This is a genomic window from Pseudomonas sp. B10(2017), from assembly GCF_002113295.1.
Classification (GTDB): domain Bacteria; phylum Pseudomonadota; class Gammaproteobacteria; order Pseudomonadales; family Pseudomonadaceae; genus Aquipseudomonas; species Aquipseudomonas pudica.
On sequence record NZ_NEJU01000019.1, the window covers coordinates 1 to 57,671 of the forward strand.

The window sequence follows — 57,671 nt, forward strand, 5'->3', positions numbered from 1 at the left end:
GTCGCTGGCATCCAGGCCGTAGGCTTTCTGCATCCAGCACAGCCGGTTGACCAGCGCCTGATGGCTGTTGCCAGCGCCCTTCGGGCGACCGGTGGAGCCAGAGGTGTAGATCACGTAGGCGAGGTTCAGCGGGGCCACATCGATGTTCGGGTTGGCATCGCTGTAGCCGTCCAAGTTCTCGGTATCCAGGTCCAGGCTGCGCAGGCCGGCCGGGATCGGCAGGGCTTCGTGCAGATGCGACTGGGTCAGCAGCAAGGCGATGCCGCTGTCCTCGAACATGTAGCTCAGACGGTCCTGGGGATATTCCGGGTCCAGTGGCACATAGGCGCCGCCGGCCTTCACGATACCCAGCAGGCCGACGACCATCTCCAGGCTGCGCTCCATGGCGATGCCCACCAGCACGTCCGGGCCCACGCCCTGCTCGCGCAGCTTGTGCGCCAGCTGGTTGCCACGGCGGTTGAGCTCGGCATAGCTCAGGGTCTGCTCGCCAAACACCAGCGCCGGGGCGTCCGGGGTGGCGAGTACCTGGGCTTCGATCAGCTGGTGAATGCTGCGCTCCTTCGGGTATGTCGCCTGGGTTTCGTTCCAGCCTTCGACCATCTGTTGCTGTTCTGGCAGTCCCAGCATTGGCAGCTCGCCAACCACCGCGTCAGCATTCTCCACCAGCGCCTGCAGCAAGTTGGCAAAGTAACCAGCCAGGCGGCCAATGTTCTCGTCACTCCACAACGCACGGTCGTGGCTGTACTGCATCGACAGCGTCGTTCCCAGCTCCACCACCAGGGTCAGTGGGTAGTTGGTCTGCTCCTGCACGGCCACGTCGCCGAAGCGCAGGCCACCAGGCGCGCCCTGTTGCAGCGCCTCGGCCACCGGGTAGTTCTCGAACACCAGGATGCTGTCGAACAAGGCGTCACCGCCCTGCCCCGCCCAGCGCTGCACGTCGTACAGCGGCGTGTGCTCGAACTCGCGCACGGCCAGGTTGCCGGCCTGCACCTGGCCGACCCACTCGGCCACGGTCTGCTCGGCGCGCGGGGCGCCAATCACCGGCAAGGTGTTGATGAACAGGCCGATCTGCTCCTCTATGCCCGGCAGGTCTGCCGGGCGGCCGGCGACCGTGGCGCCGAAGCACACGCTGGCCTGACCGGTGCAGCGCTGCAACAGCAGCAGCCAGGCCGATTGCACCAGGGTGTTGACCGTGACCCGGTTGGCCCGGGCGAAGGCTTCGATGCGCGCGGTCTGCTCAGGGTCGAAGGCCAGGCGGTGGTCGCCATGACCGCTACCGCTCGCGCCTGCGCTGCCGGCGATGGCCTGGGCCAATCGGGTCGGCTCGTCCAGGGCCGCAAGCTGAACTTTCCAGAAGGCTTCGGCAACTGCCGCGTCCTGGCCCTGCAGCCAGGCGATGTAGTCGCGGTAGTGCGTGGCCTGTGCCTGCGGCGCCAGGCCGGCATAGCGCTGCAGCACCTCGCCCAACAGGCGCGACGTGCTCCAGCCGTCCATGAGGATGTGGTGGTTGGTGTAGATCAGGTGATGGCGGGTATCGCCCGTGCGCACCAGTACCAGGCGCAGCAGCGGCGCGGCAGACAGGTCGAAGCCGCGCTGGCGCTCACCCTCGGCCAGGGCTTGCAATGCCTGCTCCAGCGCCGGCTGGCCACGCCAGTCGTGCTCGCTGCACGGCAGTTCGACGGCCTTGCGTACCACCTGCACGGCCTGCTCCAGTTCGCCCTGCAGGATGAAACCGCTGCGCAGGATGTCGTGGGCATCGAGCGTGGCCTGCCAAGCCTGCTGGAAACGCTGTACATCCAGCCCATCCACATCCACGCGCAGCTGGTTGATGTAGTTGCCGGCCTGCTGGTCGTAAAGGGTGTGGAACAACATACCCTGCTGCATGGGTGACAGCGGGTACACATCGGCGATCTGCCTGGGTTCCAGCGGCAAGCTGTCCAGTTGCGCCTGGGTCAGCGCGGCCAGCGGGAAGTCCGACGGCGTCACGCCCTGGTGCCGGGCATCGCAGCAGTGCTCGACCAGCTCTGCCAACGCCTGCCCATAGGCCTGGGCCAACTGCTCGATGGTGGCCGGGTGATGAACGTCGGCGCTGTAGGTCCACTCCAGGAACAGCTCGCCGCCGTACACCTGGCCGGTGATGCTCAGCCAGTTGCCCAGTTGTGCGCCGGCACATTGGGTACGGCCTGCGCTTTCCCCGCTCGGGGTGAACAGGGCGCCGGCCTCGGCATCGAAGCTGGCATCGAACTGGCCCAGGTAGTTGAAGGTGACACGGGCCTGGGTGGCACGCTCGAGCTGGTCACGCACTTCAGCATCGCCGAGGTAACGCAACAGGCCGTAGCCGAGGCCTTTGTCCGGCACGCTGCGCAGTTGCTCCTTGATCGCCTTGATCGACTGGCCAAGGTTCTGGCCGGGTGTGAGGCGCACCGGGAACAGGCTGGTGAACCAGCCCACGGTGCGGCTGAGGTCGAGCTCGTCGAACAGGTCTTCGCGGCCATGGCCCTCCAGCAGTACCTGCACGTTATCCCCTGCGCTCCACCGGCACAGGGTACGCGCCAGCGCGGTCAGCAGCAGGTCGTTGATCTGCGTGCGGTAGGCCGCCGGGGCCTGTTTCAGCAGCTTGGCGGTGCGCTCGGCGTCCAGCCGCGTGGCGGCGGTGCGGGCATGGGTATTGGCCAGGCTGCCCTGCGGGTTGTCACGCGGCAGTTCGCCGTTATCGCCGGCCAGGGCCTGCAGCCAGTAGTCCCGCTGTGCTTGCAGCGCCGGGCTGCCGGCATGGCTGACCAGGCGCTCGGCCCAGGTTTTTACCGAGGTGGTCTTGGCGGGCAGGCTCACGGCCTGGCCGTTCAGCAGTTGCCGGTAGGCCGCTTGCAGGTCTTCGAGCAATACCCGCCACGACACGCCGTCGACCACCAAATGATGGACCACCAGCAACAGACGCTGCTGGCCATCGGCGAAATCGAACAGTTCGGCACGCAGCAGCGGCCCGTGCTCCAGGTTCAGGCTGGCCTGTACCTGGTTGCCGGCGGCGTCCAGTTCACTCAGTGCGGCCAGGTTGCGCTGGCGCAGCAGTGGTGCATTGGCCAACGGCTGGAAGCGCGCCTGCCACTGGCTTTCGCCACGATTGAAGCGCAGGCGCAGGGCATCGTGCTGTTCGACCACGGCACGCAGGGCTGCCTCCAGGTGTTGCTCCTGCACCGGGCTGGCCGGCTTGAGCAGCACCGACTGGTTCCAGTGCGCCGGCTGGGCGATCTCCATCTCGAAGAACCGCGCCTGGGCCGGCAGCAATGCCACCTCACCGCTGGTGGCGGTGTCCACGGCTGCGGCCGCAACCGCTTGCTTGGCCTCGATGCGCTTGGCTACCTGGGCCAGCTGGGCGATGGTCTGTTGTTCGAACAACTGCTTGGGGGTAATCCTGATGCCCTGGCGTTTGGCCCGGGCGATGATCTGCAGGCTGAGGATCGAGTCGCCGCCCAGTTCGAAGAAGTTGTCGGTGCTGCCGACCTGCTCCAGCTTGAGCACATCGGCCCACACGGCGGCCAGCTTTTCCTCGATATCACCTTGCGGCGCCACGTAGCCACGGCTGACCGCGCCCGGTGCCGGCAAGGCGCGCTTGTCGAGCTTGCCGTTGGCAGTCAGTGGCAGGCGCTCCAGCAGCAGTATCTGCGCCGGCACCATGTAGTCCGGCAGGCGCGCCTGCAATTGCGCCTGCAGTTGCTGCACGGTCACGCCTGCGTCGGCCACCCCGTAGCCCACCAGCTGCAAGCGCTCGGCGTCACCCTCCAATGGCAAGGCCAGTACCACGGCCTCGCTGACACCGGGCAGACCGGCCATTACCCGGCCGACTTCACCCGGCTCCACGCGATAGCCACGGATCTTCACCTGATCGTCGGCACGGCCGATGAACTCGACCAGGCCGTCGGCAGTCAGCCTCGCGCGGTCGCCGGTGCGGTACAGGCGTGCACCACCCTCGCTCGGCACGAAGCGTTCGGCGGTCAACGCTGGCTGGCCCAGGTAGCCCTGGGCGACGCCTTGCCCGCCCAGGTAAAGCTCACCGGGCACCTGCGCCGCCATCGGGTTGAGGTAGCCATCCAGCACCTGGGCGCAGGCGTTGCCCAGCGGGCGCCCGACCGGCACCGTGCGGCAACCTGGCAGCGGCTGCCCCGGCTCGAAGGTGAGCACGCCGACTGTGGTTTCCGTCGGGCCGTAGTGGTTGATGACCCGGCAGGTCGGGCGCAGCTCGCGGATTTTTTCCAACAGGCCCCAGCTGCATGCCTCACCCCCCAGGATCAGCGCCTCGGCGGGCAGCACATCGGTGGCGCGGGCCGCTTGCAGCAAGCCTTGCAGGTGGCTCGGCACCAGCTTCAGCACGCCGACCTGGTGCTGCGCCATGTAGCTGGCGAAGCCATCCGGGTCGAATGCCAGTTCCTGTGGCAGCAGGTGCAGCAGGCGGCCCGAGGCCAAGGCACCGAACAGCACGGTGTGGCCCAGGTCGGCTGCGGTGGTGGAGACCATCGCCATGCTGGCCTCGGCCGGCAGTTGCAAGCGTTCCAGCACCGCCTGGGTGTAACTGGCCAGCGCTCCGTGGCTGACCAGCACGCCTTTCGGCTGGCCGGTCGAGCCCGAGGTGTAGATCAGATAGGCTGGGTGTTCGGCGGCGATGGCTACCTCGACCGGGCTGTCGCTGCAGGTTGCCCAGGCGGTGTGATCGCAGGCAATCAGCTGCACGCCGTCCAGGCCGGCGAAGCGCTGGTCGCCCGGCTCATGCAGAAGTACGGCGGCGCCACTGTCGGCAATCAGTTGTTGCAGGCGCTCCTGCGGCTGCTGGGTGTCAAGCGGCAGGTAGGCGGCGCCGGTCTTGAGCACCGCCAGCAAGGCGCCGACCCACTCGATGGAGCGCGGCAGGATCAGGGCGACGATGCTGCCGACACCGACGCCGCGCTGGCGCAGGTAGTCGGCCAGGCGGTTGGACGCCGCCTCCAGCCCGGCCTGGGTCATGAACCGGTCACCGGCACGCACACCGCCGTGGGCCTGGCCTTGCGCCATTGCCTGGCGCCACAAAGCGAGGAAGTCGCCATGCGGGTAGGCCTGCATGGCTGCTGGCAGCAGCGTCGCCATTTGCGGGCTGTCGACGATCGCCTGCTGCGGGTCGCGGGCCAGCGCATCCAGCACCTGGCGCAGCGAAGCGGCCATGCGTTCGATGGTGGCCTGCTCGAACAGGTCGGTGGCGTAGGTGAAGTAGCCTTCGATGCCGTCGGCCTTGTCGGAGAAGTCGAACGCCAGGTCGAAGCGGGCGTCGCCGCCGTCACGGGCAAAGCCTTCCACCTCCAGCGCGCCCAGGCGCTTGCGCCCTGCATCGCTGGCGGCCACGTGCTGGTTGATCTTGAACTGGAACAGCGGGTTGTGGGCCAGGTTGCGCTCGGGCAGCAAGGCATCGACCAGGTGCTCGAACGGCAGTTCCTGGTGCGACTGGGCGCCGCCTATCACGTCTTTGACCTGCTCCAGCAACGTGGCGAAGGTGGCGCGCTCGTCCACCTGCACACGCAAAACCTGAGTATTGATGAAGAAGCCGATCAGGCCTTCCAGCTCCTTGCGGTTGCGCCCGGCATTCGGGGCACCGATGCGGATATCGGCCTGGCCGCTGTAACGCGACAACACAACCGCCATTGCGGCCAGTACCAGCACGAACAACGTGTGGCCACCCTTGCGCGCCTGGCTGCGCAGGGCCTCGGCCTGCTCGGCGCCTATGTCCACGCGCACCACCGCGCCACGCTGGCTGGGCGTGGCCGGGCGCTCGAAGTCCAGCGGCAGGCTCAGCACCGGCTGCTCGTCGCCCAGCTGGGCCTGCCAGTAGGCCAACTGGCGCTGCGCTTCACCGGCCTCGAGCCAGGCGCGCTGCCAGATGGCGTAGTCGGCGTACTGGATCGGCAGCGCCGGCAACTCAGCCTGCCGGCCTTCGGCCAGGGCGCTGTACAGCCGGATGAATTCCTGCACCAGCACATCGCTGGACCAGCCATCGGAGATGATGTGGTGCATGCTCAGCGCCAGCACGTGGTGATCGGCGGCCACGCGCAGCAGGGTCACCCGCAGCAGCGGACCGGTCAGCAGGTCGAAGGGCTGCTTGAGAGCCGCGTCCACGGCCACGCTCAGCGCTGCCTCATCGACGGCACCGTCGAACATCACCCGTTCCAGCGCCAGCGGGCAGTGCTCGAGGATTTCCTGGTAGAACTCGCCCTCCTCCGAGGCAAAGCGCGTGCGCAGCGATTCGTGGCGTTGCACCAGTGCATCCAGTGCCTGTTGCAGCACCGCCTGGTCCAGCTCGCCCTTCAGGCGTACCGCCATGGGCACGTTGTAGGCCGGGCTGTCGGGCTCCAGCTGCCAGAGAAACAGCAGGCGTTGCTGGGCGTACGACAGCGGAATGCGCGCAAGGCCCTGGCGCGCGGGCACGATGGGCAGCAGGCGGAAGCTCTGCCCGGTGGCCTGCATCTTTTCCAGGATCTGCTGGCGTTGCTCCACGGGGAGGCCAACGAAACGTTGGGCGATGCGTTGTGCGGCAGTAAGTTCCATGTCAGGCCTCTGTGAATGCATTCATCATTTGTTCGATATCGCTCAGGCCATCGTCGGAGAGCGACAGGCCCTGCTCGTCCAGTGCCTGGGCGAACGCGCGTAGTTCCGGGTGGCTGAAGATCAGCCGCAGGGGGATGTCCAGCCCCAGCTCGACGTTGATCCGCGACACGGCCTGGGCCGCCAGCAAGGAGTGGCCGCCCAGCTCGAAGAAGTTGTCGTTCAGGCCGACCCGGGCAACGTTGAGCAACTGCGCCCAGATGCTCGCCAGCTGCTGCTGCCGCTCGCTCTGCGGCGCCTGGTAGTCATGCTGCGGCTGGTTCGGGTCGGGCAGCGGCAGGGCCTTGCGGTCGAGTTTGCCGCTGGGGGTCAGCGGCATGCTCGGCAGGGTCACCAGGTAGGCCGGGATCATGTAGTCCGGCAGGCTGGCCTTGAGGTACTGCTTCAGGGCCTGGCGCAGATCGCCACGGTAGCCTTCGGCCGGCACCGCATAGGCGCACAGCTGCTTGCCACTGGGCAGGTCGATGGCCAGCACTGTGGCTTCGCGAACGTCCGGGTGCGCCCGCAGGTACTGCTCGATCTCGCCCAGCTCGATACGGAAGCCGCGCACCTTCACCTGGTGGTCGACCCGGCCGCGATAGGCCAGCTGGCCGTTTTCGTCGTAGCAGCCGAGGTCGCCAGTGCGGTACAGGCGGCCACCGCCAACCGGGTCGAACGGGTCGGGGATGAAACGCTCGGCGGTGAGTGACGGCCGCTGGTGATAACCGCGCGCCAGGCACCCTGCCCCGCCGATGAACAGCTCGCCGGGCACGCCCACCGGTGTCGGCGCCAGGCCATCGTCCAGGGCATGCAGGGTACGCCCCGGCAAGGCACGGCCGATCGGTACGCCGCCCTGGCTGACCTGCTCCACGGTCATCTGCGAGCAGTCGTAGGTGGTGGCGACCACGGTGGCTTCGGTCGGGCCGTAGGTATTCAGCAGGCGCACCGCTGGCGGGCCGTCGGCCAGCCAGGCGCGCAGGGCATCTTCCGGTACCGCCTCCCCCCCCACGTGAATCTGCTTCAGCCAGCCATAGGCCTCGGGGGCTCGGCGCTCCAGCGCCAGCAGCCGCCAGTAGGCCGCCGGCAGGTCGGCCACGGTCACGCCGTGGCGGTTGATTTCCTCCAGCAGGGTGGCGGTGTCCCACAGCCGCAGGTCGCGCAGCACCACACAGGCACCCTTGGCCAGCGGCGGGAAGAACTGCTCGATGAAGCCATCGAAGCTGATGGTGGCGAACTGCAGCACGCGATCGCCCGGGCTGAGGCGCGAATAGTCGCCGGCCACCTGGCAGAACAGCGACAGGGCCTGGTGGTCGATGGCCACGCCCTTGGGCATGCCGGTGGAGCCGGAGGTGTAGATGACGTAGGCGAGGTTGTGCGGTGCCGCCAGGTTGGCCAGCGGTTCGGCGGGCCAGGCGTGCAGCCACTCGGTGCCCGGCTCCAGTACCACGCAGGGCAGTTGCTTGCCCAGTTGCAGGCGCTCACGCGAAGGAGCATCGGCCAGCAGCAGGCCGATATTGCTGTCCTCGACCATGTAGGCCAGGCGTTCCTGCGGGTAGTCCGGGTCCAGCGGCACATAGGCGCCACCCGCCTTGTGAATGGCGATCAGCGCCAGGGCCATGCCCAAGCCACGCTCGACAGCCACGCCGACCAGGCAGTCCGGCCCCACGCCCAGCGCCCGCAGGCGTTGGGCCAACCGGTTGCTGCTGCGGTCCAGTTCGGCGTAGGTCATCTGCTGGTCATCGAAGACCAGCGCCAGTGCATCCGGCCGCTCACGCGCCTGGCGCTCCAGCAACTGGTGTGCGCACAAGCCGCTGCCAGCCTGGGATGCCGGGTTCCAGCCGTAGGTCAGCTGCTGGCGTTCGGCACTGCCAAGGAAGTCCAGCTCGGCAATGCAGCGCTGCGGTTCGGCGCAGATGGCGTGCAGCAGTGCCTGCCAATGCCCGGCCATGCGCTCGATACGTGCGGCATCGAACAGGTCGGTGGAATAGTTGAACGAGGCGGTTACGCCATCGGTGCGTTCCAGGGTGTTGAGCGAGATGTCGTACTGCGCGCCCGGCTCCAGCAGGTCCACTTCCTTGACCCGCAGGCCGTGCAGGGCATCGCCGGACACCTGCTCGCCAAGGTCGCGCAGGTGGTTGTACAGCACCTGGAAGAACGGGTTCACACCTTGAGCACGATCGGGGTACAGGGCCTCGGCTACTTCGAGGAACGGCACATCCTTGTTGGCCTGGGCCTGCAAGGTAGTTTCCTTGATCGCCGCCAGCAACTGCGGGAAAGGCTGGCTGCCATCGACACTGATACGGGCCACCACCACGTTGATGAAGAAGCCGATCAGCCCTTCCAGTTCCAGACGGTTGCGGTTGGTGACCGGCACGCCGATGTTGAGCGTGTCCTTGCGGCTGTAGCGCGACAGCACGATCGCATAGGCCGCCAGGAACACATGGAACAGCGTGGCGTTGGATGCCACCGCCAGGGCTCGCAGGCGCTCGGTGAGGGCCTGTGGCAGGCGCACGTCGAAGCGGCTGCCCTGGTAGCTTCTGACCTGCGGGCGAATGCGGTCGGCAGGCAGTTCCAGCACTTCGAAGTCGTCTTCCAGGCGGGCCTTCCAGTAGTCGATCTGCGCCTGCATCTGCCCCTCGGCCAACCACTTGCGCTGCCAGGCGGCGAAGTCGGCGTACTGCACCGGCAATGGTTCGATGGTTTGCGTCTGGCCCGTGGCGGCGGCGTTGTAGGCGGCGGCGAACTCGCGCACCAGCAGGCTCATCGACCAGCCATCGGAGACGATATGGTGCAACGTCAGCGACAACAGGTGCTCCTGCTCATGCACCTTGAACAGCCGCGCGCGCAGCAGGGGGCCGTGCTCCAGGTCGAACGGGACGAAGGCTTCTGCTTCCAGCTTGCGCATCTGCGCGGCGTGGCCCTGGCCGCTGAGGTCTTCGAAACCGATCGCTACCGTGGTGGCCGGCAGGATGCGCTGCCAGGGTACGCCGTCGGCCTCGACGAACACCGTGCGCAACGACTCGTGGCGAGTTACCAAGGCATCCAGTGCAGCCTGCACTGCACAGTGGTCGAGGTGGCCCTGCATGCGCACGGCCATCGGCGTGTTGTAGGCCAGGCTTTCGGGGTTGAGCTTCCAGAACAGCCACTGGCGGTTTTGCGAGCGGGACACCGGCAGCGGTTGCTGGCGGTCGAGGATCTCGATGTCCAGGCCGGCGCCCTGCTCGCCTTCGGCCACTGCCTGGGCAAAGGCCTGCAGGTCGACGGTGTCGAACAGGCTGCGCAGCGGGATATCCAGGCCCAGTTGCTTGCGTATCCGCGATACCGCCTGGGTGGCCAGCAGCGAATGGCCGCCAAGGGCAAAGAAGTTGTCGCCCAGGCCTACCTGCGGCACTTGCAGGACTTGCGCCCAGATCTGTGCCAATTGCGTTTGCAGTGGGGTCTGCGGCGCCTGATAGGCCACCTGGGTGGCGACGGGCTCCGGCAGCGCCTTGACATCGACCTTGCCGTTGACCGTGACCGGCAGGTGCTCCAGCACCATCAGGTGGGTCGGCACCATGTGCTCGGGCAGCAGGCTCTTGAGGCTGGCGCGGATCGATTCCTGCCAGGCCAGCCTGTCGACCGGCATCTGGCTCGGCACCAGCCAGGCAGCCAGTTGCAGTTGCGGCGCCTGGCCATGCACGCGGACCAGGGCGTTGGTGACACCGCCCAGGGCACGCAGCTGGTTTTCGATTTCGGCCAGTTCCACGCGATAGCCACGGATCTTCACCTGGCCATCCATGCGCCCGGCGAACTGCAGGTCGCTGCCTTGGCGTACCCAGTCACCGCTGCGGTACAGGCGCTGGCCGTGGCTGCCATTCGGGTCGGGGACGAAGCGCTCGGCGGTAAGTGCCGGGCGGTTCAGGTAGCCACGGGCCAGGCCGGCGCCACCGATGTACAGCTCGCCTTTCGCCTTGGCCGGCAGGGGTTGCAGGCAGCGGTCGAGCACCGCGACGCGGGTGTTGGCCAGTGGCTGGCCGAGGCTGGCCTGCTCGTTCAGTTCGGCGACCAGCACACCGACGGTGGTCTCGGTCGGGCCGTAGTGGTTGAACACCTTCAGCGCCGGGGCCAGGTTGCGGACCTTGCCCAGCAGGCTCGGGCTGATGGCCTCGCCACCGAGCACCAGGCACTGCGCGGGCAACGCCGAGCGGCCAGCCACCAACATGGCTTCCAGGTGCGACGGTACGATCTTCAGCGCGTCTACCTGGTGCTCGGCCAGGTAGGCGGCAAAGCCTTCGGCATCCAGCACCTGCTCGCGTAGCAGCAAATGCAGCGTGTGGCCGCCGCACAGGGCGCCGAACAGCATGGTGTGGCCAAGGTCGGCAGCCGGGGTCGAGACTTGAGCCATGCTGCCGATACGCTCGACCGGCAGGCGCGCGGCTATGGCTTCTACGTAGTTGGCGAGGGCGCCGTGGCTGATCGCCACGCCCTTGGGCTGGCCGGTGGTGCCGGAGGTGTAGATCACGTAGGCCAGGTTGGCCGGCGCCGGGGCGATGCGGGCGGCGCTACCGTTGCCGGTTTGCGCCCAGTCCAGGCACTGCACGCCCTCGGGCAGTTCGGCCTGCCAGTTACCGGGCGCCAGTACCAGGCGCGTGCCGCTGTCGGCAAGCATGTAGGCCAGGCGTTCGGTCGGCTGCTCGGGCTCCAGCGGCAGGTAGGCGCCACCGGCCTTGAGTACGCCGAGGATGCTGGCGAGCATGCCGACACTGCGGTCGGCCAGCACGCCGACCAGTGTGTCCGGCCCTGCACCGGCCTCCGCCAACCAACCTGCAATGGCCTCGGCGCGGGCATCGAGCTCGGCGAAGCTGGCCTGCTCGCCCGCAGCCATCACCGCCGTGCGTTCGGGGTGGCGGCTGGCGGCCGAGGCAAAACGCTGGTGAACCAGCAGCGTTGCGTCAGCCTGCGCAGGCGCGCCAATGGCTGTGGCCAGGCCTGGCATTGGCAACTCGCCGACTGCGCCACCCGCTTCGTCGGCCAATGCCTGTACCAGGGCAAGCCACTGTTCGCCAAGGGCTTCGACGGTGGCCGTATCGAATACGTCGGTCGCATAAGTGAACGCTGCGTGCAGCTGCCCCGCTCGCTCATGAGTATCCAGCGCCAGGTCGAAGCGGGCGCTGTGCTTTGCCAGCACGACCGGCGCCAGGCTCAGGCCGGAGCGGGTCTCGATGGCTTGCACGTCCGCCACCTGCGCCTGGTGGTTGAACAGCACACGGAACAGCGGGCTCTCGCTGCTGCGCGGCAGGTCCAGGGCTTCGACCAGTTGCTCGAACGGCAGGTCCTGGTGGCTTTGCGCGCCTACGGCGGTTTCGCGCACGCGCTGGAGCAGGCCGGTGATGTCCAGCAGCGGGTCGATTTCGGTGTGCAGTACCTGGGTATTGATGAAGCAGCCGATCAGCCCTTGGCTTTCGGCGCGGTTGCGGTTGGCGATGGGCACGCCGACACGGATCGCCAACTGCCCGCTGTAGCGCTGCAGCAGCAGCTTGAAGGCTGCCAGCAGGACCATGAACAGGGTGACGTTATGTTTGCGTGCCAGGCCGCGCAGGCGTTCGGCAACATCTGCAGCGATGGGGAACTCGTGACGTGCGCCGCGATAGCTGGGGCGGCCCTGGCGGCTGCGGTCCAGTGGCAGTTCCAGCGGCGAATGGTCGTCGCCCAGGCGCGCCTGCCAGTAGGCCAGCTGGCGCTCCTGCTCACCGGCCTGGAGCCAGCTGCGCTGCCACAGGGCGTAGTCGCGGTACTGGATCGGCAGCGGTTCCAGGCGGGCTTCGCTGCCGGCCACGGCGGCGTCGTACAGGTGCAGGAATTCGTCGATCAGCACGTTCATCGACCAGCCGTCGGCGACGATGTGGTGCAGGGTGAGCAGCAGGATGTGCTCCTGTGCCGCCAGTTGCAGCAGGCGCACACGCAGCAGCGGGCCGCTGGCCAGATCGAAGGGGGCCAGGGCTTCGGCTTCGGCGATGGTTTCGATGGCGGCCTGACGGGCGCCTTCGCCCAGGCCGGCCAGGTCATCCTGGTGCAGCTGCAACGGAGCAGCGCTGGCATCGACCTGCTGGCGCACGTCATCGCCGTCGGCGACGAAGCGGGTGCGCAGGGTTTCGTGGCGGGCCACCAGGGCATCGAAGGCGTGCTGCAGGGCGGCCAGGTCCAGCGGGCCCGTCAGGCGCACGGCCATGGGCAGGTTGTACGCTGCACCTTGCGGGTCGAGCTGCCAGAGGAACCACATGCGCCGCTGGGCGTACGACAGCTGATCACGCTCGGCCACCTCCACCCCGGGCGCAATCGGCAGCACGGAAAAATCCATGCCCTCGCCCTGCAGCGCCTTGAGGAACAGGCGGCGCTTGTCGGGGCTGAGTTCGATGAAGCGGCGGGCGAGCTTGAGCGTTTGGTCGGCATTCATGTCGAGCGGTGTCCTGGCAGTCGAGCGGTAACTGTCAGACGAAGGTGTGGGGGGCTGATTTAGTGGAGGATTCCTGGGCTTGGGGAGTCGCCTTGACGGGCCTCTTCGCGGGTAAACCCGCTCCCACAGGGTCATCACCGACCTCAGTGTCAGTACAGTACCTGTGGGAGCGGGTTTACCCGCGAAGCAGGCAGCGCGATGGATGGCACGGGCTTCGCCCGTGTTCGCGGGCACGCCCGCTCCCACAGGAGTTGTGCATACCCTGAGGCATTCTGCTTAACCTGAGGCATGCACAATCCCTGTAGGAGCGGCTTTAGCCGCGAAAGGGCCAGCCCAACCAATACAAGGATCAGCGCAGCAAACCCAACTCGGCATCATCCAGCAGCGCCTTGGCCATGGCTGCGAAGTAATGCGAAGCCCAGAGCATCTGCTGATCGCCGTCCATCAAACCGGTCAGTGACAAGTCGCGTGCATAGCCCATCAGTTCCGAGGCTTGCTCCCGGGCGCTGCGGCAGGGGATGCCCTCAGCGATACGGAACAGCGGATGGGTTTGGCCTTCGCCTTGGTAGAAGTAGGTGACACCGGGGGTGGTTTTGGTTTCATCGGTCATTGGTTTTCCTGAATGCTCGGTGACCGCCTCTTCCGTTTCCACAGGAAGGGTGGCGGCTGTACACGGGGTGGAAACCCGAGTGCATTCAAGGAAAACTCGGTAGGCACGAGGCCTCCCGGGTACAGCCGCCATGAACGACATAACCTGAAATGCTTGCTGCAGGTTTCCACACCCGATCGCTGAACCGTCAGCGACGGGCAAAGCCTAGAGTGCGGCATTTGCAGGAACAATCAGACGCGTGTCGACAGAGGTTGTAGGGTATTTCGCAGGGGGTGGAGTTGCCAGTCCCGAGGCGTAGGAAGAGTCTGGGATTGTTGTAGGTTGCTGGGGGCATGTCTTGAGAATGCGTCAGGGCTGACAGGTGTTCGCCATGACAGGTTCAGCGCCTATGAGATCAAGCGCCGCGCGGGCGGCGCTCGATCTCACAGGCGCTGCAAAACCCAAGGCATACACCTGTCAGCCCAACACCTCGCTATACCCCTGCGCCATCGCCACCACCACTTTGCGCTTGCCGGTAAACGGCGACCGCGCATGCGCAGCGAGCATGTTATCCAACATCAGCACATCGTTTTCCTGCCACGGAAAGCTGATAGTGCATTCGTCCAGCACCCCACGCACTTCATCGAGCAGCGAATCCTCGATGGTCGTACCGTCGCCGTAGTACACGTTACGCGGCAGGTCCTCTTCCTCGACGATGTCCATCAACGACTCGCGAACCTCTGGCTGCAGGTTCGACACATGGAACAGATGCGCCTGGTTGAACCACACATCCTCCCCGGTCACCGGGTGGCGCGCCACCACCTGGCAGCGCTGGCGGGTGCGCAATTCGCCGTCATCCTTCCAGATGCACTCGATGGCATGCGCCCGGCAATAGGCCTCGACCTGGCGCGGGTCTTCAGTGTTGAACACCTGCGACCATTCCACATCAAGGCCGTTGCCGTAGTTGCGCACATACATCAGCCCCTTCTCCACCAGCCGCTCACGAATGCGCGCCGGCATGCGCCGGTAAACCTCGCGGCTGTCGGCAATCGGCGTCTCGCCACCGGTCTCGGCGGGGATCACGCTGTAGAACCAGATCTTCATCGGCCATTCCAGGGTATAGGCCTGCTCGTTGTGCAGAGGGATGCTCTGGTGCGCTGGGTATTCGGTGGATGTGTACACGCCCTTGGTCACGTTGCTGCGCGGGGTGGAGCCAAACTCGTAGTTGAGCAGCGGGTGGCCGAAGGAAGCGGCGAACTGGCGGAAAGCCTCTGCGCCACCCACCTCGAACCCGCGAAACAGAATGCCGCCGGCCTGCAGCAAGTGCTGGTCCACCAGCGACTGCAAATCGGCAAAGGCTTCCAGCAGGTCGATACCCGGCTCCGGCGCGCGCACCAGCAGCGGCAGGTTGCCGCGCGCGGCGTCCAGCGGTTCGATCGCAAAGCTCAGCAGTTCACTCATGTCCGGTCACCTCAAGCCAGGGCCGCATAGGCGGCGAAATCGGGATGTGCGCCATGTCGGCGCCTGACTAGATGAACGAGCGGGCCATGGGGAAATTCACCAGGGCCACACACACAGGTAAAGCTGGCACGCGCCGGTTCGTCTGAACGATGTGCACCCTTCTATCGCCCAGGAACCGTACATGACTCGCCAGCTCCTGCTCCTCGCCCTGCTCGCCGTGGCCCCTGCCGCGTGGTCGGCAGAGCCATGCGCCGTGGAAATCCATGGCACCGACCAGATGACCTTCGACAAGGCCACCATCACCGTGCCCAAGGCCTGCGCCGTGTTCACCGTCACGCTCACCCACCCTGGCGCCATGCCGAAGAACGTGATGGGCCACAACTGGGTGCTGAGTACCCAGGCCGACATGCAAGGCGTGCTGGACGACGGCCAGAAAGCCGGCGAAGCGCTGGACTACGTTAAGCCCGGCGACACCAGGGTGATCGCTCACACCCGCCTGATCGGCGGCGGTGAAACAGACAGCGTCAGCCTCGACACCCGATCGCTGAAGGCAGGTACCGCGTACAGCTTCTACTGCTCGTTCCCTTTCCACAGCACCTTGATGAAAGGCTCCCTGACCCTCGGCAGCTGACCCGCCCCTACCTCACCAGCGAGATCACGCTTCATGAAAACCTCCTCCCCCGGGGCCATCCGCGAATTGCTGGGCCTGCTGAAACCCTACCGCCCGGCGGTAATCGTCTCGGTGCTGCTGGGCATGCTCGGCGGCCTGGCCGTGACCGCCCTACTGGCCACCGTCAACCAGGGCCTGCATGCCGCCGGCGGCATGAGCCAGGGCGTGATCCTGGCCTTCGCCGGCCTGTGCGTGCTGGCCCTGGTCAGCAGCGTGGCAGCCGACAGCGGCACCAACTACGTTGGGCAGAAAGTCATCGCCAGGCTGCGCAAGGACCTCGGCGCCAAGGTGCTGTCGGCGCCGATCGAGCAGATCGAGCGCTACCGCACCCACCGCCTGATCCCGGTGCTGACCCGCGACGTCGACACCATCAGCGACTTTGCCTTCGCTTTCGCCCCGCTGGCCATCTCGCTCACCACCGTGACTGGCTGCATGGCCTACCTGGCCTGGCTGTCGTGGCCGATCTTCCTCATCACCCTGGCGGCCATCGGCATCGGCAGTGGCATTCAGTACGTGGCCAGGCAGAAAGGCGTGGCCGGTTTCAACGCTGCCCGCGATGCCGAAGACAACCTGCAGAAGCACTACTCGGCCATCGCCGAGGGCGCCAAGGAGCTGCGCATCGACCGTCGTCGCCGCCATGCCATGCTGACCCGCAACATCCAGGGCACCGCCGACTTCATCGCCAACACCCATATCCGCGCCATCAACATCTTCGTCGCGGCCAAGAGCCTGGGGTCGATGCTGTTCTTCGTGGTCATCGGCCTGACCCTGGCCCTGCAATCGCTATGGCCGAGCAACGACCCGGCGGTGATGAGCGGCTTCGTGCTGGTGCTGCTGTACATGAAAGGCCCGCTGGAAACCTTGATCGGCAACCTGCCGATCCTCGGCCGCGCCCAGGTGGCGTTCCGCCGCATTGCCGACCTGTCCGAGCGCTTCTCCTCGCCCGAGCCGCACCTGCTGCTGGAGCCGCCGGTCAAGCGCGCCGCCCCGGCCAGCGCGCACCTGGAGCTGCACAACGTCGAGTACGCCTACCCGCCGGTGGACGGCAACGAGCCGTTCCGCGTCGGGCCGGTGAACCTGAGCATCGAGCCGGGCGAGATCCTGTTCATCGTTGGCGAGAACGGCTGCGGCAAGACTTCGCTGATCAAGCTGCTGCTGGGCCTGTACACCCCGCAACGCGGCGAAGTGCGCCTGAACGGCAAGGCCGTCGGCCCGGAGGGGCTGGATGACTATCGCCAGCTGTTCACCACGGTGTTCGCCGACTACTACCTGTTCGACGACTTGCCCGAGCACGAACACAGCCTGCCCAGCGATGCCACGCGCTACCTGGAGAGACTGGAAATCGCCCACAAGGTGAGCGTGCGCGATGGAGCCTTTACCACTACCGACCTATCGACCGGCCAGCGCAAGCGCCTGGCACTGGTCAATGCCTGGCTGGACGGGCGGCCGGTGCTGGTGTTCGACGAATGGGCGGCGGACCAGGACCCGACCTTCCGCCGGGTGTTCTACACCGAGCTGCTGCCGGACCTGAAGCGTTTGGGCAAGACCATCATCGTGATTTCGCATGATGACCGGTATTTCGATACGGCGGACAAGGTGGTGCACCTTAGCCGGGGGAAAGTGGTGGAGGCGTTGGAGCCGGCTTGAGATAGCAAAGGGGCTGCTTGGCAGCCCCAACAGGCAGAATCAGAACAACCAGCGATACAGCAGATACGCCACCACCACCGCCAGCACCGGCCGCAGCACGCGGTAGGCCTTTGGGTTGGCGCGCTTGAACTGCTTCACCTGGCCACTGATCCGGTTACTGAAGCGCTTGCTCCAGGCATACGCCTGGTTGATCCCGCCAACACGCTCGTCATCGGTATTCTGCGGCGCGGTGGCACGCCCGAGGAAGGCGCTGACCTGGCGGTTGATGCGAGTCATCAGCGGGCTGCTCAGCGGGCGTTCGATGTCGCAGAACAGGATCACCCGGGTAACGTCGGTCTCGTTCTTGACCCAGTGCACGTAGGTTTCATCGAACATCACGTCCTCACCGTCACGCCAGGCATATTCCTCGCCATCAACGTAGATGCGGCAAGCATCGGAGTTGGGGGTGGACAGGCCAAGGTGGTAGCGCAGGGAACCGGCGAACGGGTCGCGGTGCGGGTTCAGGTGGCTGCCGCCAGGCAGCAGGGCGAACATCGCACCCTTGACATTGGGGATGCTGCTGACCAGCTCGACGGTACGCGGGCACAGGGCCTCGGCAGAAGGCAACGGTTTGTCGTACCACTTCAGGTAAAAGCGCTTCCAGCCTTTCTTGAAGAACGAACCGAAGCCGGCGTCGTTATCCTTCTCGGCGGCGCGGATGTAGCCCTCGTCGAACAGGCGCATGGCCTCCTCGCGGATTTCCTGCCAGTTGTCCTTCAGCACGTCCAGCTCGGGAAAGCGCTGGCGGTCCAGGTATGGCTTGGACGGTACGCCGGAGAACAGGTACATCAGGCTGTTATAAGGGGCGAACAGCGCAGAATGGTTGACGAACTGGCGCAACACCGGCAAGCGAGCCTTGCCGCGCAGGTGCACGAACAGCACGCTGCCAAAAAACACCAGCAAGACACCCGCCTTGGCTGCAAAGGAAAAGGTCATGCTTTCACTCCTTGAGGAAGAAACAAGGCTGCGCGCCCTGCACTCCGATAAATCATCCTGCCATCATAAACTGATGCTGCCAGGGTAAAAACAGCCCGGGCAGCAACTCAATCATGAAGATTTTGCAATAAACCAAGCCGCCGAACGTTGCGCGGGATCAGCGGCAAGGCCATTACTGCTGGTTTTCCTGCTCGCTGAACATGTCGCTGAACAGCATGCTCGACAAGTAGCGCTCGCCGGAATCCGGCAGAATCACGACGATGGTCTTGCCCTGCATTTCCGGCTTTTCGGCCAGGCGCACGGCCGCCGCCATCGCCGCACCACAGGAAATGCCACAGAGAATGCCCTCTTCCTGCATCAAGCGGATGGCCATGGCCTTGGCCTCTTCGTCGGTCACCGTTTCCACCTGGTCGACAATCGACAGGTCGAGGTTCTTCGGCACGAAGCCGGCGCCGATGCCCTGGATCTTGTGCGGGCTAGGCTTGAGCTCTTCGCCGGCCAGGGTCTGGCTGATCAGCGGCGATGCCACGGGTTCCACCGCCACCGACAGGATCGCCTTGCCCTGCGTATGCTTGATGTAGCGCGAAACACCAGTGATGGTGCCGCCGGTGCCGACGCCAGCCACCAGCACGTCGACCGCGCCGTCTGTGTCGTTCCAGATTTCCGGGCCGGTGGTTTTTTCGTGGATCGCCGGGTTGGCCGGGTTTTCGAACTGGCCCGGCAGGAAGTACCGGGCTGGGTCGGAGGCGACGATTTCGTTGGCCTTCTCGATGGCGCCCTTCATGCCCTTGGCCGGGTCGGTCAGCACCAACTCGGCACCCAACGCCTTCAGCACCTTCCGGCGCTCCAGGCTCATGGAGGCGGGCATGGTCAGCATCAGCTTGTAGCCACGGGCGGCGGCGACGAAGGCCAGGCCGATGCCGGTGTTGCCCGAGGTCGGTTCGACGATGGTCATGCCCGGCTTGAGCTTGCCGCTGCTTTCGGCGTCCCAGACCATGTTCGCGCCGATGCGGCATTTGACCGAATAGCCCGGGTTGCGCCCTTCGATCTTGGCCAGGATGGTCACGCCGCGCGGGGCGATGCGGTTGATCTGCACCAGCGGCGTGTTACCGATGGAGTGGGCGTTGTCTGCAAAGATGCGGCTCATGGCAGGAGTCCTTGGCATGAAAAAAAGCAGGGAAAGACCTCAAGGGTAAGCCCGGGCCGAGGGCCCGTAAAGCCTGTTCGAACTCAGCCAGACACCTTGCGGTCAACCGCATATCCCGCCTTGGAGACACGTCGATGAGACCCCGTTATCGCTGGCCGCTGATCGGCCTGGCCAGCCTGATCGTGCTGTTGGTGGCGCTGCACCTGGCCCTGCCCTACCTGGTGCGCGACTACCTCAACGACAAACTGGCCGACATGGGCGACTACCGTGGCCAGGTGGCCGATGTGGACCTGGCCTGGTGGCGCGGCGCGTACCAGATCAATGGGCTGAAGATCGTCAAGACCACCGGCAAGGTGCCGGTGCCATTTCTCGACGCGCCGCTGATCGACCTGTCGGTGAGCTGGCACGCCTTGTGGTACGACCGCGCAGTGGTTGCCGAAGTGGTGTTCGACCGGCCGGAGCTCAACTTCGTCGATGGCGGCAACAAACAGAACTCGCAGACCGGCCAGGGCACCGACTGGCGCCAGCAACTGGAAAAACTGCTGCCGATCACCCTCAACGAGGTTCGCATCGACAAAGGCGTGCTGACTTTCCGCAACTTCAACTCCAAGCCACCCGTCAACCTAAAGGCCACTCAGCTCGATGCCAGTATTCGCAACCTCACCAACATCCGTGACGAAAAGGGCCGACGTGATGCCAGCTTTGATGGCACGGCGCTGATCGTAGGCGATGCCAAGGTGGAAAGTCGCGCCACCTTCGACCCGTTCAGCGATTTCGACGACTTCGAGTTCCGCCTGCGCGCCACGGGTATCGAGTTGCGCAAGCTCAACGACTTCGCCAGCGCATACGGCAAGTTCGACTTCAATGCCGGGCACGGGGATGTGGTGATAGAGGCCGAGGCGACCAACGGCCGATTGAATGGGTACATCAAGCCACTGTTGCGGGATGTGGATGTGTTCGACTGGCAGCAGGATGTGCAGGAAAAGGACAAAGGCTTCTTCCGCTCAGTCTGGGAAGCGCTGGTGGGCGCGACCGAGACGGTATTGAAGAACCAGCCAAAGAACCAGTTCGCGACCCGGGTAGAGCTCAGCGGTAGCGTGCACAAGCAGGATATCAGCGCCTTCGAGGCGTTTCTGCAGATCCTGCGCAACGGGTTCATTCAGGCGTTCAATGCGCGGTATGAGCGTGACGCGCCGGATTGAGACCAAAATGCCGTGACGGGGCATTCAGGGACTGAATACCTGGTCTGCGTTTCCAGTCGACGAACCCCGCGTTATAGTCGGTGACAAATCGAAAACAGGTGTTGGACCTCTTCGCGGGCACGCCCGCTCCCACAGGTACTCCACAGATCCATAGTTTGTGCAATTCCTGTGGGAGCGGGCGTGCCCGCGAAGAGGCCCTGACAGGCATACGGCAGAGGACAGACCCATGAAGTTCGAAGGCACCCGCGACTACGTCGCCACAGACGACCTGAAACTGGCGGTAAACGCGGCCATCACCCTCGAACGCCCCTTGCTGGTCAAGGGCGAACCCGGCACCGGCAAGACCATGCTCGCCGAGCAGCTGGCAGCTTCGTTCGGTGCACGCCTGATCACCTGGCACATCAAGTCCACCACCAAGGCCCACCAGGGCCTCTACGAGTACGACGCGGTCAGCCGCCTGCGTGACTCGCAGCTGGGCGTGGACAAGGTCCATGATGTGCGCAACTACCTGAAGAAGGGCAAGCTGTGGGAGGCCTTCGAGGCCGAGGAACGGGTCATCCTGCTGATCGACGAAATCGACAAGGCCGACATCGAGTTCCCCAACGACCTGCTGCAGGAACTCGACAAGATGGAGTTCTACGTCTACGAAATCGACGAGACCATCAAGGCCAGACAGCGCCCGATCATCATCATCACCTCCAACAACGAAAAGGAGCTGCCGGACGCCTTCCTGCGCCGCTGCTTCTTCCACTACATCGCCTTCCCCGACCGCACTACCCTGCAGCAGATCGTCGACGTGCACTACCCGAACATCAGCCAGTCGCTGGTCAGCGAGGCGTTGGACGTGTTCTTCGACGTGCGCAAGGTACCAGGCCTGAAGAAAAAGCCGTCCACCTCCGAACTGGTCGATTGGCTCAAGCTGCTGATGGCCGACAACATCGGTGAAGCGGTGCTGCGCGAACGCGACCCGACCAAGGCCATTCCACCGCTGGCCGGCGCGCTGGTGAAGAACGAGCAGGACGTACAACTGCTCGAGCGCCTGGCCTTCATGAGCCGGCGCGGCAACCGCTGACAGGAGCCGGGCCATGCTGCTCAACCTGTTCAATGAAATGCGCGCGGCCAAGGTGCCGGTGTCGGTCCGCGAACTGCTCGACCTGCACCAGGCCCTGCAAAAGCGCGTGGTGTTCGCCGACATGGACGAGTTCTACTACCTCGCTCGCGCCATCCTGGTGAAGGACGAGCGCCATTTCGACAAGTTCGACCGCGCCTTCGCCGCTTACTTCAAGGGCCTGGAAAACCTCGACCGGCATATCGAGGCATTGATCCCCGAAGACTGGCTGCGCAAGGAGTTCGAGCGCTCGCTGACCGATGAGGAGCGCGCGCAGATCCAGTCGCTGGGTGGCCTGGACAAGCTGATCGAGGAGTTCAAGAAGCGCCTCGAAGAGCAGAAGGAGCGTCACGCCGGCGGCAACAAGTGGATCGGCACTGGCGGCACCAGCCCGTTCGGCTCGGGCGGCTTCAACCCCGAGGGCATCCGCGTGGGCGAGGCCGGCAAACGCCAGGGCAAGGCGGTGAAGGTATGGGACCAGCGCGAATACAAGAACCTGGACGACCAGGTGGAGCTGGGCACCCGCAACATCAAGCTGGCTTTGCGCCGGTTGCGCAAGTTCGCCCGTGAAGGCGCCGCCGAAGAGCTGGACATCGATGGCACCATCGACCACACCGCGCGGGATGCCGGGCTGCTGAACATCCAGATGCGCCCCGAGCGGCGCAATACGGTGAAGCTGCTGTTGCTGTTCGACATCGGTGGGTCGATGGACGCCCACGTCAAGGTCTGCGAAGAGCTGTTTTCGGCGTGCAAGACCGAGTTCAAACACCTGGAGTACTACTACTTCCACAACTTTGTGTACGAGTCGGTCTGGAAGAACAACCTGCGCCGCACCTCGGAGCGCTATTCCACCTTCGACCTGCTGCACAAGTACGGCGATGACTACAAGGTTGTGTTCGTCGGCGATGCGGCCATGGCGCCCTACGAGATTACCCAGCCGGGGGGCAGCGTGGAGCACTGGAACGAAGAGGCCGGCTATGTGTGGATGCAGCGTTTCATGGAGAAATTCAGGAAGATCATCTGGATCAACCCGTACCCGAAGCAGGCCTGGGACTACACCGCATCGACCCACCTGGTGCGAGACTTGATCGAGGACAAGATGTACCCGCTGACCTTGCAGGGGTTGGAGGAAGGGATGCGTTACCTGTCCAAGTGATTTTGCCGGTACCGGCCCTTTCGCGGGTGAACCCGCCCCCACAGGTATTGCGCAAGCCTTGAGGCCTGTGGGGTACCTGTGGGAGCGGGTTCACCCGCGAAGAGGCCGCCAGCCTCAACGCCAACGGTCCAGGTATACCTGCTGCTCCCGCCACGCCTCATCCTGCACCACCGCCCGGAACCGCACCACAGCCCCCGGCATGCACTGCGCCAGTTGCGCCAGCGCCAACGGCGTCAATGCCCCCAGCCGCGGATAACCGCCAATGGTCTGCCGGTCATTGAGCAACACGATCGGCTGCCCATCCGGCGGCACCTGCACCGCCCCCAGCGGAATCCCCTCGGAAATCATCGGCGCGCCCTGGTAGACCAGCTGCGGCCCCAGCAGGCGGATGCCCATGCGGTCGGCACGGCTGTCCAGCGTCCACTCGCGGTTGAACGCCTCGAACAGGCTGGTACCGCTGAAGTCACCGATCTGTGCGCCTATCACCAGGTCAAGCACTGGCTTTTGTGCGTACCGTGGCCGCAGCGCTGCTGGTACCTCACGCAGGGTCGCTGAAGCGCTGGCAAATGCCAGCACCTGGCCTTTGCCGAGCGCAGAACCCTGGCCATCGATACCGCCCAGTTCTTCCCGCACGACCGTGGCACGACTGCCCAGAACATCCTCGCCCAGGAACCCGCCAGGTGCTGCCAGGTATGCCCGCACGCCTTGCTTGGGCTGTTTCAGGGTCAACCGCTGCCCCTTGGCCAATGCAAAGCTGCACCAGGGCGCCAGCGACTGATCATCGACCCGCGCATCCAGGTCGGCACCGGCCAGGGCCAGCACACAATCCTGCTCTGCGACCACACAGAAACCACCTAGCGCCACCTCGACCACCGGCGCCGTCAACGGGTTGCCCAGCAGCCAGTTGGCCCAGTGCATCGCCACCCAGTCCAGCGCCCCGCCCTGGGTCACGCCCAAGTGGCGTACGCCAAAGCGCCCGGCATCCTGCAACTGGCACAGCGGTGTACTGGCCTCGATCTTCAGCTGCTTCATGCCTGCGCCTCCACATCACCGCCCAACGCCACGAACTCGCTGCGCGAAACCGGCACGAAGCGCACCCGGTCACCGGGTTGCAACAGGCTGTAGCCCTCGCGTTCACGGTCGAACAGGCGCACCGGGGTACGCCCGATCAGGTTCCAGCCACCCGGCGATACCGCCGGATAGGCCGCCGTCTGGCGCTCGGCAATACCGACACTGCCGGCCGCCACGCGCTTGCGCGGGGTGCTCAGGCGCGGGCTGGCCAGGCGTTCGTCCACCAGGCCCATGAAGCCGAAACCGGGGGCAAAACCCAGCGCGAACACCGGGTACTCGCGCTCGCTGTGCAAGCGGATCACCTCTGCTTCACTCAAGCCACCGCGGGCCGCCAACACCGGCAGCTCCGGGCCGACGCTGGCGTCGTACCACACCGGGATCTCATGGCGGCGGCCACCGCTGCCCGTGTCTGGCTGCAAGCCCTCCAGCGCACGGATGATCAATGCCCTCGCCTCACCCGGTGGCAGGTCGAACTGCACCATCAGCGTGGTGTAGGACGGCACCAGGTCCAGCAAGTGCTCGCCGAACGCCACGTGCAGGCGCTGGCTGGCGGCAAGCATCCACGGCATGTTGCCCTCGTCGATGGAATCGAACAGGCGCACCATCAGGCTGTCGATGGCCACAACTTCAATACGCGGCTTCATCGCGACTCCAGGGCATCGAGGGCCTGGCGAATCTGCCGCACCGCCGCTACCGAACTGTCATTGTCGCCGTGCACGCACAGGGTGCTGGCTGCAAGCGTCAGTGCACTGCCATCGTCCGCCACCAGCGTGTCGCCACGAGCCAGGCGCACGGCCTGCTCCACCACCAGCGCCGGGTCGTGGTGCACCGCACCGGGCAGGCGCCGCGACACCAGGTGCCCGCTGGCGGTGTAGGCACGGTCGGCGAATGCTTCGAACCACAGCGGCACGCCGATTTCATCGCCCAGGGCCTGGGCGGCGCGGTTGTCGGAGGTGGCCATCAGCATCAACGGCAGGCCGCCGCCATAGGCCGCCACAGCCTCCAGTACGGTACGCAGCTTGAGCGGGTCGGCCATCATGTCGTTGTACAGCGCGCCATGGGGTTTCACGTAGGCCACGCGGCCGCCCAACACTTTGCAGATGCCCTCCAGCGCACCGATCTGGTAGTGCAGCAGGTCGCGGATTTCCTCCGGGCTGCAGGCCATGGAGCGGCGGCCGAAGCCGACCAGGTCCGGGTAGGCCGGGTGCGCGCCAATGGTCACGCCGTGCTCCAGCGCCAGGGCCACGGTACGGCGCATGATGCCGGGGTCGCCGGCGTGGTAGCCGCAGGCGATGTTGGCGCAATCGATGTAGGGCATGACTTCGGCATCCAGGCCCATGCGCCAGCTGCCGAAACTCTCGCCCATGTCGCAATTGAGTAGCAGGCGTTCCACCGCACGGCCTCCGTTGTCGTTGTTCATATGCCTACCTTAACGCGCCTGCAGCTGTTTGCCGCGGGTTTCCGGCAGGCTCAGCGCCGCCACGATCACCACCCCGTAGGACACGGCAGAGAACACGCCGATACCCAGGCCCAGCGGTACCTTCTGGCCGAGCACGCCGATCAGCAGCGGGAACAGTGCCGCGATGACCTTGCCGATGTTGTAGCAGAAGCCCTGCCCCGAACCGCGGATACGCGTGGGGAACAGTTCGGTCAGGAACGCGCCCATGCCGCTGAAGATGCCCGAGGCGAAGAAGCCCAGCGGGAAGCCCAGCCACAGCATCACGCCGTCACTGACCTGCATTTGCGTGTACAGCAGCACGATGACGAACGAGCCTACGGCGAACAGGATGAAGTTCTTCTTGCGCCCCAGCAGGTCGGACAGGTACGCACTGACCACATAGCCGACGTAGGAGCCGACGATCACCATGGCCAGGTAGCCACCGGTACCCAGCACGCTCAGGCCGCGCTCGTTCTTGAGGAAGGTCGGCAGCCACGAAGTAATGGCGTAGTAGCCGCCCAGTGCGCCAGTGGTCAGCAGGGACGCACGCACGGTGGTCCAGAGCATGCCTGGGGCAAAGATTTCATAGAACTGCGCAGGCGCCTCGGCGTTTTCCACCGCCTTGGCCTCGCGGTATACCTCGGGGTCCTTGACCAGGCGGCGGACGAAGATCACGAAGATCGCCGGTACCAGGCCCAGCAGGAACAGCGCGCGCCAGGCCTGCTCTGCCGGCAGCCAGGAGAACAACAGCGCATAGAGGATGGCGGTAAGGCCCCAGCCAAGGGCCCAGCCGGACTGCACCATGCCCACCGCCTTGCCACGGTCCTGGGCGCGGATCACCTCGCCGATCAGGACCGCGCCGGCGGTCCACTCACCGCCAAAGCCGAAGCCCATCAGGGTACGGGCGATCAGCAGCTGTTCGTAGTTCTGTGCAAAGCCGCAGAGGAAGGTGAAGAAGGCAAACCACAACACCGTCAGTTGCAGGGTGCGCACGCGGCCAATGCGGTCGGAGAGAATGCCGGCCACCCAGCCACCCACGGCCGAGGCGATCAAGGTGCTGGTGTGGATCAACCCGGCTTCGGTGGTGGTGATGCCCCACAGCATGATCAGCGTCGGAATGACGAAGCTGAGCATCTGCGTGTCCATGCCGTCCAGGCCGTAGCCGATCTTGCAGCTCCAGAACGTCCGGCGCTGCTGTGAGTCGATGTCGCGATACCAGGCGAAGGGCCCGGACGAAGATGGGGAGCTGACCTGCTGCTGCACGCCGGTGGGGTTCATGCTTGCCTCGGCTTGTTGGTATTGTTTTATGGGCGACAATGAGTCGCGGCCTGGCTGCCATTGTTCAGAGACCGCGCCGTTTGCGTCCAACGAGAAAAACCGCCGGTCTGGAACAAGAAAAACTGATCATGAACCTTCGCTTCCTCGAAACCTTCGTCTGGGTCGCCCGGCTAAAGAGTTTCCGCCTGACCGCGGAAAAGCTGTTCACCACCCAGGCCTCGGTGTCCAGCCGCATTGCCGCGCTGGAGGCCGACCTGGGCGTGAAGCTGCTGCTGCGCGATTCACGCGGCGTCAGCCTGACCCCGGAAGGCGGCAAGGTACTGGAATATGCCGAGCGCATGCTGGAAACCGCCAAGGCCATGAAACAGTCGCTGGACAGCGACCGGGCCAAGGTCGGACGCATCCGTATCGGGGTGATGGACACGGTGATCCACACCTGGATGAGCGCACTGGTGGCGGAGCTGACCGAGCGGTACCCGCAGGTGGAGATCGAACTGGTGGCCGACACTGCACTGAACCTTCGGGAGCAATTGCAGAAGGGCTTTCTCGACGTGATCTTGCAGACCGACCTGCTGCGCGAGCAGTCGATCCGCAGCCTGGACCTGGCGCGCTACCCGATGGGTTGGGTGGTGGCCGCCGGCTCGCACCAGCACCGCGACTACGCTTCACTGGCCGAGCTTGGGCGGGAACGCATCGTCACCTTCTCGAAGAACTCGCGGCCGCACCAGGAAGTGCTGAGCCTGCTGTTGAGTGCCGGGGCCGAAACGCCGCGGCTGAACTGCGTGAACTCGGTGGCGGCGATTACCCGGCTGTTGCGCGACGGGTTTGGCATTGGGGCGTTGCCGCCGGCGCTGGTGGATGCCGAGTTGAGCCGGGGTGAGCTGGTGTTGCTGCAGGGGCTGCAACCGCCGCCGAGCCTGGAGTTGGTGGTGGCCTGGCAGACCGGGGTGGCGTTGGTGGATGAAGTGGTCGGGGTATGCCGGCAGGTGCTGGAGAGGTATGCGCGGGATGTGGGTGGGCAACGGATTGTGTTGGTCTGACAGATTTTCTTTGCCTGTGGCGGCCTTTTCGCGGGTGAACCCGCTCCCACAGAGTCACCACAGGTCTTGAGGGCTGCGCAGTACCTGTGGGAGCGGGTTCACCCGCTAAAAGGCCGCCACAGGCACAGCAAAGATCAGCGCCAGCTCTCTTTCACCGCCCCGCGCCGCCCGCCCAGGATCACCCAGCCAATCCCCAGCAACAGGCTTTCGACCACGAAGGCCAGCACAAAACCTGCACCAAGCCCCCAGGCAACCGCCTCGGGCGCCAGCAGGATCTGGTAGCTGTAGCCATTGAGGGTTTCTTCGCGCAACTGCGGGTCGGCCTGCACCAGCACGTGCCAGGTACGCTGCGCCCATGGCGCTTGCAGCGCCTGCCATTCGTTTTCCAGCAGTTCGTTGCGGATCATCAGGCTTTCGATGCTGTTGGCATCACTGTTGAACACCGGGTCGTCGCTGCTGCGGTAATGCCGCAGCAGCGCCTGCAGGTCGCCATTGAAGAAGCGTTCGGCGGTCTGCCGGAAGCCGTCGAGCGCTTCGCGTGACTCGAACAGGTGCGCCTCGACCCGCTGGCTGTAGTCCTTCACCAGCCCCGGGACCTGGATACCGGCCAGCAGGCCGAAGGTGAACAGCAGCAACCGCAGGTAACTTCTGAACATGCCGCGTCCTTAGCTCTGGCCGTGCGCCACGCACTCGCCGTGCCGCCACAGGGCCCACTGACCCGGCTCGTAGCGCTGCCAGGTCTCGTTCTCGGTCAATGCCTCGGTGGCGATCACCGTGACCACGTCGTTGGGGGTAGTTTCGGTGTGAAAATCGACGATCAGGTCAACATCCTTCAAGCGCGCCGCACCAAAGGGTGCCCGGCGGGTAATGTGCACCAGCTTGGTCGAACAGAAGCAGAACAGCCAGTCGCCGTCGCTGAGCATGCAGTTGAACACGCCCTGGCCACGGTAGCCGGCACAGGCTTCGACCAGCACCGGCAGCAGCTGTTCCACGGGCACAGGCTCTGGGAAGGCGCTGCGGATGCGGTTGAGCAGGTCACAGAAGGCCGCCTCGCTGTCGGTGTCGCCCACCGGCCGGTAGAAACTGGCCTGGCCCTTGAAGTCGCCCAGCTGGCCGTTGTGCGCGAAGCACCAGTTGCGGCCCCACATTTCCCGCACGAAGGGGTGGGTGTTGGACAGGCATACCTTGCCGACGTTGGCCTGGCGGATATGGCCGATGACCACTTCACTCTTGATCGGGTAGCGCTGCACCAGGTTGGCCACTTCCGACTCGCTGCTCGCGGCCGGGTCCTGGAACAGGCGCAGGCCACGGCCTTCGTAGAAGCCGATGCCCCAGCCGTCACGGTGCGGGCCGGTGCGGCCGCCGCGCTGCATCAGGCCGGTGAAGCTGAAGACGATGTCGGTAGGGACGTTGGCACTCATGCCCAGCAGTTCGCACATAGATGTCTCCGCTTACAGACGGGGCTCGACCCGGCCGCCGCCACGGAGGGTGGCAGAGGCGGCTGGAGGTGGCGCGTCACGGTAACGGTCGCGGCGCTCGGCGGCCAAGGGTGCCTGGGCGCCGAGCTGGTCATCTTCGGCAGCCTGGCGCTGGGCAGCGGCCTCCGCCCGCGCGCGGCGCTCGCGGGCGCGCTTTTCCAGCGGCAAGCGCACCAGTACGAAAAGGAAATACAGGGAAAAGGCCCCCATGCCGTACATGGCGAAGTCGGACACTGCGCGCCAGGCGTTGTTGCCAACCTTGAAGGCGACATCAAGGGCGGTGATGGCAATGGCCGGGGCGAAACTGTCCTTGACCGGGTCGACGATGGTCGGGGTCAGCAGCAGCACTGCCAGCACCACTCGCAGCGGTTCGCGCAGCCAGCGCCACATCCAGTTGGTGAGCTTGAAGCCCACCATCAGGCAGCCCAGGGCGGCAACGGCATATAGGCCCCAGGCGAGGGTGTAGTCGTTCTCGGTCATGGTGTTCGTGCAAGCCAGGCAAAGAGATGCCTATGATAAACACTTTTCCGGGCGCAGACAGTGTTTGCCTGTCCCGGCCTCTTAGCGGGTTTACCCGCGAAGAGGCCGGCACGGCAACCCCAATCAAGAGATCCTCAATGCCAACCAAGCCCCAACCCCCGATTGCCCACCAGGCCCAGGCCAGCGACCCGTACGCCTGGATGCAACAGCGTGACACCCCCGAGGTGCTTGCCTACCTGCAAGCCGAGAACGCCTACCAGGAAGCCTGCCTGGCCAACCAGGCGCCACTGCGCGAACAACTGTTCGAAGAGATCAAGGGCCGCATCCTGGAAACCGACCTGTCGCTGCCGACGCCCTGGGGCCCCTACCTGTACTACACCCGTACCACCGCGGGCGACGAGTACCCGCGCCACTACCGCTGCCCGCGCCCGGCCGACGACTCCAACACGGTCGATGAAAGCCAGGAGCAACTGCTGCTCGACCCCAACGCCCTGGCCAATGGCGGTTTCCTGTCCCTCGGCGCGTTCAACGTCAGCCCCGACCACCGCCTGCTGGCCTATAGCCTGGACACCAGCGGCGACGAAATCTTCACCCTGTATGTGAAGGACCTGGCCAGTGGCAGCGTCACTACCCTGCCCTTCGACGATTGTGATGGCAGCCTGACCTGGGCCAACGACAGCCAGACCCTGTTCTTCGCCGAACTGGACGACACCCATCGCCCATGGCGCCTGCGTCGCCACACCCTGGGCAACGAAGGCGCGCAGACCGTGTTCGAGGAGCCCGACGGGCGCTTCTTCCTGCACTGCTACCGCACCAGTTCCGAACGCCAGCTGGTGCTGCTGCTCAATAGCAAGACTACCAGCGAAGCCTGGGTGCTGGACGCGGAGACCCCGCAGGCTCCGTTCACCTGCCTGGCGCCACGCGTCGAAGGTCACGAATATTTCCCCGACCACGGCCAGCTCGACGGCCAGTGGCGCTGGTTCATTCGCACCAACCAGGACGGCATCAACTTCGCCCTGTACCACGCCCCGGTCGCACCAGTGCCCAGCCGGGAGCAATGGCAGGTGCTGGTAGCGCACCGCGACGCGATCATGCTCGAAGGCCTGAGCCTGAATGCCGGCGCGCTGACCCTGAGCCTGCGCGAAGGCGGCCTGCCGATCATCGAGGTGCGCCCACAGGGCCTGGCGGCCTACCGCGTCGAACTGCCCGACGCGGCCTACAGCCTTTACGTGCAGGACAGCCTGGAGTTCGCCAGCCCATGCCTGCGCCTGCGCTACGAAGCACTCAACCGCCCGGCCCAGGTACGCCAGCTGGAGCTGGCCAGTGGTGCCCAGGCGGTGCTCAAGCAAACCCCGGTGCTGGGGCCGTTCGATGCAGATGACTATGTCAGCGAGCGCCTTTGGGCCACGGCAGCGGACGGCACCCGGGTGCCGATCAGCCTGGTGCGCCGCCGCCAGGACCTCGGCCAGACCGTGCCGCTTTACCTGTATGGCTACGGCGCCTATGGCGAAAGCCTCGACCCGTGGTTCTCGCACGCGCGCCTGAGCCTGCTGGAGCGCGGCGTGGCCTTTGCCATCGCTCATGTGCGTGGCGGCGGCGAACTGGGCGAAGCCTGGTACCGCGCCGGCAAGCAGGAGCACAAGCACAACACTTTCAGCGATTTCATCGCCTGTGCCGAGCACCTGATCGCCGAGGGTGTAACGGCTGCCGACCGCCTGGCCATCAGTGGCGGCAGCGCCGGTGGCCTGCTGATCGGCACGGTGCTCAACCTGCGTCCCGAGCTGTTCCGCTGTGCGATTGCCGAAGTGCCGTTCGTAGATGTGCTCAACACCATGCTCGACCCCGAGCTGCCGCTGACCGTGACCGAGTACGACGAATGGGGCAACCCTGAGGAGCCGGAGGTGTATGAGCGGATCAAGGCCTACGCACCGTACGAGAACGTGAAGGCACAGGCCTACCCGGCGGTGCTTGTGGTGGCGGGCTACAACGACAGCCGCGTGCAGTACTGGGAAGCGGCCAAATGGGTGGCGCGGCTGCGCACGCGCAAGACCGACGACAACCTGCTGCTTCTCAAGACCGAGATGGGGGCTGGGCATGGCGGAATGAGCGGGCGGTATCAGGGGCTCAAGGATGTGGCTTTGGAATACGCGTTCGTGTTCGGCGAGCTAGGTATCGTTTGAGAAAACTGGGGGCGCTTTGCGCCCCTTTCGCGACACAAGGCCGCTCCTACAGGTACCGCGCATGCCCTGAATCCTGCGCGCTCCCACAGAAAACCGGGGCAGGCCGGCTGAATTCAATCATCCTGCACCGGCTGCTTCGGCGGGTCCTGACGCAACCCCGGCAATGGCTGGTCCTTCGGCGGCCCGGGCACTGGCATCGGTGGCAGCAACGGCGCCCCCGGCTGGCTGTCATAGGCCTTGGGCGGTGTACTCGGGGTAATCTGCGGATATGGCGTAGGCGTCGGCGTACCCGGTGCACCGGGCACCGGCGTGCTCAGCCGGGGTGGCGTGCTGGCAGCTTCGGCCATGGGCAGGCCGGCCAACAACAGCGCAGCGAGGATCGCGCGAAACATCAGCAACCTCCTGTCGGGAACCTTCCTACAGGCTACGCCTAAATCACAGCTTTCGCCTGTCCGCCTGCCCCGCAAGCGCGCTAGACTCAGTGGCATAACCGTCATTTGCCAGATCAGAACAAAGGAAACACCATGAGCTCCACCTCTTCCGTCGCCGCCACCGCGCGCCTGGACCGCATCCTGGCCGATGCCAAGCGCGACAAGGAAATGGGCTACCGCGACAAGGCCCTGAAAATGTATCCGCACGTCTGCGGCCGCTGCGCCCGCGAGTTCTCTGGCAAGCGCCTGAGCGAGCTGACCGTGCACCACCGCGACCACAACCACGACAACAACCCGCAGGACGGCTCAAACTGGGAGTTGCTGTGCCTGTACTGCCACGACAACGAGCACTCGCGCTACACCGACCAGCAGTACTTCAGCGAAGGCTCCACCAGCACCCCGAGCATTGCCAAGGCCACCCACAACCCGTTCGCCGGGCTGGCGGGCATGCTGAAGAAAGACTGACCATCGATTCGCCCCCCGCTGCTACCGGGCAGCCCGTATAATCGCGCTTTTTTCGCGAAGGGCCCCGGTACGTGGCAAACAAACGATACAGCTGCATCGGTCTGTTCAACCCCAAGTCGGCAGAAAATGTCGGCTCGGTGATGCGCGCCGCGGGTTGCTACGGCGTCAATTCGGTGTTCTACACCGGCAAACGCTACGAGCGTGCCCGTGACTTCGTCACCGACACCAAGCGCGTGCACTACGACATCCCACTGATCGGCATCGACGACCTGCAGCGCATCATCCCGCTTGGCTGCACGCCGGTGGCAGTGGAGTTGGTGGAAGGTGCGCGGCCATTACCGGAGTACACCCACCCGGACCGGGCCATCTATATCTTCGGGCCGGAAGACGGCAGCCTCGGTGCCGATGTGCGGGCGTGGTGCGAAGAGACCATCTACATTCCGACCGAGGGCTGCATGAACCTGGCAGCAACGGTGAATGTGGTGCTGTATGACCGCATGGCCAAGGGGCTGAATACCCGTTCGGGGCCCAAGTTCAAATAGCCGACTGAACGATGACGGTGGCCAACAGGTCACCTGCATACACCTCAGACGGAGACCTTGCCATGCTTGATATCCATTCGGCAGCGACATCGCAGGACAAGAACGTTCATGGCCTGGAGCGCGCCAGTTCGCTGGCTGGCGGCGCGCTGATGGTCAGCAAGGGGCTGCGCCACGGCGGCCTGGTCGGGTTGTTGCAGATCGCAGTGGGCGGCCTGGCACTGGCTCGAGGCTTCAGCGGGCACTGTGCAACCAAGGCCTGGTGGCAGCGGCATCGGCAGGAATATCACCGCTTGCGTTCGGACATCGAGCGCAGCGCGGCGGAGCTGGAGGCATTGAAGGCGAGTGCCGACGCAGCGACGCGGGGGGTGACGGTGACCGGGAAGGATCCATTGGCCAATTGATTTTGCACTGCCTGTGCCGGCCCTTTCGCGGGTAAACCCGCTCCCACAGGGACGGCACCGTCTTGAGGGCAGCACATTACCTGTAGGAGCAGCCTTGTGCTGCGAAAGGGCCAATATGATCAAAGAGGGCAACAATAAACCTGTGGGAGCGGGTTCACCCGCGAAGAGGCCGGTACGGGCGAAAGAGGTGCTCAGCGCAACGCCTTGCTCTGCAACACCTCGGAGCGCCGTCCCAGTACGTTTTCACTGATCTGTATGAAGTCTTCGGTGCTGACGCTGGGCAGACGCATCAGCCCGCGGGCAACATCGTCCAGCGAGCGTTTGGCCTGGGTGTGGATGCGGATTTCCTTGTCCAGCGCCTGCAGCAGCATCACCCCGCGCGCCACCTGCGCCGGGGTGGCATGCTCGCCTTTGAGGCGGGTGACCTTGGCGCCCTGCTTGCTCAGGCGCGCCTGCCAGGCCTGGTAACGGTCATCACTCACCCCGCCCGAACGGCGCAGCAACTCGCTGGCGTAGTAGTCAGTCAGGCTTTCCACCAGCCAGTCACTGCCATCACGCCCATGGATCTGCGCAAACAGTTGCACCACTTCGCGCAGCAGTGGGCTGCTGCCATTCTCGCTGACCATCGGCCGGGCACTGTGCAGGTACAACGAGCCCTGCGCGGCCATCGCCCCGCGCCACATGCCGTCGCGGGCACCGACCAACAGCAGCTTCGGCGGGTTGCGCGGGAATACCGCCTGCAATTGCGGCCAGACAAAAGTCAGCATGGTCAGGTTGTCCATGCGCCGCATACCCTGCCCAACCGGTGCGGCCACGGTCACCTCGGTTTCGCCAAGGCGGGCGCGGCGGCTGCCCAGGTCGCCGGCGAGCATCCAGCCGGTGGGACGGTCGAACAGACGCGAAACGTTGTCGATGCGGAACTTGTCCTTGCCGATGCGCGGCCAGGAGGTCTCGATGCTCCTCCAGCCCTCGGGCAGGTCGAACGCCAGACGCGCCACCAGCTCGGTGCCATCCTGCTGGTCGAGCCGTGCAGGCGGTACCAGCTGGTCGCCGAGGAACAACGCCCAATGCGGGGTGATGCGCGACGAATAGGCGCCGCTGGCGCGTTTCTGGTCCAGCTGCACGCGGTAGCTGAGGCTGGTCTTGCCGGCCGCCGGTTGCCATACGCCGCGCTGGCCCTGCAGTTGCCATTGGCCATCAGCCTGGAAGCCGCTGTAGGCCCCGGCCTTGCCCAGGTCGAAGTCCAGGCTGCGCACGGCACTGCCTTCGGCCAAGGTGAGGCGGACCTCCGCCTGGCCACTGGCTGGCAACAGGCGCACCTGGTAGTCGAGGTCGACCTTTTTCGCCCAGGCGGGCGAGCTGGCCATCAGGCCTAACAGCAACAACAGCTGGCAACGCATACAGAAACTCCTTGTTTCCCCATGGCAGCGGGCCGCGCCGGTCAGCTGGCGCGGAAGATCAGGTGGTCTTCCCAGTCGTCTTCGTGCACTTCATGTTCACTGAGCATGCGCCCCGACTGGGAAATGCGCTGTTCATGGACCTGTTGGCGATCGCCGCAGACCAAATGGTGCCAGGCCGGCAGGTCCTTGCCCTCGCTGACCAGGCGGTAGCCGCAGGTGCTCGGCAGCCACTTGAACTGGTCGGCCTTTCCCGGGGTGAGCTGGATGCAGTCAGGTACCTGGGCGAAGCGGTTTGGGTAATCGCTGCACTGGCAGGTGTGCAGATCCAGCAGTTTGCAGGCGATGCGCGTGTAATAAACGCTGTTGTCGTCCTCGTCCTCGAGCTTTTGCAGGCAGCACAGGCCGCAGCCGTCACACAGCGACTCCCATTCTTGCGGGCTGAGTTGCTCAAGGGTCTTGCGCCGCCAGAACGGCGCGTTTTCAGCGATCATGACACGGTTTCCTGCATTCATCTTGGGGCCACGGCGCGCGGCGGCGCCAGTCTAGAGCCTGGCCTTCGGCAAAGCCAGACCGCTTGTCAGTCGCGAAGCGACGCAGTAGCGTGCGCGTTTCCCGTCCTTTTGCAGGAGCCGCCATGAGCGCCACCCCTCGCATTGCCGATTACGCCATCAACGAGCAGTTCATCAACCGCTGGTCGCCACGCGCCTTCACCGCCGAGCCGATCAGCGAAGAAACCCTGCTGAGCTTCCTCGAAGCTGCACGCTGGGCGCCGTCGGCGAACAACTCGCAACCTTGGCGCTTCCTCTATGCCCGCCGTGACACGCCGAACTGGGAGCGCTATCTGAACCTGCTGGTGCCGGCCAACCGCAGCTGGGCGCAACAGGCTTCGGCGCTGGTAGTGGTGATTTCCAAGACGACCTACGCCGCTCCGGGCGCCACGGAAGAAAGACCGGCACTGTGGCACACCTTCGACACCGGCTCCGCCTGGGGGCACCTGGCCCTGCAAGCCAGCATCAGCGGCTGGCATACCCATGGCATGGCCGGTTTCGACCAGGAACTGGCGCGTCAGGAGTTGAAGGTTCCTGAGGGTTACGTGCTGCATGCCATGGTGGCGATCGGCAAGCTGGGCGACAAGTCCAGCCTGAACGAAGCCCTGCAGGCGCGTGAAGTACCGAGCCCGCGCAAGCCACTGAGCGAGCTGGCTGCCGAGGGTGATTTCAGCCTGTGAGCCCTCATTGGCTGTAACGGCCTTTTCGCAGCACAAGGCTGCTGCCACAGCGTAGTGCAAGACCGCACACACCTGTAGGAGCAGCCTTGCGCTGCGAAGAGACCGGCACAAGCGCTACACAAATGGAATCTTTGGCATATTTCACCAGTCCTTACTTACAAGAGGCCAGCAGTCCGAGGCCCTTGACCCTCAACCACGCAAGGACTCCGTCATGACCACGATCCTCATCATCATCCTGATCCTTCTGCTGATTGGTGGCTTACCGGTCTTCCCGCACTCGCGCAGCTGGGGCTATGGCCCGTCCGGCATCATCGGCGTGGTGCTGGTGATCCTGTTGGTGCTGTTGTTATTGGGCATGATATGAACTGCCAACCGCCCGGCTACAGGCTTGCATCGAACACCACTGTCACGGCGCCCGTATAAACCTGCCCAGGCTTCATTCGCTCGGCGCCCGACATGCCTTGTGGGAGCACATGGAAGTGCAGCAGGCCCCGGCAGAGTCCCGGCCCGTCGGCAGGCAGGTCGAATGCCAGCGCATGCTGCTCCCCTCCCAGCGACAGTGCCCGCCTGTTGACCGCGCTGCCGCGATGCAAGGCTCCCGACAGGCTCACCGCCAGGTACAGTGGGGTTCGGTCACCATTGGCGGCCTGCAAGGGGCAGCCGACATTGGCCGATGATGAACAGGTCGCCCAGACTTTGAATGGGCCGCTGCTGGTCAGGGTGAAGGGAATGTCTTTTTCCAGTTTGCCCGGCAGGCCATGGCGCCCTGCGTAACGTTCCCAGCCTGGCCGCGGCTCCAGCACCACGCGGTGTGCATCAGCGCCAAAGCGCACATCCAGGTCATGCAACACCTCCAGTTCGACATGAAAGGCCACCGAATCGGTATCCAGGGCTGTCACCGTCCTGTTCGAACCCAATCCGATATCCCTGTCAGGGCCCAGTGAATACTGGATTCGCCCGCGATACCTGCCGGCGGCAAGGCTTGCCGGATTGGGCATTTTCAAGCGATAGCCCAGTAGCAGATTTCTGACCCGGTAACGGCCAACATCGCCTGGCGGCAAGCCCACCCTGCAACCATTGGCGGGTACCGCCCAAAGTAATGGGTGCCCTGCCCCGGCGTTCAGCACTGCCTGACAACCGCTGCTCTGCAGGCCCGGCTGCAAGGGAAGCGACGGCCCGTCGCCCATTCGCGTCACCACCCCGCCAATGTGGGTGATCTCGATTTCCACGCGGGCCTGCTCTGCCGACCCTTCGCGGGTCAGATACAGAATACCCGGCTGGCTCGGTCGTGCGAAATGGAAGCCGTCAGCCTGTTCGCCATCAACCTGCTTTTCAAAGCTGGCCTCCAGTTGCACCAAGCCTTGCAACGGCTTGTCGCACAATGCAGCAACGCGGGCGCAGGCCGAGGAGGCCCGAGACGTCAGGTTCTCGAACTGCCGGGTTTCACCGCGGTAGCGAAGTGCAAGCGTGACATCGGCAGCCTGTGCGGCCTGGGCCGCGAGCAGGCCGAACGTGACCCACAAGGTCACTAGGGTTCGCTTCATCGCCTGCGCCTCTCAGGGGGCCTTGAACGTCAGGGCTTTGTGCGTTGCCCCCTCATGCAGGTCAAAGCGGTACTCCCACCCTGGCTGCTCGGCAAACTCACGCACGACCCCAGGGCGCAGGTGGTGCTTGACCGGCTCGCTGCAGCCCTGCCCGCCAGCCTGGCAATGGCGGAAGTTGTCGAGCAACACGGTCGCATTGCCTTCATTGCCCACCCTCAGTTGCCCGCCAGCCTGGCGCAGGGATGTCTGGTAGCGGGTATCGTTCGGTCGGGTGAACAGCAACGTGCCGTAGCCCGCCAGAAACTGCACGCCCGCACTGAGGGTTTCGCGGTACTGCTCGATCTGCGTTTCACTGAGTGCGAAACGGTCGTCCTTGTCCGGCAGCACAGGGATGAAGCGCAGGCGGAAATAGCGCTCCCTGTCGCGCTCGCCGCGGTACAGCAAGCGCACCGACTGCATTCCCTGCGCCGGAATGATCAACCGCGCCGGGCTGGCCACCACGCCGCGCTGTTCGAGCGGAAGGTGCTCGATTTCCACTTCCCTTGGCTTGCCCTGGCCGTCATACACCAGTTCCAGCACGCTGACCTTGACGAAGGCCGTGCTGTCACCGCGGTTGTAGATACGTTTGGCCAACGTGGTCTTGCCCGCTTCGAGGTAGTCGTAAAGCCCACCCACATTCAGCTGCGGCCCGGCCTGGGCCGTCAGCGGCAGCAGCGCCAATATCGTCAGCAACCTGAATAACTGCATTCTCAACCTCGTTCATCTATGGATTCAAACCGTGCATCTTCGGCCCGGCCTGCCTGGGGAGGCATGCAACGCTGGTCGCCCACCATCAGCACATCGTCTTCTCGCACGTGCTGTTCGGGGGACAGGTTCAACAAGCACGCCAAAGCGCCGGCCAGCTGTACTTCCAGGGTTGGCCGGGACTCGTTCATTTCCACCGTGAAATAGCCATCGGCCTCACTCACCGAGCGGCCGGCATCATTGATGACCCGTGCGCCACGAATCGCCTGGCCGTGGCCGTCGACCAGGCGGCCTAGTACGGTGACCGTCCGCAACACTTTCAACTGGCGGTATTCGACGCCGCCACGGTTGAGGTGGTAATCCATGCTCGTCGGCTGGATTTGCGCTGCGGGTGCCTGCCGGGCATCGAAATCGAACGTCACATGGCCTTCCTTGAATGCGCTCACCGGGATGACATTGCGCCCGGCATGCAGCTCGCTGCTGCTACCATGCTCGTCACTGGCGACCAGGGCCACGCCTTCAAGGTCGGTGTCGACATCGATGATCAACCCGGCTTGCTCAACCATGCCCTGCCCGCTCAACGTCAGCTGGCCGCCACCCATAGCGAGGGTGCTCTGGAGGTTCAGCCCGCCGCTGGCCTTGTTGTCGTAGGTGGAGGTCTGCGCAAACAGGTCGCCATCGAAGGCCTGGCCTTGCAGCCGGCCGTTGGCTGAAAAGCCGGTGCCGTAGCGGTCGACCATGGCTCCGCCGCCCAGGCTGTGCACGGGGCCAAGCTCTACGTCCTGTTGGTACCAGAGCGAGGCGTGCCGGTCAGTACCTTCGCCGTCGCGCCCTGCGCGGCTGCCAACATCGATGCCCGCCTGCCGGTCGGCAAGGGCCAGGCTCATGCTCACGCTCAGGTTGACCCCACGGCTACGCCGCCCTCTGTAGCGGCCGGCTTCAGGGCGGTCGAACAGCGACAGCCGGAAATTGCTGTCGCTGCCCAGCAGCTTGCCGTGGAACACCCAGCCAAGGTCGACGCCCAGGCCGCCGGACGCGCCGGCGGCATGCTCCAGGCGCAGGGTGGCGGAACTGCGTGAGGTAACCCGGTGGTTGAGCGAGACGCTGCTCTGGCTGCTCGTTTCCAGGCGCGACGCTTCGCCCCTGGCATAGGGGCGGCTTTCGAGCCACAGCTGGTGATGGCTGAGCAAGAGCGAGCCACGTGCGTAGGTGTGGGTCAACTGCAGGTCGTAGCCGCTGCCCCGCCCGTCGGTATGGTTGAGGTTGCCGTAAAGCCTCAGTTGCTCGGATGCATCCCAGTCCAGCGAGGTGCCATATTGGCGGGTGCCTTCCACCTGTTGGGCCGACAACCCAAGCACCGCGCTGGGGTGCAACAAATAGTTGCTCATGACACCGGCCGCCAGGCCGTCGGCCTGTGGCTCATCCCGGTTATCGAGCACGCTGGCCTGCCGGCCCAGGTACAGGTTGTAGCGCCAACGGCTATCGAGGTTCTGCCACTGGGCCGGCTTGTATATGAACGCTTCACTGCGGGAGGTTTCGCGGCCATCTTCGATCAGCCGTACCTGCACTTCGTAGATACCCCCCGGCAGCACCCGGGTATCCAGCGTCTGCAACCCAGGTTGCACCTGCTGGCTGTTGATCAACGAGCCGTTGCGGTAAATCTCCACCAGACCCGGTCGGTTGGGAGTTACATGGATGGGCACGGCACTGGCCTGGCCGTTATCCACCAACAGGCTATCGCTGCTGCCGAACATCACCCCCAGGGTGGTACGGGGGGCGTTACCCAGCATTGTGGGTTGGCGCACCAGCCCTTGGGCCTCTGGCATCACATACCCAAGCCGCCAGAAGTGCTCGTCCTGCAGGCGCTCGGCGTACAGCTGCGCCACACGGTGCGCATCCCTGCCCTGCCGCCCGTCGCTACGGTCAACCTGGGCATCTGCCAGCCCGGTCCAGCTACCCAGGCTGCCCTGCCCCATCAGGTTGATGCGCCCGCTGGTGCTGTTGCCATCGTTCACCACATTGAGCTGATTGCGCAGCAGAAGGCCCGCGCTGCCCTGCTCGGGTACGCGGTGATAACGGGACGCTTGCGCGGTTTTTTCGGCATTGCGGGTCAGCAACGACAGCTGAGAGTTGGCCAAGCTGTAATGCATGGTCTTGAGGCCGCCAGGGCAGTCATGTCGGCAATCGCCGAGCGCGCGCCCGGGTGCCAGGTACCCCTGCCACAGGCTACGCAGGTGCGCAGGCTCATGGCTATCCTGGGTATCGGTGAATTCCAGCAGTTGCACGCGGTTATCGCGGGTCAGGATCACCATGGCATCGCCCAGGTAGCGCCCATCCAGCTCTACGCGCACGGCCAGCGGCACATCAAAAAAATGGGCTTCGAATTCGGCTGGCAATCCTTCGACAGCGCTCAGGACAACAGCCGCATCGCTGTCACCCGCCCAGCTGTAGAACGGTGACAGGCAGGCGCAGAAGACCAGCCGACGACACACCTGTCGGCCGACTGCAAGCAAATTGAACATGATTCAAACCAGGGACCGGCCCCGGCTCCCTCGGTTAACCGAAGGGCCGAGGCGGTTGCGTGCTACGTATCAGCGCGCACTGGGTGCGGCAGTTTCGAACAGGATGCTTACGGTGCCGCTGTAGGTACCGGCCACAAAACCGTCATTCGGCTTGATGGCATCGATGGAAATGGGCAGCTCTTTGCCTTCTTTGGCGTCTGCGTCGCTCATGACCTCCACCGGGCTGAGTTGCAGCGATTTGTTGCCCACCTTTACATCCAGCGCAATAGTTTCACTCTCACTGCTGATAATGGCGGCTTGTTGCAACTTGGCTTCAATTGCGCCTACGGAGCTTTTGGCGTGAAACTTGTTGCTGAACGGTACGAATGCCTCTTTGTCAACTTGATAGTCCAGCTTTACGGGTTTATTCGCCCAACTGGCATCGGGCTCGACGGTAAACTCTACTGCCGGAACAACCGCCTCGACCGTAATATCTTTCCTGATAGGTTCGATTGCCAATGCCGAACTTGCGACAAATGCCAGGAACGGCACTGCCATGAAACGTGCTTTCATCTTGATAACTCCTATTTTACGTTGCAATACACCTGGCCCGCTGCAGAACTGCATCAGGGCGCTAAAACTTCAAACAGCAAGTTGAGGTCTGCGCTGTAACTCCCGGGTGTCAATCGCTGTCCGGTCGGTATGGCTCTTTCGGTCCACAATGCAACATTGAAGTCAGCCCAGCCTGATTCCTCCATCAACACCAGCGGCGTGCCGTCATCCGGCACCAGCCCACCTTCTCCACGCGGCCCGGAAACGGCCACGAACATATCCAGTTCTTCATTGACCTGATTGTTTTCGTCAACGAGTCTGAAGTTGCCCGTTTGCCTGACCTGGACGCCTCCCACCGTGCTTCTGATATCCAGATCACGGGAGTACTCACGGAAGTCGTCGGCTTCCGGCATGTAGGTCAGGCGTGTTCTTTCCGGCCAGTGGCCAATCGGGTCTACCCGAAATTCGGCGGCCGTCACGGTGGCCGAGACCTTCACATCGTGGTTGACAGCGCTCATTGCGAACGCTGGCGTCAATGTCATCGCCCACAGCGGCGCAACGAGCTTGAACATCTTCATGGCCAAGGTCTCCCGACTCATAGTGGTGGTTCGGTTTCAAAAACCAGCTCTACCTGTGCGGTATAAGTACCCGGTCGGGCGACCCAGTTAATCAGTGTCATGGGCCTGAAGTAGAAGTCCACTTCCTTGCCAACCGCGGCCTCTGCCGCAGGCAGTACCTGAACAGATGAGCCGTCGTCCGGAAGTTTTTTGCCATTTATCGACATGATGTAGCGCAGGCCAACCGACTTGCCGTTGTCATCCAGGAATTCTGGGGTTTTGCCTGCGTATTTGACGGTAACTGCCCCATTCGGGCTTTTGAGGAAGGCAGTATGTTTAACCGGAGGAAAGTGTTGGGAATCTTTCTTGAATTGCAGCTTTACCGGTGAATTTCCCCACTCGCCGATTGGCTTGTATTCGAACGCCGGCGCAGCCACTACGGCATTGACCGCAATATCTAAATGCTTGGGCTCCAACGCGATGGCGTAACTGCTGGCAACTGTCAGCGCAGACGCCAGCAAAACTCGTATGTTCACGCAGTCCTCCTGAAAACCGGAAAGCCGCCACGGGTTCGGTAGCGGTAGGGTTTATTCTTTAATTCGGAGGAATTATTTGCGCCAATGCGGGGTGGTTGATGTAGGGGTTTACTGAATGAACCTGGGCAATTTCGCTAGACGATTGCCCGCCCTGCAAGGGGGCGCCACCCCCCTAAAAAAAAACACCCCGCCAAGGCGAGGTGTTTTCATGCAAGGCAGTTTGCGCTGCCTGAATATCGCTTAGTGAGACACGGCCCCACTGGCACCCAGGCCAGTCTGCGAACGCACGAACTGCGGGAAGAACAGCGCACGTTCGTCTTCGGCAGCCTTGGACTTGTCGGTGACCGAGAAGAACCAGATACCGACGAAAGCGATCAGCATCGAGAACAGCGCTGGGTACTCGTACGGGTAGATCGGCTTCTCGTGGCCGAGGATCTGCACCCAGATGGTCGGGCCGAGGATCATCAGTGTCACCGCACTCACCAGGCCCAGCCAGCCGCCGATCATGGCACCGCGAGTGGTCAGCTTCTTCCAGTACATCGAGAGCAGCAGTACCGGGAAGTTGCAGCTGGCCGCGATGGAGAACGCCAGGCCGACCATGAAGGCGATGTTCTGCTTCTCGAACAGGATGCCCAGGCCGATCGCCAGTACGCCCAGGGCAACGGTGGTGATCTTCGAAACGCGGATCTCGTCCTTGTCGTTGGCCTTGCCCTTGCGCCATACACTGGCGTACAGGTCGTGGGACACCGCTGAGGCACCAGCCAGGGTAAGGCCGGCAACCACCGCCAGGATGGTGGCGAAGGCAACAGCCGAGATGAAGCCGAGGAACACGCTGCCACCCACGGCGTTGGCCAGGTGTACTGCTGCCATGTTGTTGCCACCCAGCAGGGCGCCAGCGGCGTCCTTGAAGTCCGGGTTGGTGCTGACCAGCAGGATGGCGCCAAAGCCGATGATGAAGGTGAGGATGTAGAAGTAGCCGATGAAGCCGGTGGCATACAGCACGCTCTTGCGCGCTTCCTTGGCGTCACTGACGGTGAAGAAGCGCATCAGGATGTGCGGCAGGCCGGCGGTACCGAACATCAGCGCCAGGCCCAGCGAGAACGCCGAGATCGGGTCCTTGACCAGGCCGCCCGGGCTCATGATCGCCTCGCCCTTGGCGTGCACCTTGATCGCTTCGGAGAACAGGGTGTTGAAGTCGAAGCCCACGTGCTTCATCACCATCAGCGCCATGAAGCTGGCACCGGACAGCAGCAGCACGGCCTTGATGATCTGTACCCAGGTGGTGGCCAGCATGCCGCCGAACAGCACGTACAGGCACATCAAGATACCCACCAGGATCACGGCCACGTGGTAGTCCAGGCCGAACAGCAGCTCGATCAGCTTGCCGGCACCGACCATCTGCGCGATCAGGTAGAACGCCACCACCACCAGCGAACCGGAGGCCGACAGGGTGCGGATTTCCTTCTGCCCGAGGCGGTACGAGGCCACGTCGGCGAAGGTGTACTTGCCCAGGTTGCGCAGACGTTCGGCGATCAGGAAAAGGATGATCGGCCAGCCGACCAGGAAGCCGATCGAGTAGATCAGGCCGTCGTAGCCAGAGGTGAACACGAGTGCGGAAATACCCAGGAACGAGGCGGCCGACATGTAGTCACCGGCAATTGCCAGGCCGTTCTGGAAGCCGGTGATCTTGCCACCGGCGGCGTAGTAGTCCGACGCCGACTTGTTGCGCTTGGAGGCCCAGTAGGTGATGCCGAGGGTGAAAGCGACGAAGGCCACGAACATGGCGATCGCGGAAACGTTCAGCGGTTGCTTCTGCACCTCGCCGGTCAGGGCATCGGCGGCCCACACGGCGGGTGCGAAGGCTCCGCAGGCCAGTACGGCCAGGGCTTTGGCGTGGCGAATCATTGTTGCGCCTCCTTCAGGATGGCCTTGTTCAGCTCATCGAATTCGCCGTTGGCGCGGCGGACGTAGATGGCGGTCAGGACGAATGCCGAGACGATCAGACCGACGCCCAGGGGAATGCCCCAGGTAATCGATGACTCAGGGCTGAGCTTGGTGCCCAGGATCTGAGGACCGTAGGCGATCAGGAGGATGAAGGCGCAGTACAGGCCGAGCATGATCGCCGAGAGAATCCAGGCGAACCGTTCGCGTTTGGTGACCAGCTCCTTGAAGCGGGGGCTGTTTTGTATCGAGAGGTAAATGCTGTCGTTCATTGTTTTTGTCCTAGCAGCACAGATAGGGGTGGAACCCACGACCCTTACTTTATGCGGCTATCGGACGCCAACCAGACGACCTTAGTCTTAGATGCAACGGTGTTTTACCGATTGCGTAACAAAGTGATGGCCCATTCGCGGGCACGCCCGCTCCCACAGGAACTGCACCAGCTTCAAGGGCAGCGAAAATCCTGTGGGAGCGGGCGTGCCCGCGAAACAGCAAAACTGGCCCTGACAGGTTGTTACTTGCCAGTCCACTCCTTCACGCGGTCAGGGTGCTTGGCCACCCAGTCCTTGGCCGCCGCTTCAGGCTTGGCGCCTTCCTGGATAGCCAGCATCACTTCGCCAATCTCGTCCTTCGACTGCCAGCTGAACTTCTTCAGAAACTCCGCCACTTCCGGGGCCTTGGTCGCCAGTTCCTTGCTGCCGATGCTGTTAACGGTTTCCGCGGCGCCATACACGCCTTTCGGGTCTTCGAGGAACTTCAGTTTCCACTTGGCGAACATCCAGTGCGGTACCCAGCCGGTCACCGCGATCGACTGCTGCTTGGCGTAGGCACGGCCCAGTTCCGCAGTCATCGCCGCGCCAGAGCTGGCCTGCAGCTTGTAACCGGTCAGGTCGTAGTCCTTGATGGCCTGGTCGGTCTTGAGCATCACGCCGGAGCCTGCGTCGATGCCGACGATTTTCTGCTTGAAGGTGTCGTCGGTCTTGAGGTCGGCGATGCTCACTGCCTTGACGTACTCGGGGACGATGAGGCCGATCTTGGCGTCCTTGAAGTTCGGGCCGTAGTCGACCACGTTGTCCTTGTTCTTGGCCCAGTACTCGCCATGGGTCACCGGCAACCAGGCCGACAACATGGCATCGAGCTTGCCGGTTGCCACGCCCTGCCACATGATCCCCGTGGCCACGGCCTGCAACTTCACGTCGTAGCCGAGCTTCTGCTTGATCACTTCGGCGGCCACGTTGGTGGTCGCAACGCTGTCAGCCCAACCGTCCACGTAGCCAATGCTGACTTCTTTGGCCATTGCCTGTGCCGCACTCATGGCCAGTACCATGGCGGTGCCCACACCCAGGAAACGTCGCATTCTTGTAATAGCAGCCATCAAAGCATCCCCTCGTCAGGTCTCGGAATTTGCATCATCGTCCTGCAACAATAGTCGACCTGCTCCAGCTACGACCTGTAGCCGCCCCATATGCGACAGCACTATGCCATTAGCGCCATCAGCCTGCGCCGACCTGCGCGATCCTTGCATGCCAAAGGTTTGGCGCCGGGCTACTATCTACCCTTTTGCGCCTGACGATGGACCGCCCGATGCCCAGTTCTACCCGCCTGCTGCTGCCGTTGTACCTGCTTGCATGCCTGCTCTCCATACTCGGGCTCGGAGGCCTGTGGTACGGGCTTGGCAAGCCGGTGCACCTGCCCGACGCGGCCAGCCCGACGCACAAGCTGCAATGCGCCTCGTACACCCCGTTCGACAAGGACCAATCGCCCTACGACCAGCCGTTGCGCCTGCGTCCGGCCCGCATGGACGCCGACCTGGCATTGCTGGCCGAGCGTTTCCAGTGCATCCGTACCTATTCCCAGACCGGTCTTGAGGCAATCCCGGCGCTGGCGCGCAAGCATGGCCTGAAGGTGATGCTGGGTGCCTGGGTCAACGCCCACCCGGCCGACACAGAGAAAGAAATCGAGCTGCTGATCGCCACCGCCAATGCCAACCCCGACGTGGTCAGCGCGGTGATCGTCGGCAACGAGACGCTGCTGCGCAAGGAAGTGACCGGCGCGCACCTGGCCACGCTGATCGCCCGGGTGAAAAACCAGGTCAAGGTGCCGGTGACCTACGCCGATGTGTGGGAATTCTGGTTGCAGCACCCGCAAGTGGCGCCTGCGGTGGATTTTCTGACTATCCACCTGCTGCCTTACTGGGAAGACGACCCGCGTGGCATCGACGAAGCCCTGGCCCACGTTGCCGATGTGCGCCGGGTGTTCGGCACGCGCTTCGCGCCGAAGGACGTCCTTATCGGCGAAACCGGCTGGCCCAGCGAAGGCCGACAGCGCGAAACCGCGGAGCCCAGCCGGGTCAATGAGGCGCGCTTCATTCGCGGGTTCGTGGCCATGGCCGAAAGCAACGGTTGGCACTACAACCTGATCGAGGCGTTCGACCAGCCATGGAAGCGCGCCAATGAAGGGGCGGTCGGCGGTTACTGGGGGCTATACGATGCCGACCGGCAGGACAAGGGCGTGCTCGAAGGGCCGGTGAGCAACCTGCCTTACTGGCCGCAGTGGTTGCTGGCCAGTGCCATGCTGATGGTGCTGATGCTGATGCTTGCCGGGCGCCCCGCCACCCCGACGGCGGCCATGCTGCTGCCGTTGCTGGCGGCGTTTGGGGCAGGCTGTCTGGGGCTTTGGGGCGAGCTGATGCGTACCCATGCGCGCTTTGCCGGGGAATGGCTGTGGGCGGTGCTGCTGGCGGGGCTGAACCTTCTGGTGCTGGCCCATGCCGTGCTGGCCCTGGCACGGCGCACGGGCTGGCGCGAGCGCCTGTACGCCTGGCTGCAGGCGCGAGCCGGTTGGCTGTTGCTGGCGGCGGGTTTTGCCGCGGCGGTGAGCATGCTGGCGATGGTGTTCGACCCACGCTATCGCAGCTTCCCCAGCGCAGCGTTGGCGTTGCCGGCGCTGGTGTTTGCACTGTGGCCGGTGCGTGCACGGCGGGCGGAGGTGGCGTTGCTGGCGTTCATCGTCGGTGCCGGGGTGGCGCCGCAGTTGTTTGTGGAGGGGCTGGAGAACCAGCAGGCCTGGGGGTGGGCAGTAGTCAGTGTGCTGATGACCGCGGCCTTGTGGCGGAGCTTGCGCCTGCGCCCGGCCTGATATCCTTGGGACCGCTTCGCGCTCCATCGCAGGCAAGCCAGCTCCCACAGGAGTTATGCTGCCTATGAAATCGGCGCGGTCCCTGTGGGAGCTGGCTTGCCTGCGATGGGCCGCAAAGCGGCCCCTTTCAGCCTTACTCCGGCGACCTGACCAACCGCAACCCCGCCAGCACCAGCGCGAACACGGCAATGCTGGCGGTATACAGCACCAGTGCCGGCACCGCGAACACCAACGCAACCACTGCCAGCCACCAGCCGCCACGCCCGGCAACTACCTGCGCCAGCAGCGCCAGCCCCAGCCCGCCCCAGGCCATCACCTGATGATGAATGCCCAGTCCCAGCAACGACCGTACCTCACACTGCCAGTACGTCGCCGGCGCCGTGCACAGCCCCACCCACTGCCCGTCCTCCATCAGCCCGTAGCGCACGCCATAACTGGCAGCAAGCCAAAGCCCCAGAAACAGCACAAGCAGCGCAGCCGGCAGCGAACGAGACATCCAGTTCTCCAATAGCGGAAATCGAAAGCATCCATGATCGCTTATGCACAGTTGTAAGGCAAAATCACAGCCCTGCAGCTATGTTGCAGATAACAAGCACACCAAAGACCACCGCGCCTGGCAACTTTGCCCGTCCCGTTGTGGTCCTAGCCTGCACACCGCTCGACCTTGCGTTCTTTTGGGGGATTACATGCTTCGATCTTTGCGCCTCGCTGCTTTGCTCGGCGGCCTGCTCATGGCTGTGGCCGCTTCGGCGCGGGATATCGACGCCGCAAGTTATGGCTACCCCTTGACCAACCCGTTCGAGGCAACCATTGCCACCACTCCACCGGACCAGCGCCCCACGCTGCCCGACGACGACGAAATCAGCCAGTCCGATTACAGCCTCAACCTGCGCCCGGACCGTGAGTTCACCCTGCCCGACAACTTCTGGGCAGTGAAGAAGCTCAAGTACCGCCTGGCTCGCCAGGACCACGAGGCGCCGCTGATCTTCATCATCGCCGGCACCGGTGCGCCCTACACCAGCAGCATCAACGAATACCTGAAAAAGCTGTTCTACCAGGCCGGCTTCCACGTGGTGCAGCTGTCCTCGCCCACCAGCTACGACTTCATGAGCGCCGCTTCGCGCTTTGCCACCCCAGGCGTCAGCCAGGAGGATGCCGAAGACATGTACCGGGTAATGCAGGCCGTACGCGCCCAGCACCCACGCCTGCCTATCAGCGAGTTCTACCTCACCGGCTACAGTCTGGGCGCACTCGACGCTGCCTTTGTCAGCCACCTGGACGAAACCCGCCGCAGCTTCAACTTCAAGCGCGTGCTGCTGCTGAACCCTCCGGTCAACCTGTACACCTCGATCAACAACCTGGACAAGCTGGTGCAGACCCAGGTCAAGGGCATTGACCGCAGCACCACCTTCTACGAGTTGATGCTGGCCAAGCTGACTCGCTACTTCCAGGAAAAGGGCTACATCGACCTCAATGAAGCCCTGCTGTACGACTTCCAGCAGTCGCGCCAGCACCTGTCCAACGAGCAGATGGCCATGCTGATCGGCACCTCGTTCCGCTTCTCGGCGGCCGACATTGCCTTTACCTCCGACCTGATCAACCGCCGCGGCCTGATCATTCCGCCGAAGTTCCCTATCACCGAGGGCAGCAGCCTCACGCCGTTCTTCAAGCGTGCCTTGCAGTGCGACTTCGACTGCTACATGACCGAGCAGGTCATCCCCATGTGGCGTGCCCGCACCGACGGCAACAGCATCCTGCAACTGGTCAACCAGGTCAGCCTGTATGCGCTGGAGGACTACCTGAGCAGCAGCGACAAGATCGCCGTGATGCACAACGCCGACGACGTCATCCTCGGCCCTGGCGACATCGGCTTCCTGCGCAAGGTGTTCGGTGAGCGCCTGACCCTTTACCCCCATGGCGGCCATTGCGGCAACCTCAATTACCGCGTCAACAGTGACGCCATGCTGGAGTTCTTCCGTGGTTAACAAACTCCTCTTCGCCACTGCCCTGTTCGCCGCCGGCCAGGCCCTGGCCGCCGAAACCGCCCCTCGGGCCAGCGTGATCGAAGCCGACCCGCAAGTCACCGAAGCACCACTGGCACCCGAGGCCGATGGTTTCGTCGACCCGCTGCGAGAGCTGAAATTCAACCCGGGGCTGGACCAGCGCGAGTTCGAGCGCTCCACACTGCAAGCGCTGAACGTGTACGACCCGCTGGAGTCGATCAACCGGCGCGTCTATCACTTCAACTACCGCCTGGACCAATGGGTGCTGCTGCCGATGGTAAGCGGCTACCAGTACGTCACCCCGCGCTTCGTGCGCACCGGGGTGACCAACTTCTTCAACAACCTGGGCGACGTGCCGAACCTGTTCAACAGCGTGTTGCAGTTGAAGGCCAAGCGTTCGGCGGAGATCACCGCGCGGCTGATGTTCAACACCATCATCGGCGTGGGTGGGCTGTGGGACCCGGCGACCAAGATGGGCCTGCCGCGGCAAAGTGAAGACTTTGGCCAGACCTTGGGCTTCTATGGCGTACCGGACGGGCCATACCTGATGCTGCCGGTGCTGGGGCCGTCGAACCTGCGCGATACCACCGGGCTGGTGGTGGATTATGCAGGCGAACAGGCGATCAACTACCTGAACGTGGCCGAAGCCAGCAGCGACCACCCGGAAATTTCCGTACTGCGCGTGGTGGACAAGCGCTACAGCACCAAATTCCGCTATGGCCAGCTCAACTCGCCGTTCGAGTACGAGAAGGTGCGGTACGTGTATACCCAGGCGCGCAAGTTGCAGATAGCCGAGTAAGCCGATCCGGCCCTATCGCCGGCAAGCCAGCTCCCACAGGTCCTCCCAATGCCCGGGCTTTCGGTGGTCCTGTGGGAGCTGGCTTGCCGGCGATAGGGCCATGACAGGCAACCTCAAATCCCCAGGAACTGGCAAAGCTCCCGCTTCTTGGCCAAGGCATCCTTTCGCCCCAGCTCGATCAGCTCGCTGCAATAACTGGCCTCGAACAGCAAATAGCTCAACACCCCCGCCCCGCTGGTACGTGTCGCCCCCGGCCCGCGCAGGAACATGCGCAAGGCCGCCGGCAACTCGCGCCGATGCCGCGCGGCAATCTCGTCCAGCGGCTGACTGGGCGCCACCACCAGCACGTCGATTGGCGCCAGGCCCAGGCGCCGGGCATCCAGGTGTGCTGGCAACAGGTGGCTCAGGTGGTTGAGGCGCTGCAGTAGCTCGATGTCGTCTTCGAGGCTGTCAATGAACGTGCTGTTGAGCATGTGCCCGCCGATCTGCGCCAGGCTCGGCTGCTGCCCGCTGAACACCCGCTGGGTCGGCAATGGTGGCGCCGGCCGCTGAGGGTTGCCACTGACCCCGACTACCAGTACACGGCTGGCACCCAGGTGCAGGGCCGGGCTGATCGGTGCCGACTGGCGTACCGCGCCATCACCGAAATACTCGTCACCCAGCCGCACCGGGGCGAACAGCAGCGGGATGGCCGCGCTGGCCAGCAGGTGGTCGATGGTCAACGGCGTGGGCATGCCGATGCGGCGGTGGCGCAACCAGGCTTCGATGGTGCCGCGCCCCTGATAGAAGGTCACCGCCTGGCCGGATTCGTAGCCAAAGGCGGTCACTGCGACGGCGCGCAGTTGCTCGGCGGCCAGGGAGCGGGCGATGCCGTCCAGGTTCAGGTGCGCCTGCAGCAAGCCGCGCAATGGGCTGCTGTCCAGCAGCGCCACTGGCGCCGGGCCGCCCACGCCCAGCAGGTTATGGGCGACGAAGCGGCTGGCCTGGCGGACCACACCCGGCCAGTCGCTACGGATGACCAGGTGGCTGCGGAAGTTCTGCCAGAAGGCGGTGAGCCGTTGTACGGCGTCGCTGAAATGGGTGGCGCCACTGGCCAGGGTGACAGCGTTGATGGCACCGGCGGAAGTGCCGACGATGACCGGGAACGGGTTGTGCGCGCCAGCGGGCAGCAGCTCGGCGATGCCGGCCAGCACGCCGACCTGGTAGGCAGCGCGGGCGCCGCCGCCAGAAAGGATAAGACCGGTTACCGCGGGTGGGGCCATAGGAGTCCTTCCTGGGGTTGGTGTGCTGTCAGTGCCGGCCTATTCGCGGTTAAACCCGCTCCCACAGGTACTGCACAGCCTTCAAGGCCGGTGGAGAACCTGTGGGAGCGGGTTCACCCGCGAATAGGCCGGCACAGACAAAATAAATCAGCGCTTCTTCTTGTCATACAGCCGCGGCTCCCCTTCGGGCCGCGACTTGAACCGGCGGTGCGCCCAAAGGTACTGCTCGGGGCATTCGCGCAACACGCTTTCCACCCACTGGTTGATGCGCAGGCAGTCAGCCTCTTCGCTCTCCCCGGGGAAGTTTGCCAGCGGCGGGTGGATCACCAGGCGATAGCCGCTGCCATCCTCCAGGCGCTTCTGGGTGAACGGAATTACCTGCGCCTTGCCCAACCGGGCAAACTTGGTGGTGGCAGTCACCGTCGCCGCCGGGATGCCGAACAGCGGCACGAACAGGCTCTGCTTGGCGCCGTAGTCCTGGTCCGGTGCGTACCAGATCGCCCGGCCCGAACGCAGCAGCTTGAGCATGCCGCGCACGTCCTCGCGCTCCACCGCCAGCGAGTCGAGGTTATGCCGCTCGCGGCCGCTGCGCTGGATGAAGTCGAACAGCGGGTTGCCGTGCTCGCGGTACATGCCATCGATGGTGTGCTGCTGGCCCAGCAGCGCGGCGCCGATTTCCAGGGTGGTGAAGTGCACCGCCATCAGGATGGCCCCCTGCCCCGCCTGCTGGGCGGCCTGCAGGTGCTCCAGCCCCTCGACATGGGCCAGGCGCGCCAGCCGGGCCCTGGGCCACCACCAGCTCATGGCCATTTCGAAGAAGGCGATACCGGTGGAGGCAAAGTTGGCCTTGAGCAGGCGCTGCCGTTCGTCGACCGACAGCTCCGGGAAGCACAGCTCCAGGTTGCGCGCGGCGATGCGCCGCCGCTCACCGGCAAAGCGGTACATCACCGCTCCCAGCGCGGCACCGACTTTCAACAGGACCCGGTACGGCAACTGGACCACCAGCCACAGCAGGCCCAGGCCTAGCCACAGGCCCCAGAAACGTGGGTGAAGGAAATAGGGACGAAAACGCGGGCGTTCCATTGAAGCTTCCGGAAAGACAAAGGCCGCGCATTCTACAACGGATCAGCGCATGTTGCGGGCAACCGGTCTTATCGTTATAAGTCAGGGCACTTTTTTCGCAACAAGCCGTCTATGCAGACCATGAGCCCAAACCACACACCCGACACCGCCTCCGTGTTCCAGCTCAAGGGCAGCATGCTCGCCATTACAGTGCTGGAACTGGCGCGCAATGACCTTGAAGCCCTCGACCGCCAACTGGCGGCCAAAGTCGCCCAGGCACCGAACTTCTTCAGCAACACGCCGCTGGTGCTGGCGCTGGACAAGCTGCCGGCCGACGAGGGGGCAATCGACCTGCCCGGCTTGATGCGGATCTGCCGCCACCACGGCCTGCGTACCCTGGCCATCCGCGCCAACCGCATCGAGGACATCGCCGCCGCCATCGCCATCGACCTGCCGGTGCTGCCGCCATCCGGAGCGCGCGAACGGCCGCTGGAGCCCGAACCCGAGGTGAAGAAGCCCGAGCCGGCCCCTGTCCCGCCGCCAATCCTCGAACCCGAGGTGCGCCCGACCCGCATCATCACTTCGCCAGTACGTGGCGGCCAGCAGATCTACGCCCAGGGCGGCGATCTGGTGGTGACCGGTTCGGTCAGCCCGGGGGCGGAACTTCTGGCCGATGGCAACATCCATGTGTACGGCGCCATGCGCGGCCGCGCTTTGGCCGGCATCAAAGGCAATACCAAGGCACGTATCTTCTGCCAGCAGATGACCGCCGAAATGGTTTCCATCGCCGGCCAGTACAAGGTATGTGAAGACCTGCGCCGCGACCCGCTTTGGGGCACCGGCGTGCAAGTCAGCCTGTCTGGCGACGTGTTGAACATCACCCGTCTTTAACGGATACTTGCCAGCATTTTTAGTGCAACTTTTCCTACCGTTGCCATTTATTTGTATTTTTGCAGGGACTTGTGTCCCGATTATTTTAGGGGTGAAACACCTTGGCCAAGATTATCGTGGTTACTTCCGGCAAGGGGGGTGTGGGCAAGACCACCACCAGCGCCGCCATTGGTACCGGCCTCGCACTGCGTGGCCACAAGACCGTCATCGTCGACTTCGACGTGGGCCTGCGTAACCTCGACCTGATCATGGGCTGCGAACGCCGCGTGGTGTACGACTTCGTCAACGTGGTCAATGGCGAAGCCAACCTGCAACAGGCCCTGATCAAGGACAAGCGTCTCGAGAACTTGTACGTGCTGGCCGCCAGCCAGACCCGTGACAAGGACGCGCTGACCCAGGAAGGCGTGGAAAAGGTCCTGATGGAGCTGAAGAAAGACTTCGATTTCGTCATCTGCGACTCGCCTGCCGGTATCGAGAAAGGCGCACACCTGGCCATGTACTTTGCCGACGAAGCCGTCGTGGTCACCAACCCCGAGGTATCCTCGGTACGTGACTCCGACCGCATGCTGGGCATCCTGTCGAGCAAGTCGCGCCGCTCCGAGAACGGCGAAGAGCCGATCAAGGAACACCTGCTGATCACCCGCTACCACCCGGAGCGCGTGGAAAAGGGCGAAATGCTGAGCATCGCCGACGTCGAAGAGATCCTGGCGATCAAGCTCAAGGGTGTGATCCCCGAGAGCCAGGCAGTGCTCAAGGCTTCCAACCAGGGTATCCCGGTCATCCTCGACGACCAGAGCGATGCCGGCCAGGCCTATAGCGATACCGTCGACCGTCTGCTGGGCAAAGAAAAGCCCCTGCGGTTCATCGAAGTGCCGAAGCAAGGATTCTTCGCGCGCCTGTTTGGAGGCAAGTAAACCATGAACCTTTTTGACTTCTTTCGTGGCAGACAGAAAACTACCAGCGCGTCGGTAGCGAAAGAGCGTCTACAGATCATCGTGGCGCACGAGCGCGGCCAACGCAGCGAACCGGACTACCTGCCAGCGCTGCAGAAAGAACTGCTGGAAGTGATCCGCAAGTATGTGAACATCGGCAACGATGATGTGCATATCGAGCTGGAAAACCAGGGTAGCTGCTCGATTCTGGAGCTGAACATCACCTTGCCGGATCGCTGATTTCGCGACCAGGCCTGGATCATTGGGGCTGCTTTGCAGCCCATCGCCGGCAAGCCAGCTCCCACAGTGTTCGCGCTGTACCTGTGGGAGCTGGCTTGCCGGCGATGGGCCGCAAAGCGGCCCCAGTGTTTTCCCCGATATAACCGAGACCAAGCAATGCCGCTGTCCAACATCCAGATCCTGCACGAAGACGCCGCCATCCTGGTGATCAACAAACCGACCCTGTTGCTGTCGGTACCCGGCCGCGCCGAGGACAACAAGGACTGCCTGATCACCCGCCTGCAGGAAAACGGCTACCCCGACGCCTTGATCGTGCACCGCCTGGACTGGGAAACTTCCGGCATCATCCTGCTGGCCCGGGATGCCGACAGCCATCGCGAGCTTTCGCGCCAGTTCCACGACCGCGAAACCGAAAAGGCCTACACCGCGCTGTGCTGGGGCCAGCCGGCGCTGGACAGCGGCAGCATCGACCTGCCGCTGCGCTACGACCCGCCGACCAAGCCACGGCATGTGGTGGACCACGAGCAAGGCAAGCATGCGCTGACCTTCTGGCGCATCGTCGAGCGCTGCGGTGACTACTGCCGGGTAGAGCTGACACCGATTACCGGGCGTTCGCACCAGTTGCGCGTGCACATGCTGTCGATCGGGCACCCGCTGCTGGGCGACCGGCTGTATGCCAACCCCGAGGCATTGGCTGCCCACGAGCGGCTGTGTCTGCATGCCTCGATGCTGAGCTTTACCCACCCGGTGTCCGGGGAGCGGATGAAGTTCGAGTGCCCTGCGCCTTTCTGAATTTGTACAGCCTGTACCGGCCTCTTCGCGGGCGAGCCTGCGAAGAGGCAGACACAATTTGTCGACCTAATACGCTAAACTCGCGCCACTGCTGTCTGGAGTGAGCTATGCGCGACGCACTGAATTCTGGCCTTATCGACTTCCTCAAGGCCTCCCCCACGCCCTTCCACGCCACCGCCAGCCTGGCCCAGCGCCTGGAAGCTGCCGGCTACCAGCGCCTGGACGAGCGCGACAGCTGGGCCACAGTGCCTGGCGGTCGCTACTACGTCACCCGTAACGACTCGTCGATCATCGCCATCAAGCTGGGCAAGCAGGCACCGTTGCTGAACGGTATCCGCATGGTCGGCGCCCACACCGACAGCCCGTGCCTGCGGGTCAAGCCGCAGCCCGAGCTGCAGCGCCAGGGCTTCCTGCAACTGGGCGTCGAAGTGTATGGCGGCGCCCTGCTGGCGCCCTGGTTCGACCGCGACCTGTCGCTGGCTGGCCGGGTCACCTACCGCCGTGACGGCAAGGTCGAAAGCCAGCTGATCGACTTCAAGCTGCCGATCGCAGTCATCCCCAACCTGGCAATCCATCTCAACCGCACCGCCAACGAAGGCTGGGCGATCAACCCGCAGAACGAGCTGCCGCCTATCCTGGCCCAGGTAGCGGGTGACGAGCGCATCGACTTCCGCGCCCTGCTCACCGAGCAACTGGCCCGCGAGCACGAGCTGATCGCCGATGTGGTGCTGGATTACGAGTTGAGCTTCTACGACACCCAGGACGCCGCGCTGGTCGGCCTGAACGGCGACTTCATCGCCGGTGCGCGCCTGGACAACCTGTTGTCGTGCTACGCCGGCCTGCAGGCCCTGCTGGCCGCCGACAGCGACGAAACCTGCGTTCTGGTGTGCAACGACCATGAAGAAGTCGGCAGCTGCTCGGCCTGTGGCGCCGACGGCCCGATGCTGGAGCAGACCCTGCAACGCCTGCTGCCGGATGGCGACGCCTACGTGCGCACCATCCAGCGCTCGCTGATGGTGTCGGCCGACAACGCCCACGGCGTGCACCCCAACTACGCTGACAAGCACGACGGCAACCACGGGCCCAAGCTCAACGCCGGGCCGGTAATCAAGGTGAACAACAACCAGCGCTACGCTACCAACAGCGAAACCGCCGGGTTCTTCCGCCACCTGTGCATGGCCGAGGAAGTGCCGGTGCAGAGCTTCGTGGTACGCAGCGACATGGGCTGTGGCTCGACCATCGGGCCGATCGCGGCCAGCCACCTGGGCGTGCGTACGGTGGATATCGGCTTGCCGACCTTTGCCATGCATTCGATTCGCGAGCTGTGCGGCAGCCATGACCTGGCGCACCTGGTGAAGGTGCTGAGCGCCTTCTACCGTTGCCGCGAGTTGCCTTGATGCCTTGATGCAAGCAGGCCTGGCCTCTTCGCGGGCTCGCCCGCTCCCACAAGATCATCACAGCATTCAAGGTCTGTGCAGTAACTGTGGGAGCGGGCATGCCCGCGAAGAGGCCGGGCCTGCTCAAGGTCAATCCCGCTTCGCCTGCTACCCGCTATGCTTGTTACATGGCCCCACTGCAAAAGGATTGCTGTCCATGTCCCCGTTCCTGTCCCTGTTCGTGCCGGTGTTCCTGTTCCTGATGCTGCTGACCATCGGTTTCAGCCTGCGCGAACGCAATATCGGCGTTGTGATGATGTGGGTCGGCACACTGGGTATCTTTGGCCTCACCTGCTGGAAAATCCTGGAGCAACTGCCGTC

The 57,671-nt window shown here is 64.2% G+C and carries 49 protein-coding genes (1 of these 49 running past the window's edge); 21 read left to right on the top strand and 28 right to left on the bottom strand.

What is annotated here, in order from left to right:
• The 4 genes from CAF92_RS20430 to CAF92_RS20445 form a co-directional block, all read right to left on the bottom strand.
• The coding region (locus CAF92_RS20430) for a non-ribosomal peptide synthetase (RefSeq protein ID WP_085601769.1) at positions 1-6,564 on the bottom strand (6,564 nt) is incomplete at its 3' end.
• 1 nt (position 6,565) lies between these two features.
• The gene (locus CAF92_RS20435) at positions 6,566-13,033 is read right to left on the bottom strand and encodes a non-ribosomal peptide synthetase (RefSeq protein WP_085601770.1); all 6,468 of its coding nucleotides are present in this window, start codon (positions 13,031-13,033) and stop codon (positions 6,566-6,568) included.
• A gap of 349 nt (positions 13,034-13,382) precedes the next feature.
• Positions 13,383-13,643, bottom strand: a complete 261-nt coding sequence (locus CAF92_RS20440; RefSeq protein WP_015271332.1) for a DUF3077 domain-containing protein — start codon at positions 13,641-13,643, stop codon at positions 13,383-13,385.
• Positions 13,644-14,099: 456 nt separating this feature from the next.
• On the bottom strand, positions 14,100-15,083 hold the full coding sequence (locus CAF92_RS20445; protein WP_085601771.1) for a TauD/TfdA family dioxygenase: 984 nt from the start codon (positions 15,081-15,083) through the stop codon (positions 14,100-14,102).
• Between the two features lie 181 nt (positions 15,084-15,264).
• On the opposite strand from CAF92_RS20445, the gene azu reads away from it, so the two are divergent.
• Positions 15,265-15,714, top strand: a complete 450-nt coding sequence (azu, locus tag CAF92_RS20450; RefSeq protein WP_046616452.1) for an azurin — start codon at positions 15,265-15,267, stop codon at positions 15,712-15,714.
• Between the two features lie 33 nt (positions 15,715-15,747).
• Positions 15,748-17,400 (top strand): cyclic peptide export ABC transporter, encoded by a 1,653-nt coding sequence (locus CAF92_RS20455; protein WP_013973744.1) that lies wholly within the window; start codon positions 15,748-15,750, stop codon positions 17,398-17,400.
• Between the two features lie 39 nt (positions 17,401-17,439).
• Here the strand turns inward: CAF92_RS20455 and CAF92_RS20460 are convergent, their stop codons facing one another.
• Positions 17,440-18,375, bottom strand: a complete 936-nt coding sequence (locus CAF92_RS20460; protein WP_046616454.1) for an aspartyl/asparaginyl beta-hydroxylase domain-containing protein — start codon at positions 18,373-18,375, stop codon at positions 17,440-17,442.
• A 172-nt stretch (positions 18,376-18,547) separates the two neighbouring features.
• Complete coding sequence (gene cysK, locus CAF92_RS20465) at positions 18,548-19,522, bottom strand: cysteine synthase A (protein WP_085601772.1); 975 nt, start codon at positions 19,520-19,522, stop codon at positions 18,548-18,550.
• A gap of 134 nt (positions 19,523-19,656) precedes the next feature.
• On the opposite strand from cysK, the gene CAF92_RS20470 reads away from it, so the two are divergent.
• The 3 genes from CAF92_RS20470 to CAF92_RS20480 all read left to right on the top strand — a co-directional run bounded on the left by CAF92_RS20470 (position 19,657) and on the right by CAF92_RS20480 (position 22,988).
• Positions 19,657-20,724, top strand: coding sequence for a DUF748 domain-containing protein (locus CAF92_RS20470; protein WP_046616456.1), 1,068 nt, complete (start codon positions 19,657-19,659; stop codon positions 20,722-20,724).
• Between the two features lie 226 nt (positions 20,725-20,950).
• Positions 20,951-21,796 carry a MoxR family ATPase gene (locus CAF92_RS20475; RefSeq protein WP_013973748.1) on the top strand — a complete coding sequence of 282 codons (846 nt, stop codon included), beginning with the start codon at positions 20,951-20,953 and terminating at the stop codon, positions 21,794-21,796.
• A gap of 13 nt (positions 21,797-21,809) precedes the next feature.
• Positions 21,810-22,988, top strand: coding sequence for a VWA domain-containing protein (locus CAF92_RS20480; protein ID WP_013973749.1), 1,179 nt, complete (start codon positions 21,810-21,812; stop codon positions 22,986-22,988).
• Positions 22,989-23,102: 114 nt separating this feature from the next.
• On the opposite strand, the gene CAF92_RS20485 is transcribed toward CAF92_RS20480, so the two are convergent.
• From CAF92_RS20485 to CAF92_RS20500, 4 genes are read right to left on the bottom strand one after another with little or no spacing between them, the layout of a single operon-like run.
• Positions 23,103-24,020: a biotin-dependent carboxyltransferase family protein gene (locus CAF92_RS20485; RefSeq protein WP_085601773.1), complete on the bottom strand. Its 918-nt coding sequence runs from the start codon at positions 24,018-24,020 to the stop codon at positions 23,103-23,105.
• Positions 24,017-24,703 carry a 5-oxoprolinase subunit PxpB gene (gene pxpB, locus CAF92_RS20490; RefSeq protein WP_085601774.1) on the bottom strand — a complete coding sequence of 229 codons (687 nt, stop codon included), beginning with the start codon at positions 24,701-24,703 and terminating at the stop codon, positions 24,017-24,019. Before pxpB ends, CAF92_RS20485 begins: the two co-directional genes overlap by 4 nt.
• A complete protein-coding gene (locus tag CAF92_RS20495) occupies positions 24,700-25,479 on the bottom strand; it encodes a 5-oxoprolinase subunit PxpA (protein ID WP_085601775.1) in 780 nt (259 codons plus the stop codon). The genes pxpB and CAF92_RS20495 overlap by 4 nt, the downstream gene beginning before the upstream one ends.
• Positions 25,480-25,488: 9 nt before the next feature.
• Entirely contained in the window at positions 25,489-26,775 is a 1,287-nt protein-coding gene (locus CAF92_RS20500; protein WP_013973753.1) for an MFS transporter, read from the bottom strand.
• A gap of 128 nt (positions 26,776-26,903) precedes the next feature.
• Here CAF92_RS20500 and CAF92_RS20505 point away from each other — a divergent pair, with 128 nt between their 5' ends.
• Positions 26,904-27,815 (top strand): LysR family transcriptional regulator, encoded by a 912-nt coding sequence (locus CAF92_RS20505; protein ID WP_085601776.1) that lies wholly within the window; start codon positions 26,904-26,906, stop codon positions 27,813-27,815.
• A gap of 134 nt (positions 27,816-27,949) precedes the next feature.
• On the opposite strand, the gene CAF92_RS20510 is transcribed toward CAF92_RS20505, so the two are convergent.
• Genes CAF92_RS20510 through CAF92_RS20520 form a run of 3 tightly spaced genes read right to left on the bottom strand, consistent with a single transcriptional unit; the run spans position 27,950 to position 29,773 of the window.
• Positions 27,950-28,471 carry a DUF2937 family protein gene (locus tag CAF92_RS20510; protein WP_085601777.1) on the bottom strand — a complete coding sequence of 174 codons (522 nt, stop codon included), beginning with the start codon at positions 28,469-28,471 and terminating at the stop codon, positions 27,950-27,952.
• A 9-nt stretch (positions 28,472-28,480) separates the two neighbouring features.
• A complete protein-coding gene (locus tag CAF92_RS20515; protein ID WP_013973756.1) occupies positions 28,481-29,254 on the bottom strand; it encodes a class II glutamine amidotransferase in 774 nt (257 codons plus the stop codon).
• Positions 29,255-29,266: 12 nt separating this feature from the next.
• Positions 29,267-29,773, bottom strand: coding sequence for a hypothetical protein (locus CAF92_RS20520; protein WP_046616461.1), 507 nt, complete (start codon positions 29,771-29,773; stop codon positions 29,267-29,269).
• 137 nt (positions 29,774-29,910) lie between these two features.
• Between CAF92_RS20520 and CAF92_RS20525 the strand changes: the two genes are divergently transcribed.
• The gene (locus tag CAF92_RS20525; RefSeq protein ID WP_085601778.1) at positions 29,911-31,953 is read left to right on the top strand and encodes a S9 family peptidase; all 2,043 of its coding nucleotides are present in this window, start codon (positions 29,911-29,913) and stop codon (positions 31,951-31,953) included.
• Positions 31,954-32,066: 113 nt separating this feature from the next.
• Here CAF92_RS20525 and CAF92_RS20530 read toward each other — a convergent pair whose 3' ends face one another.
• Complete coding sequence (locus CAF92_RS20530) at positions 32,067-32,345, bottom strand: hypothetical protein (protein ID WP_046616463.1); 279 nt, start codon at positions 32,343-32,345, stop codon at positions 32,067-32,069.
• A 132-nt stretch (positions 32,346-32,477) separates the two neighbouring features.
• Between CAF92_RS20530 and CAF92_RS20535 the strand changes: the two genes are divergently transcribed.
• The 3 genes from CAF92_RS20535 (at position 32,478) to CAF92_RS20545 (ending at position 33,792) form a co-directional block, all read left to right on the top strand.
• Positions 32,478-32,849 carry a YajD family HNH nuclease gene (locus CAF92_RS20535; protein WP_085601779.1) on the top strand — a complete coding sequence of 124 codons (372 nt, stop codon included), beginning with the start codon at positions 32,478-32,480 and terminating at the stop codon, positions 32,847-32,849.
• 71 nt (positions 32,850-32,920) lie between these two features.
• Positions 32,921-33,391: an RNA methyltransferase gene (locus CAF92_RS20540; RefSeq protein WP_046616464.1), complete on the top strand. Its 471-nt coding sequence runs from the start codon at positions 32,921-32,923 to the stop codon at positions 33,389-33,391.
• A gap of 62 nt (positions 33,392-33,453) precedes the next feature.
• Positions 33,454-33,792, top strand: coding sequence for a DUF2892 domain-containing protein (locus tag CAF92_RS20545; RefSeq protein WP_046616465.1), 339 nt, complete (start codon positions 33,454-33,456; stop codon positions 33,790-33,792).
• 191 nt (positions 33,793-33,983) lie between these two features.
• Here CAF92_RS20545 and CAF92_RS20550 read toward each other — a convergent pair whose 3' ends face one another.
• Together CAF92_RS20550 and CAF92_RS20555 are read right to left on the bottom strand one after the other, a co-directional pair.
• Positions 33,984-35,192, bottom strand: a complete 1,209-nt coding sequence (locus CAF92_RS20550) for a hypothetical protein (RefSeq protein WP_085601780.1) — start codon at positions 35,190-35,192, stop codon at positions 33,984-33,986.
• Positions 35,193-35,233: 41 nt separating this feature from the next.
• Positions 35,234-35,683 (bottom strand): YcgN family cysteine cluster protein, encoded by a 450-nt coding sequence (locus tag CAF92_RS20555; RefSeq protein WP_085601781.1) that lies wholly within the window; start codon positions 35,681-35,683, stop codon positions 35,234-35,236.
• Positions 35,684-35,826: 143 nt separating this feature from the next.
• On the opposite strand from CAF92_RS20555, the gene CAF92_RS20560 reads away from it, so the two are divergent.
• Both CAF92_RS20560 and CAF92_RS20565 read left to right on the top strand, forming a co-directional pair.
• Positions 35,827-36,420, top strand: coding sequence for a nitroreductase family protein (locus CAF92_RS20560; RefSeq protein WP_085601782.1), 594 nt, complete (start codon positions 35,827-35,829; stop codon positions 36,418-36,420).
• A 211-nt stretch (positions 36,421-36,631) separates the two neighbouring features.
• Entirely contained in the window at positions 36,632-36,784 is a 153-nt protein-coding gene (locus CAF92_RS20565) for a DUF3309 family protein (RefSeq protein WP_003252624.1), read from the top strand.
• A 16-nt stretch (positions 36,785-36,800) separates the two neighbouring features.
• Here CAF92_RS20565 and CAF92_RS20570 read toward each other — a convergent pair whose 3' ends face one another.
• From CAF92_RS20570 to CAF92_RS20610, 9 genes are all read right to left on the bottom strand, one after another.
• Positions 36,801-37,964, bottom strand: coding sequence for a hypothetical protein (locus CAF92_RS20570; protein ID WP_085601783.1), 1,164 nt, complete (start codon positions 37,962-37,964; stop codon positions 36,801-36,803).
• 12 nt (positions 37,965-37,976) lie between these two features.
• The gene (locus CAF92_RS20575; protein WP_085601784.1) at positions 37,977-38,711 is read right to left on the bottom strand and encodes a pilus assembly protein; all 735 of its coding nucleotides are present in this window, start codon (positions 38,709-38,711) and stop codon (positions 37,977-37,979) included.
• Positions 38,712-38,713: 2 nt separating this feature from the next.
• Positions 38,714-41,230, bottom strand: a complete 2,517-nt coding sequence (locus tag CAF92_RS20580) for a TcfC E-set like domain-containing protein (protein ID WP_085601785.1) — start codon at positions 41,228-41,230, stop codon at positions 38,714-38,716.
• Positions 41,231-41,299: 69 nt separating this feature from the next.
• A complete protein-coding gene (locus CAF92_RS20585; protein WP_158090609.1) occupies positions 41,300-41,782 on the bottom strand; it encodes a CS1 type fimbrial major subunit in 483 nt (160 codons plus the stop codon).
• Between the two features lie 53 nt (positions 41,783-41,835).
• On the bottom strand, positions 41,836-42,339 hold the full coding sequence (locus CAF92_RS20590) for a CS1 type fimbrial major subunit (protein WP_135001718.1): 504 nt from the start codon (positions 42,337-42,339) through the stop codon (positions 41,836-41,838).
• A gap of 17 nt (positions 42,340-42,356) precedes the next feature.
• Positions 42,357-42,854, bottom strand: a complete 498-nt coding sequence (locus CAF92_RS20595; protein ID WP_085601788.1) for a hypothetical protein — start codon at positions 42,852-42,854, stop codon at positions 42,357-42,359.
• A gap of 240 nt (positions 42,855-43,094) precedes the next feature.
• A complete protein-coding gene (locus CAF92_RS20600; protein ID WP_013971432.1) occupies positions 43,095-44,759 on the bottom strand; it encodes a cation acetate symporter in 1,665 nt (554 codons plus the stop codon).
• Positions 44,756-45,067, bottom strand: a complete 312-nt coding sequence (locus tag CAF92_RS20605) for a DUF485 domain-containing protein (protein ID WP_003260090.1) — start codon at positions 45,065-45,067, stop codon at positions 44,756-44,758. Before CAF92_RS20605 ends, CAF92_RS20600 begins: the two co-directional genes overlap by 4 nt.
• 242 nt (positions 45,068-45,309) lie before the next feature.
• Positions 45,310-46,170: a glycine betaine ABC transporter substrate-binding protein gene (locus tag CAF92_RS20610; protein ID WP_046616715.1), complete on the bottom strand. Its 861-nt coding sequence runs from the start codon at positions 46,168-46,170 to the stop codon at positions 45,310-45,312.
• 197 nt (positions 46,171-46,367) lie between these two features.
• Here CAF92_RS20610 and CAF92_RS20615 point away from each other — a divergent pair, with 197 nt between their 5' ends.
• On the top strand, positions 46,368-47,933 hold the full coding sequence (locus CAF92_RS20615; RefSeq protein ID WP_085601815.1) for a beta (1-6) glucans synthase: 1,566 nt from the start codon (positions 46,368-46,370) through the stop codon (positions 47,931-47,933).
• Positions 47,934-48,066: 133 nt separating this feature from the next.
• Here the strand turns inward: CAF92_RS20615 and CAF92_RS20620 are convergent, their stop codons facing one another.
• Complete coding sequence (locus tag CAF92_RS20620) at positions 48,067-48,429, bottom strand: hypothetical protein (RefSeq protein ID WP_046616717.1); 363 nt, start codon at positions 48,427-48,429, stop codon at positions 48,067-48,069.
• 190 nt (positions 48,430-48,619) lie between these two features.
• Between CAF92_RS20620 and CAF92_RS20625 the strand changes: the two genes are divergently transcribed.
• Positions 48,620-49,918 (top strand): serine/threonine protein kinase, encoded by a 1,299-nt coding sequence (locus CAF92_RS20625; RefSeq protein ID WP_046616718.1) that lies wholly within the window; start codon positions 48,620-48,622, stop codon positions 49,916-49,918.
• Positions 49,911-50,735, top strand: coding sequence for a VacJ family lipoprotein (locus CAF92_RS20630; RefSeq protein ID WP_080958529.1), 825 nt, complete (start codon positions 49,911-49,913; stop codon positions 50,733-50,735). Before CAF92_RS20625 ends, CAF92_RS20630 begins: the two co-directional genes overlap by 8 nt.
• 113 nt (positions 50,736-50,848) lie before the next feature.
• Here the strand turns inward: CAF92_RS20630 and CAF92_RS20635 are convergent, their stop codons facing one another.
• Complete coding sequence (locus tag CAF92_RS20635; protein WP_085601789.1) at positions 50,849-51,997, bottom strand: patatin-like phospholipase family protein; 1,149 nt, start codon at positions 51,995-51,997, stop codon at positions 50,849-50,851.
• A gap of 147 nt (positions 51,998-52,144) precedes the next feature.
• A complete protein-coding gene (locus CAF92_RS20640; protein ID WP_046616720.1) occupies positions 52,145-53,080 on the bottom strand; it encodes a lipid A biosynthesis lauroyl acyltransferase in 936 nt (311 codons plus the stop codon).
• 111 nt (positions 53,081-53,191) lie between these two features.
• On the opposite strand from CAF92_RS20640, the gene minC reads away from it, so the two are divergent.
• The 6 genes from minC to CAF92_RS27495 all read left to right on the top strand — a co-directional run.
• Positions 53,192-53,950 (top strand): septum site-determining protein MinC, encoded by a 759-nt coding sequence (minC, locus tag CAF92_RS20645; protein ID WP_025338069.1) that lies wholly within the window; start codon positions 53,192-53,194, stop codon positions 53,948-53,950.
• Positions 53,951-54,051: 101 nt separating this feature from the next.
• Positions 54,052-54,864 (top strand): septum site-determining protein MinD, encoded by an 813-nt coding sequence (minD, locus tag CAF92_RS20650; protein ID WP_013971423.1) that lies wholly within the window; start codon positions 54,052-54,054, stop codon positions 54,862-54,864.
• Positions 54,865-54,867: 3 nt separating this feature from the next.
• The gene (gene minE / locus CAF92_RS20655) at positions 54,868-55,122 is read left to right on the top strand and encodes a cell division topological specificity factor MinE (RefSeq protein ID WP_025338068.1); all 255 of its coding nucleotides are present in this window, start codon (positions 54,868-54,870) and stop codon (positions 55,120-55,122) included.
• Between the two features lie 156 nt (positions 55,123-55,278).
• Entirely contained in the window at positions 55,279-55,914 is a 636-nt protein-coding gene (locus CAF92_RS20660) for an RluA family pseudouridine synthase (RefSeq protein ID WP_085601790.1), read from the top strand.
• Between the two features lie 107 nt (positions 55,915-56,021).
• The gene (locus tag CAF92_RS20665; RefSeq protein ID WP_039614573.1) at positions 56,022-57,311 is read left to right on the top strand and encodes a M18 family aminopeptidase; all 1,290 of its coding nucleotides are present in this window, start codon (positions 56,022-56,024) and stop codon (positions 57,309-57,311) included.
• 196 nt (positions 57,312-57,507) lie between these two features.
• Positions 57,508-57,671, top strand: the 5' portion of a protein-coding gene (locus CAF92_RS27495; protein ID WP_173015136.1) for a hypothetical protein. It continues 4 nt past the right edge of the window; the window shows 164 of its 168 coding nt (coding positions 1-164); its start codon is at positions 57,508-57,510; the stop codon falls past the right edge of the window.

Coding starts and splice junctions, on each gene's coding strand:
- CAF92_RS20485 (WP_085601773.1), bottom strand. CDS start 24,020: ATGAAGCAGCTGAAGATCGAGGCCAGTACACCGCTGTGCCAGTTGCAG.
- CAF92_RS20455 (WP_013973744.1), top strand. CDS start 15,748: ATGAAAACCTCCTCCCCCGGGGCCATCCGCGAATTGCTGGGCCTGCTG.
- CAF92_RS20585 (WP_158090609.1), bottom strand. CDS start 41,782: ATGAAAGCACGTTTCATGGCAGTGCCGTTCCTGGCATTTGTCGCAAGT.
- CAF92_RS20470 (WP_046616456.1), top strand. CDS start 19,657: ATGAGACCCCGTTATCGCTGGCCGCTGATCGGCCTGGCCAGCCTGATC.
- CAF92_RS20435 (WP_085601770.1), bottom strand. CDS start 13,033: ATGAATGCCGACCAAACGCTCAAGCTCGCCCGCCGCTTCATCGAACTC.
- CAF92_RS20520 (WP_046616461.1), bottom strand. CDS start 29,773: ATGACCGAGAACGACTACACCCTCGCCTGGGGCCTATATGCCGTTGCC.
- CAF92_RS20640 (WP_046616720.1), bottom strand. CDS start 53,080: ATGGAACGCCCGCGTTTTCGTCCCTATTTCCTTCACCCACGTTTCTGG.
- CAF92_RS20590 (WP_135001718.1), bottom strand. CDS start 42,339: ATGAAGATGTTCAAGCTCGTTGCGCCGCTGTGGGCGATGACATTGACG.
- CAF92_RS20475 (WP_013973748.1), top strand. CDS start 20,951: ATGAAGTTCGAAGGCACCCGCGACTACGTCGCCACAGACGACCTGAAA.
- CAF92_RS20500 (WP_013973753.1), bottom strand. CDS start 26,775: ATGAACCCCACCGGCGTGCAGCAGCAGGTCAGCTCCCCATCTTCGTCC.
- CAF92_RS20570 (WP_085601783.1), bottom strand. CDS start 37,964: ATGAAGCGAACCCTAGTGACCTTGTGGGTCACGTTCGGCCTGCTCGCG.
- pxpB (WP_085601774.1), bottom strand. CDS start 24,703: ATGAAGCCGCGTATTGAAGTTGTGGCCATCGACAGCCTGATGGTGCGC.
- CAF92_RS20565 (WP_003252624.1), top strand. CDS start 36,632: ATGACCACGATCCTCATCATCATCCTGATCCTTCTGCTGATTGGTGGC.
- CAF92_RS20530 (WP_046616463.1), bottom strand. CDS start 32,345: ATGTTTCGCGCGATCCTCGCTGCGCTGTTGTTGGCCGGCCTGCCCATG.
- CAF92_RS20440 (WP_015271332.1), bottom strand. CDS start 13,643: ATGACCGATGAAACCAAAACCACCCCCGGTGTCACCTACTTCTACCAA.
- minC (WP_025338069.1), top strand. CDS start 53,192: ATGCAGACCATGAGCCCAAACCACACACCCGACACCGCCTCCGTGTTC.
- CAF92_RS20495 (WP_085601775.1), bottom strand. CDS start 25,479: ATGAACAACGACAACGGAGGCCGTGCGGTGGAACGCCTGCTACTCAAT.
- cysK (WP_085601772.1), bottom strand. CDS start 19,522: ATGAGCCGCATCTTTGCAGACAACGCCCACTCCATCGGTAACACGCCG.
- azu (WP_046616452.1), top strand. CDS start 15,265: ATGACTCGCCAGCTCCTGCTCCTCGCCCTGCTCGCCGTGGCCCCTGCC.
- CAF92_RS20560 (WP_085601782.1), top strand. CDS start 35,827: ATGAGCGCCACCCCTCGCATTGCCGATTACGCCATCAACGAGCAGTTC.
- CAF92_RS20550 (WP_085601780.1), bottom strand. CDS start 35,192: ATGCGTTGCCAGCTGTTGTTGCTGTTAGGCCTGATGGCCAGCTCGCCC.
- CAF92_RS20545 (WP_046616465.1), top strand. CDS start 33,454: ATGCTTGATATCCATTCGGCAGCGACATCGCAGGACAAGAACGTTCAT.
- CAF92_RS20615 (WP_085601815.1), top strand. CDS start 46,368: ATGGACCGCCCGATGCCCAGTTCTACCCGCCTGCTGCTGCCGTTGTAC.
- CAF92_RS20460 (WP_046616454.1), bottom strand. CDS start 18,375: ATGACCTTTTCCTTTGCAGCCAAGGCGGGTGTCTTGCTGGTGTTTTTT.
- CAF92_RS20600 (WP_013971432.1), bottom strand. CDS start 44,759: ATGATTCGCCACGCCAAAGCCCTGGCCGTACTGGCCTGCGGAGCCTTC.
- CAF92_RS20535 (WP_085601779.1), top strand. CDS start 32,478: ATGAGCTCCACCTCTTCCGTCGCCGCCACCGCGCGCCTGGACCGCATC.
- CAF92_RS20445 (WP_085601771.1), bottom strand. CDS start 15,083: ATGAGTGAACTGCTGAGCTTTGCGATCGAACCGCTGGACGCCGCGCGC.
- CAF92_RS20605 (WP_003260090.1), bottom strand. CDS start 45,067: ATGAACGACAGCATTTACCTCTCGATACAAAACAGCCCCCGCTTCAAG.
- CAF92_RS20665 (WP_039614573.1), top strand. CDS start 56,022: ATGCGCGACGCACTGAATTCTGGCCTTATCGACTTCCTCAAGGCCTCC.
- CAF92_RS20625 (WP_046616718.1), top strand. CDS start 48,620: ATGCTTCGATCTTTGCGCCTCGCTGCTTTGCTCGGCGGCCTGCTCATG.
- CAF92_RS20610 (WP_046616715.1), bottom strand. CDS start 46,170: ATGGCTGCTATTACAAGAATGCGACGTTTCCTGGGTGTGGGCACCGCC.
- CAF92_RS20580 (WP_085601785.1), bottom strand. CDS start 41,230: ATGTTCAATTTGCTTGCAGTCGGCCGACAGGTGTGTCGTCGGCTGGTC.
- CAF92_RS20505 (WP_085601776.1), top strand. CDS start 26,904: ATGAACCTTCGCTTCCTCGAAACCTTCGTCTGGGTCGCCCGGCTAAAG.
- CAF92_RS20510 (WP_085601777.1), bottom strand. CDS start 28,471: ATGTTCAGAAGTTACCTGCGGTTGCTGCTGTTCACCTTCGGCCTGCTG.
- CAF92_RS20480 (WP_013973749.1), top strand. CDS start 21,810: ATGCTGCTCAACCTGTTCAATGAAATGCGCGCGGCCAAGGTGCCGGTG.
- CAF92_RS20515 (WP_013973756.1), bottom strand. CDS start 29,254: ATGTGCGAACTGCTGGGCATGAGTGCCAACGTCCCTACCGACATCGTC.
- CAF92_RS20525 (WP_085601778.1), top strand. CDS start 29,911: ATGCCAACCAAGCCCCAACCCCCGATTGCCCACCAGGCCCAGGCCAGC.
- CAF92_RS20635 (WP_085601789.1), bottom strand. CDS start 51,997: ATGGCCCCACCCGCGGTAACCGGTCTTATCCTTTCTGGCGGCGGCGCC.
- CAF92_RS20555 (WP_085601781.1), bottom strand. CDS start 35,683: ATGATCGCTGAAAACGCGCCGTTCTGGCGGCGCAAGACCCTTGAGCAA.
- minE (WP_025338068.1), top strand. CDS start 54,868: ATGAACCTTTTTGACTTCTTTCGTGGCAGACAGAAAACTACCAGCGCG.
- CAF92_RS20660 (WP_085601790.1), top strand. CDS start 55,279: ATGCCGCTGTCCAACATCCAGATCCTGCACGAAGACGCCGCCATCCTG.
- CAF92_RS20620 (WP_046616717.1), bottom strand. CDS start 48,429: ATGTCTCGTTCGCTGCCGGCTGCGCTGCTTGTGCTGTTTCTGGGGCTT.
- CAF92_RS20575 (WP_085601784.1), bottom strand. CDS start 38,711: ATGCAGTTATTCAGGTTGCTGACGATATTGGCGCTGCTGCCGCTGACG.